This is a genomic window from Pseudoalteromonas sp. P1-13-1a (assembly GCF_001401875.1).
Lineage (GTDB): Bacteria > Pseudomonadota > Gammaproteobacteria > Enterobacterales > Alteromonadaceae > Pseudoalteromonas.
In genome coordinates, this window is record NZ_LKDV01000002.1 from 288,358 (window position 1) to 332,428 (window position 44,071).

44 protein-coding genes and 1 pseudogene (1 of these 45 cut by a window edge) are annotated in these 44,071 nt (G+C 40.0%); 24 read left to right on the top strand and 21 right to left on the bottom strand.

The window, feature by feature from the left end; all coding sequences use genetic code 11:
* Positions 1-654 carry the 5' portion of a fatty acid metabolism transcriptional regulator FadR gene (fadR, locus tag AN391_RS03405; protein WP_055014083.1) on the bottom strand. It extends 60 nt beyond the left edge of the window, so the window shows 654 of its 714 coding nt (coding positions 1-654); its start codon is at positions 652-654; its stop codon lies off the left edge, out of view.
* A gap of 617 nt (positions 655-1,271) precedes the next feature.
* On the opposite strand from fadR, the gene dsbB reads away from it, so the two are divergent.
* Entirely contained in the window at positions 1,272-1,790 is a 519-nt protein-coding gene (gene dsbB / locus AN391_RS03410; protein ID WP_055014084.1) for a disulfide bond formation protein DsbB, read from the top strand.
* Position 1,791: 1 nt separating this feature from the next.
* Entirely contained in the window at positions 1,792-2,094 is a 303-nt protein-coding gene (locus AN391_RS03415; RefSeq protein ID WP_055014085.1) for a DUF6170 family protein, read from the top strand.
* A 13-nt stretch (positions 2,095-2,107) separates the two neighbouring features.
* Here AN391_RS03415 and AN391_RS03420 read toward each other — a convergent pair whose 3' ends face one another.
* A complete protein-coding gene (locus AN391_RS03420; RefSeq protein ID WP_055014086.1) occupies positions 2,108-2,404 on the bottom strand; it encodes a ComEA family DNA-binding protein in 297 nt (98 codons plus the stop codon).
* 345 nt (positions 2,405-2,749) lie between these two features.
* On the opposite strand from AN391_RS03420, the gene AN391_RS03425 reads away from it, so the two are divergent.
* The 3 genes from AN391_RS03425 to AN391_RS03435 all read left to right on the top strand — a co-directional run bounded on the left by AN391_RS03425 (position 2,750) and on the right by AN391_RS03435 (position 4,845).
* Positions 2,750-3,064 (top strand): YebG family protein, encoded by a 315-nt coding sequence (locus tag AN391_RS03425; RefSeq protein ID WP_055014087.1) that lies wholly within the window; start codon positions 2,750-2,752, stop codon positions 3,062-3,064.
* Between the two features lie 136 nt (positions 3,065-3,200).
* Positions 3,201-4,364 carry a M23 family metallopeptidase gene (locus AN391_RS03430; RefSeq protein ID WP_055014088.1) on the top strand — a complete coding sequence of 388 codons (1,164 nt, stop codon included), beginning with the start codon at positions 3,201-3,203 and terminating at the stop codon, positions 4,362-4,364.
* The gene (locus tag AN391_RS03435) at positions 4,354-4,845 is read left to right on the top strand and encodes a polymer-forming cytoskeletal protein (protein ID WP_055014089.1); all 492 of its coding nucleotides are present in this window, start codon (positions 4,354-4,356) and stop codon (positions 4,843-4,845) included. Before AN391_RS03430 ends, AN391_RS03435 begins: the two co-directional genes overlap by 11 nt.
* Positions 4,846-4,849: 4 nt before the next feature.
* Here the strand turns inward: AN391_RS03435 and AN391_RS03440 are convergent, their stop codons facing one another.
* Positions 4,850-5,326 carry a hotdog fold domain-containing protein gene (locus AN391_RS03440; protein ID WP_055014090.1) on the bottom strand — a complete coding sequence of 159 codons (477 nt, stop codon included), beginning with the start codon at positions 5,324-5,326 and terminating at the stop codon, positions 4,850-4,852.
* Between the two features lie 183 nt (positions 5,327-5,509).
* Here AN391_RS03440 and AN391_RS03445 point away from each other — a divergent pair, with 183 nt between their 5' ends.
* The 3 genes from AN391_RS03445 to AN391_RS03455 are packed head-to-tail and all read left to right on the top strand — an operon-like array spanning position 5,510 to position 7,851.
* Complete coding sequence (locus AN391_RS03445; RefSeq protein WP_055014091.1) at positions 5,510-6,703, top strand: multidrug effflux MFS transporter; 1,194 nt, start codon at positions 5,510-5,512, stop codon at positions 6,701-6,703.
* Positions 6,700-7,344 (top strand): LysE family translocator, encoded by a 645-nt coding sequence (locus tag AN391_RS03450; RefSeq protein WP_055014092.1) that lies wholly within the window; start codon positions 6,700-6,702, stop codon positions 7,342-7,344. Before AN391_RS03445 ends, AN391_RS03450 begins: the two co-directional genes overlap by 4 nt.
* A gap of 42 nt (positions 7,345-7,386) precedes the next feature.
* Positions 7,387-7,851 carry a methylglyoxal synthase gene (locus tag AN391_RS03455; RefSeq protein ID WP_055014093.1) on the top strand — a complete coding sequence of 155 codons (465 nt, stop codon included), beginning with the start codon at positions 7,387-7,389 and terminating at the stop codon, positions 7,849-7,851.
* Positions 7,852-7,862: 11 nt separating this feature from the next.
* Here AN391_RS03455 and yegD read toward each other — a convergent pair whose 3' ends face one another.
* The 6 genes from yegD to AN391_RS03485 form a co-directional block, all read right to left on the bottom strand.
* Entirely contained in the window at positions 7,863-9,227 is a 1,365-nt protein-coding gene (gene yegD, locus AN391_RS03460) for a molecular chaperone (RefSeq protein WP_055014094.1), read from the bottom strand.
* Positions 9,228-9,288: 61 nt separating this feature from the next.
* Positions 9,289-10,131: a DNA ligase gene (locus tag AN391_RS03465; RefSeq protein ID WP_055014095.1), complete on the bottom strand. Its 843-nt coding sequence runs from the start codon at positions 10,129-10,131 to the stop codon at positions 9,289-9,291.
* Positions 10,132-10,164: 33 nt separating this feature from the next.
* Entirely contained in the window at positions 10,165-10,821 is a 657-nt protein-coding gene (locus AN391_RS03470; RefSeq protein ID WP_055014096.1) for an HAD family phosphatase, read from the bottom strand.
* Between the two features lie 53 nt (positions 10,822-10,874).
* Positions 10,875-11,174, bottom strand: a complete 300-nt coding sequence (locus AN391_RS03475) for a hypothetical protein (protein WP_004587389.1) — start codon at positions 11,172-11,174, stop codon at positions 10,875-10,877.
* A 104-nt stretch (positions 11,175-11,278) separates the two neighbouring features.
* Positions 11,279-13,555, bottom strand: a complete 2,277-nt coding sequence (locus AN391_RS03480; protein WP_055014097.1) for a TonB-dependent receptor — start codon at positions 13,553-13,555, stop codon at positions 11,279-11,281.
* A 405-nt stretch (positions 13,556-13,960) separates the two neighbouring features.
* Positions 13,961-14,824 carry a mechanosensitive ion channel family protein gene (locus AN391_RS03485; RefSeq protein ID WP_055014098.1) on the bottom strand — a complete coding sequence of 288 codons (864 nt, stop codon included), beginning with the start codon at positions 14,822-14,824 and terminating at the stop codon, positions 13,961-13,963.
* A gap of 198 nt (positions 14,825-15,022) precedes the next feature.
* On the opposite strand from AN391_RS03485, the gene AN391_RS03490 reads away from it, so the two are divergent.
* From AN391_RS03490 to AN391_RS03510, 5 genes are all read left to right on the top strand, one after another.
* On the top strand, positions 15,023-15,229 hold the full coding sequence (locus AN391_RS03490; RefSeq protein WP_004587392.1) for a hypothetical protein: 207 nt from the start codon (positions 15,023-15,025) through the stop codon (positions 15,227-15,229).
* Positions 15,230-15,440: 211 nt separating this feature from the next.
* Positions 15,441-17,576 (top strand): M3 family metallopeptidase, encoded by a 2,136-nt coding sequence (locus AN391_RS03495; RefSeq protein ID WP_055014099.1) that lies wholly within the window; start codon positions 15,441-15,443, stop codon positions 17,574-17,576.
* A 103-nt stretch (positions 17,577-17,679) separates the two neighbouring features.
* Positions 17,680-18,543 (top strand): carboxylate/amino acid/amine transporter, encoded by an 864-nt coding sequence (locus AN391_RS03500; RefSeq protein WP_055014100.1) that lies wholly within the window; start codon positions 17,680-17,682, stop codon positions 18,541-18,543.
* Between the two features lie 55 nt (positions 18,544-18,598).
* Positions 18,599-19,930, top strand: coding sequence for a glycerophosphodiester phosphodiesterase family protein (locus AN391_RS03505; protein WP_055014101.1), 1,332 nt, complete (start codon positions 18,599-18,601; stop codon positions 19,928-19,930).
* A 77-nt stretch (positions 19,931-20,007) separates the two neighbouring features.
* Positions 20,008-20,757 (top strand): dienelactone hydrolase family protein, encoded by a 750-nt coding sequence (locus AN391_RS03510; protein ID WP_055014102.1) that lies wholly within the window; start codon positions 20,008-20,010, stop codon positions 20,755-20,757.
* On the opposite strand, the gene AN391_RS03515 is transcribed toward AN391_RS03510, so the two are convergent.
* Positions 20,754-21,677: a LysR family transcriptional regulator gene (locus AN391_RS03515; protein ID WP_055014135.1), complete on the bottom strand. Its 924-nt coding sequence runs from the start codon at positions 21,675-21,677 to the stop codon at positions 20,754-20,756. The genes AN391_RS03510 and AN391_RS03515 overlap by 4 nt on opposite strands.
* A 163-nt stretch (positions 21,678-21,840) precedes the next feature.
* Between AN391_RS03515 and AN391_RS03520 the strand changes: the two genes are divergently transcribed.
* The 5 genes from AN391_RS03520 to AN391_RS03540 all read left to right on the top strand — a co-directional run bounded on the left by AN391_RS03520 (position 21,841) and on the right by AN391_RS03540 (position 27,518).
* A complete protein-coding gene (locus AN391_RS03520; protein ID WP_055014103.1) occupies positions 21,841-22,524 on the top strand; it encodes a type 1 glutamine amidotransferase domain-containing protein in 684 nt (227 codons plus the stop codon).
* A gap of 103 nt (positions 22,525-22,627) precedes the next feature.
* On the top strand, positions 22,628-23,209 hold the full coding sequence (locus AN391_RS03525; RefSeq protein WP_055014104.1) for a rhomboid family intramembrane serine protease: 582 nt from the start codon (positions 22,628-22,630) through the stop codon (positions 23,207-23,209).
* An 89-nt stretch (positions 23,210-23,298) separates the two neighbouring features.
* Positions 23,299-24,138, top strand: coding sequence for a glutathione-dependent disulfide-bond oxidoreductase (gene yghU, locus AN391_RS03530; protein ID WP_055014105.1), 840 nt, complete (start codon positions 23,299-23,301; stop codon positions 24,136-24,138).
* A 133-nt stretch (positions 24,139-24,271) separates the two neighbouring features.
* On the top strand, positions 24,272-26,212 hold the full coding sequence (locus AN391_RS03535) for a bifunctional diguanylate cyclase/phosphodiesterase (protein WP_055014106.1): 1,941 nt from the start codon (positions 24,272-24,274) through the stop codon (positions 26,210-26,212).
* A 4-nt stretch (positions 26,213-26,216) separates the two neighbouring features.
* Positions 26,217-27,518 (top strand): MFS transporter, encoded by a 1,302-nt coding sequence (locus tag AN391_RS03540; protein WP_055014107.1) that lies wholly within the window; start codon positions 26,217-26,219, stop codon positions 27,516-27,518.
* 128 nt (positions 27,519-27,646) lie between these two features.
* Here AN391_RS03540 and AN391_RS03545 read toward each other — a convergent pair whose 3' ends face one another.
* Positions 27,647-28,099: a hypothetical protein gene (locus tag AN391_RS03545; protein ID WP_055014108.1), complete on the bottom strand. Its 453-nt coding sequence runs from the start codon at positions 28,097-28,099 to the stop codon at positions 27,647-27,649.
* Positions 28,100-28,110: 11 nt separating this feature from the next.
* Positions 28,111-28,386 carry an EF-hand domain-containing protein gene (locus AN391_RS03550; protein ID WP_055014109.1) on the bottom strand — a complete coding sequence of 92 codons (276 nt, stop codon included), beginning with the start codon at positions 28,384-28,386 and terminating at the stop codon, positions 28,111-28,113.
* A gap of 253 nt (positions 28,387-28,639) precedes the next feature.
* Here AN391_RS03550 and AN391_RS03555 point away from each other — a divergent pair, with 253 nt between their 5' ends.
* Positions 28,640-29,494, top strand: coding sequence for a PA4780 family RIO1-like protein kinase (locus AN391_RS03555; protein ID WP_055014110.1), 855 nt, complete (start codon positions 28,640-28,642; stop codon positions 29,492-29,494).
* An 18-nt stretch (positions 29,495-29,512) separates the two neighbouring features.
* On the opposite strand, the gene AN391_RS03560 is transcribed toward AN391_RS03555, so the two are convergent.
* From AN391_RS03560 to AN391_RS03575, 4 genes are all read right to left on the bottom strand, one after another.
* The gene (locus tag AN391_RS03560) at positions 29,513-30,187 is read right to left on the bottom strand and encodes a response regulator (RefSeq protein WP_055014111.1); all 675 of its coding nucleotides are present in this window, start codon (positions 30,185-30,187) and stop codon (positions 29,513-29,515) included.
* Positions 30,188-30,195: 8 nt separating this feature from the next.
* Complete coding sequence (locus AN391_RS03565) at positions 30,196-31,650, bottom strand: ATP-binding protein (RefSeq protein ID WP_055014112.1); 1,455 nt, start codon at positions 31,648-31,650, stop codon at positions 30,196-30,198.
* A gap of 261 nt (positions 31,651-31,911) precedes the next feature.
* Positions 31,912-33,498, bottom strand: a complete 1,587-nt coding sequence (locus AN391_RS03570) for a S9 family peptidase (protein ID WP_235576464.1) — start codon at positions 33,496-33,498, stop codon at positions 31,912-31,914.
* Between the two features lie 414 nt (positions 33,499-33,912).
* Positions 33,913-34,521: a flavin reductase family protein gene (locus AN391_RS03575; protein ID WP_055014113.1), complete on the bottom strand. Its 609-nt coding sequence runs from the start codon at positions 34,519-34,521 to the stop codon at positions 33,913-33,915.
* A gap of 84 nt (positions 34,522-34,605) precedes the next feature.
* On the opposite strand from AN391_RS03575, the gene AN391_RS03580 reads away from it, so the two are divergent.
* The 3 genes from AN391_RS03580 to AN391_RS03585 all read left to right on the top strand — a co-directional run bounded on the left by AN391_RS03580 (position 34,606) and on the right by AN391_RS03585 (position 36,835).
* Positions 34,606-36,108 carry a cryptochrome/deoxyribodipyrimidine photo-lyase family protein gene (locus AN391_RS03580; protein ID WP_055014114.1) on the top strand — a complete coding sequence of 501 codons (1,503 nt, stop codon included), beginning with the start codon at positions 34,606-34,608 and terminating at the stop codon, positions 36,106-36,108.
* A gap of 1 nt (position 36,109) precedes the next feature.
* Entirely contained in the window at positions 36,110-36,256 is a 147-nt protein-coding gene (locus AN391_RS20335; RefSeq protein ID WP_082422656.1) for a DUF2256 domain-containing protein, read from the top strand.
* A 141-nt stretch (positions 36,257-36,397) separates the two neighbouring features.
* Positions 36,398-36,835: an OsmC family protein gene (locus AN391_RS03585; RefSeq protein ID WP_055014115.1), complete on the top strand. Its 438-nt coding sequence runs from the start codon at positions 36,398-36,400 to the stop codon at positions 36,833-36,835.
* 63 nt (positions 36,836-36,898) lie between these two features.
* On the opposite strand, the gene AN391_RS03590 is transcribed toward AN391_RS03585, so the two are convergent.
* The gene (locus tag AN391_RS03590) at positions 36,899-37,078 is read right to left on the bottom strand and encodes a 2TM domain-containing protein (protein ID WP_055014116.1); all 180 of its coding nucleotides are present in this window, start codon (positions 37,076-37,078) and stop codon (positions 36,899-36,901) included.
* Between the two features lie 238 nt (positions 37,079-37,316).
* Between AN391_RS03590 and AN391_RS03595 the strand changes: the two genes are divergently transcribed.
* The gene (locus AN391_RS03595; protein ID WP_055014117.1) at positions 37,317-38,102 is read left to right on the top strand and encodes a putative porin; all 786 of its coding nucleotides are present in this window, start codon (positions 37,317-37,319) and stop codon (positions 38,100-38,102) included.
* A gap of 74 nt (positions 38,103-38,176) precedes the next feature.
* Here the strand turns inward: AN391_RS03595 and AN391_RS03600 are convergent, their stop codons facing one another.
* Positions 38,177-39,664, bottom strand: coding sequence for a dipeptidase (locus tag AN391_RS03600; protein WP_055014118.1), 1,488 nt, complete (start codon positions 39,662-39,664; stop codon positions 38,177-38,179).
* A 169-nt stretch (positions 39,665-39,833) separates the two neighbouring features.
* Between AN391_RS03600 and AN391_RS20340 the strand changes: the two genes are divergently transcribed.
* Complete coding sequence (locus AN391_RS20340) at positions 39,834-40,010, top strand: DUF2986 domain-containing protein (protein WP_082422655.1); 177 nt, start codon at positions 39,834-39,836, stop codon at positions 40,008-40,010.
* A 49-nt stretch (positions 40,011-40,059) separates the two neighbouring features.
* On the opposite strand, the gene AN391_RS03605 is transcribed toward AN391_RS20340, so the two are convergent.
* The 3 genes and pseudogenes from AN391_RS03605 to AN391_RS20945 form a co-directional block, all read right to left on the bottom strand.
* On the bottom strand, positions 40,060-42,195 hold the full coding sequence (locus AN391_RS03605; protein WP_055014119.1) for a TonB-dependent receptor: 2,136 nt from the start codon (positions 42,193-42,195) through the stop codon (positions 40,060-40,062).
* Positions 42,196-42,293: 98 nt separating this feature from the next.
* A complete protein-coding gene (locus AN391_RS20940; protein WP_235575943.1) occupies positions 42,294-42,776 on the bottom strand; it encodes a methyl-accepting chemotaxis protein in 483 nt (160 codons plus the stop codon).
* A gap of 48 nt (positions 42,777-42,824) precedes the next feature.
* Positions 42,825-43,595 (bottom strand): annotated as a pseudogene (locus tag AN391_RS20945) (PAS domain-containing protein); the annotation flags it as partial.
* Positions 43,596-44,071: the final 476 nt, after the last annotated feature.

Consider the following 44,071-nt stretch of genomic DNA (forward strand, 5'->3'; position numbering starts at 1 on the left):
ATGGCCAAACTTACGCATCATCGAAATCGCACCATCGTGCTCACGTTTTTCAGCCAATACGGTTAGGTCTTTATAAAATTGGCGTGCTAACTGGCGAGTGCCTGCGTCTGAAAAATAATGACAACCAATTTTAAAGTAAAACCCTCTAAAACCGTTAAGTATAAGTACGTAAATGCGGTTATTACCCGCAACAGCTAATTCGTGGTGAACTTTATAATCGTAATCAGCAAAAGCTTGTGCTGTGTCTTCGAGCTCATCGCTTTTAGATAAAATTTCAATAACACGCTCAGGGTTATATTTAATAGCTGCACGAGTATAAATAGCACTAATATTGGTGCGTGCAGATAGTAACTGATCTGTTAGCTCAGGCATTTTGTCTTCATCTAAACGCGCTAGAGTCTCAAGTATATTCAGCCCTGATGTTTCCCAAAAGTTATTTACTCTTGTAGGCTTACCGTGCTGAATCGTTAACCAACCGTCACGGGCTAAGCGTTGCAGTACTTCACGTAAGGTTGTTCTGGTTACACCAATTAACTCAGAAAGCTCACGCTCTGCAGGTAGAATTGAACCTGGAGGGAAATCGCCGTTCCAGATAGATTCAACTATATACTCTTCAGCAAATCCTGCTGGGCTTTTAGCTTTAAAAATTCTCATTCAATTCCCACTCGAATTAATCACAACACATCGTTTTATACGAATAACTGACAGATTGTACCAGATGAAATATAACTAACAAGTAAACTCGTTGATATAAGTGTCAACCATCAGCTGAAAATTTCGTAATAATAAATTGTAAAATTCAACATGCTTAAATTTGGCCAAATTTGCTATATAAATTTACCCTATTCATAGTAGGTACATTAAAGCGTGTTGATCTTTTTGAATTGAATTTGTTCAATCTAGGGGGGATTAAATCGCGCCGGGAGGTTTGTAACTTAGTGGGCTCTATAACTGCTGCGTTAATCTCATCACTTGCATCTATGTAATACTATTACTGTAATACTTCACCATTACGTTACTACAAAAGCTCAAGTGCGCAGCACCTTGTATGCAAGTACATTCAAGCATGTAAACTGTAACGTTTAAATAAGCCTTTTACTTTTCTTAGATGTTTTATTTAGCAAAATAACCTTTATCTCAATAGAATTGGCAATAACTTCTTATTAATTTCATCTTAAAAAATGCCCTTTCGGTAGCTTTTTTACCCTTTTTGTTGCTCGTTACTTTATCCTAGTACATAATTCAACGTCTTAATTCAATGCGGATTTTTTATGAACTGGCTAGCACACCTCCCTACTAAACGCACTCCATGGCTACTATTTACAGGTATTGTATTTTTATTAGAAGTCACCGCACTGTTTTTTCAATATCAAATGGGCCTGGCACCATGCATTATGTGTATTTACCAGCGAACTGCGGTATTAGGGTTATTAGGGGCGGGTATTATTGGCGCAACTAAACCGCAGAGTAAACTAGTACGTACTATTGCTTATTTAGTGTGGGGTATATCAAGCGTATGGGGCTACTTTATTGCGCGGGAACACATAGAAATGCAAACAACCACCGATCCCTTTGCGTTTAGCTGTGAATTTGAGCCTAACTTCCCAGCTTTTATGCCACTGCATGAATGGATCCCTAGTTTTTTTCAAGCCACTGGGGATTGCGGAAATATTGATTGGCAATTTGCAGGATTAAGTATGCCAGCGTGGATGGAAATTCTTTTTGCGTTATTTACTATCACGCTTTTTGTACTTGTTATCACTCGCTTACTTACTAAAAAGTCTATTTAATATGTTTACATTTTTTTCCAGTCAGCTGCCTGAATTAAAGCACCTTAAAGTGAGACAGCGACAAGCCGTTGTTGCGATTGCACTAAGTATGCTCCCCGCAACCGATAGAGTGTTATTGAGAATAGTAAAGCTGCTATTGCTCAGCCCATTATTTTTATTATTTACTGTTTTTAAAGGATGGGAACTCCTCCCCTTCTTAATTTTAGGGGGACTGTGTTACCCGCTTTTAACAACACCGATTGAAATAAACTTTGCTAAAAAGTATTTAACAAAAGCACTTGAGCAATATTCACAGGGCGCTTAGCGCCCTGCCTAACCTATAGAGATACTTTTCCTTCTAATTTAGCTACCAACTTTTTGCCTATTCCTTTTACGTTAGCTAAATCACTTAGCTCAGTAAACTCACCATTTTCGGCTCTGTAATCAACAATAGCCTGCGCTTTTTTCTTACCAATACCGGGAAGCGTTGATAGCATTTCTGAATCGGCACTATTAATGTTAATAACGGGGGGTTGTTGCATTTCGGCCATAGGCTTATCAACCACAGGGTTAGCGTAGGTGAGCGCGCTAAAACCTAGAAAGCTAATAATAAGTAGCGTTAAAAGATTTTTCATTTGTTATTCCTTATTTTTGTTTATGCCAAAGCGTTATGGTTAAACGGCTAATTTGGCTTTAAGCAAGGGCTTAATTTTTATTAGAGGAAATAATCTAAAATAAGGATCGACTTGCATCACTTATATTATTTCCAGTGCATAATCACCTAAATCCGAAAACCTAAAATGCAGCTGGTACAACAAAGTGATTATCTAAATAAAGTAAAGTTACGCTTTTTTGTCAAATCTATGACAATCTAAAATGTCGTGAATACTTGCAATTTATTTCGCAAACATTTACTGTATATAAAAACAGTGACCTACAAGTCAGTAACCACATTACCACGCAATCAAGCAGGAGAGATCATGGCTGTTGTTGTTAAATATGTTGTAGAACGAAACGGAGTTGAGCGAATGACGTTTACTACTAAAAAAGAAGCGGATGCCTATGACAAAATGCTCGATATAGCAGAATCGCTTGAAGTAATGCTGGAAAAAGTAGATGTGCCTTTAAGCGAGCAACAAGTAGAATCGCTCGCGCTTGAAATTGCAAAGAGTAAAGATGACTTTATGGCAGTGCTAAAAGGTGCAAAAGAGCCCTCAACAAAAGGCGCAGCTAAAGCTAAAAAAGCCGACAACGTAGCATCAATAAAAAATAACGATGAGCAACAAGCTAGCTAATTTGCGTCAAATTATAAAAAGGGCTGCTATTAATAGCAGCCCTTTTTTATTAATTTTTGAACAGTTACAAATTTTTTCTGGCTTTTTAAACTGAAATTGATACATTAATCCGGTTAATAGCGAGTATTTATGTGTCATGTCAGTATTTATTAAGTCTTTTTACCAAAAAATTTTTCCAGCCCGTCAGTTACTTATTCGTCAAAATGGCGAAGTTAAGCATGTTGTTTTGGCGCCTTGGTTTCAGCTTTTTACAGTACTACTTATTTTAGGCACTATTATTTGGGTGGGTATATCTAGTTTTCGTGTTTATAGCCAAACAAATAAAATAACACACATTGAACAAAGCCAAATTGATAAGCAACAAGTTTGGCAAAAACAGGTTCGTGAACAAAAGGCGCTGCACGCTAAGCAGTTAGAGCAACTTGCCGTCCTTGAGCAAAAGCAAGCGCTTTTACAAGGTATGATTGAATCTCTCCCCGCATCTATAAGCAAAGATACTATAAAACTAGAAGAGCAACTTGAATCGCCTATAAATGAAGACAAAGGCGAGTTTCATGAGCCGCTTGTTGATGAAGAACAAAAAAACAAACACGCAAACCTATTAACGCCAATAACTTTTGCTGCACGATATGAGCGCTTAAATAAACACTATGAGCATAATTTTGCGCGTATCGATGCACAAATAAATAAGCGCCATGATGCAATTTTAGCGATGTTAAAAGGGGCTGGGTTAGAATCCGCTCTTGAACAACATTTAGCGCTGGCCTACCAAAACAGCGCACAAGGTGGGCCGTTAGATGTATTTGATGAAACTAAAATACCAAAGCCGTTTTTAGTCATTGTTGATAAGCTTTTATTACTCAACAACCTTGAAAACTTTTTAACCGAGCTGCCTAACTCGCTGCCCTTACCTGCGGCTAAATACTATATTTCGAGCAACTTTGGTCTTCGAAAAGATCCAATGAACAACCGCCGAGCTTTTCACAAAGGTGTTGATTTAGCCGGCTGGCACAAAACCGAAATTTTTGCCCCTGCCGATGCTGTTGTGCTTCGCGCTGGCAGAAACGGCGGCTATGGTAACTTTATCGAGCTAGAGCATAAAAATGGCTTGATAACTCGTTTTGGCCACTTAAATAAGATTAAAGTAAAAAAAGGCCAAACAATCGCTAAAAATGAGGTAATTGGATTAATGGGTAGCACTGGCAGAAGTACCAGCACCCACTTACACTATGAAGTGTTACTCGATGGCAAACATGTCAATCCTCTAAAAATAACAAAGGCGCTTTCTCGTGTTCGGTAAAAAAAAGCAATCAAGTAGCCAGGCTACTTTAAAAAGAGTAAATCACACCCCTTCTATTATTTCTGAAGATGTGCGCTTAACTGGCACACTTACCAGCCAAGGCGAAGTACAGCTAGATGGCCGCATTGATGGGGATATAAAAGCAGAGCACCTGGTAATTGGCTCTACCGGCATTGTTGAAGGTGTGGTTGAGGCTAAAAGCGTCGTTGTAAAGGGCAAAATTATTGGCTCTCTTAATGCCAGTGAAGTGAATATTCAAAGCAGTGCTCACGTGCATGGCGATGTTTTTCACGACACCCTCAGTATTGACGCAGGAGCCATTATTGAAGGCAGCTTAAAACAACGCTTTGAAAAAGAAGAACCGGAACTTATTAGCGAAGAGTTAAAGCCCGCAAAAGAAGTAAAAACTTTGCTTGATGGGGCTGACAGCGACTTATCGTTTGTAAATAAACAAGCCGCTGATAAAGCTAAATCTAATTAAGCACTCATTGCTTTTTTTCGGTTATGTACATTGTAATATCGGCAGTGAACACCAGTTCATTGCGGGTATTAAAAAGCTTGACCGGCACCACTAAATCCTCTTTATCTACCCATTGGCGTGGCAAGTCAATTTCTGCAATAGCCGTTACATCGGTATCAACTTTAGCTAAATATTGCACCGTCATTCCTTTAGGGATCCAGCGATGCGTTTTATAAGGCACGGTCGCATCTACCATTACACCAGCGCACAGCTCTGCTAAGTTACATTGTGCAATAGCATGAATAGTCCCAATATGGTTATGTACGCTTCGTCGATTTTTTACCACAGCACTGCAGTGCCCTTCTCTTAAATCGAGCACATACGGTTTCATTGAGCCAAAATAAGGGGCTTTAATACAAACAGCTTTACTAAACAACCAATTGCCAAAAGGTAAGCGTTTAAATTTATGCCACGTTTTTAAAAGGGCAGATTTATTACTCATTGTTATTTCCCATCTTGTGTTTATAAATCCAAACTAACACATCAGACCAGTTAAAAAAAGTGCAATTCATCGTGCTGTTAATCCTTATGTCATGAAATATTTATCACAATGAAGTGTGGCTCACTCATAAGTCCTTTCTTTTTTATAAGCGGACCCCTAAAATAGCCAGCAAAAGGAGACCTAATGCAAACACAGCCCGCTAAACCTAACTTAATTTTATTACTCATCTTAGCGTTACTCGTAATCTTTTGCCCTATGGCTATTGATATATATCTGCCCGCTTTTCCAACTATTGCCAAGCAATTTAATGTAACTGAACAACAAGTTCAGCAAACGGTAGCTATTTTTATGCTTACTGTGGGTTTAGGGCAATTAATTGCGGGGCCACTTGCCGATAAGTTTGGCCGAAAACCAGTAGCGGTTGTTGGTGTTAGTTTATATGCAGGCTCAGCTTTACTCGCCTATATGGCGCCCTCTTTTGCTGTATTAATGTGTGCACGCGCTCTACAAGGCTTAGGTGCATGTGCTACGTTTGTTGTTGCCTTTGCTATCGTACGTGATAAGTATGGCAGCGAACGTAGTGGGCAAATGATCACCTATTTAAATGGAATTGTGTGCTTTATTCCTGCGCTTGCACCTATTTTAGGTGCTTGGCTTACCGTGCAATTTGGCTGGCGTATGAACTTTATGTTTTTAACTTTATTTGCCTTAACGGGGTTGGTAATTACGCTCACCTTATTTAGGGAAACTCGCCCAGCAGATAGTCACTATCAAGGGCACATTTTAGACCTACGTCGCTTTGTTCCAATAATAACCACTCCCATATTTTTATTTAATAGCTTGCTGTGTATGGTTGCGATGTCCGCAATCCTTGTGTTTGTTACCTTAGCACCGGGGTGGATTATTACACACCTAGGTGGCACTGTGGCCGACTTTACTTTTTGGTTTACGCTCAATGCAATTTTAAGCATCGTAGCCAGCTTTACTACCCCCATTTACATTAAGCGCAATAGTCAAAAAGCCCTGCGTGTAGGTGTTACTGTGTTAGTAGGCTCAGGTATATTAATGATTGCGCTTAGCCATATCGAGTCGGCCATTGCGCTTATGCTGCCTATTTTAATAGCCGCACTTGGTTTTGCTTTGAGCTTAGGCTCTGCAGCTGGTATGGCATTATCGCGCTTCCCTAAGCAAGCGGGTACTGCCTCAGCATTAATTGGAGCTATGCAAATGAGTGGCGCTAGCTTACTTGTATTTTTGACGCAATATTTAGGCCTTAGCACACCTTGGCTAATTGCATTTCACTTATTATTACTGACGCCACTTTGGCTAATTTTAATGAGTAAAAAAGCCCATACATTGCACCCGGTTAATACATGATCAACCCTGATTTTTTAGCATCATTTTTATTGGCGAGCTTTTTAATGGCGGTGGCCCCTGGGCCATCAAACGCATTTTTAATGGCGCAAACATTTGCCAATGGCAGAACAGCAGGCATGCAAAGCGCATTTGGCTTTGCTTTAGGTGGGGTAATACATACCTTTTTTGCCGTAATTGGCCTAAGCGCGGTACTAAAAGCCTCCCCTACCGCTTATAGTGCAGTGCAATATGCAGGGGCCGCCTATTTATGTTACTTAGGGCTTATGATGATAAAGGGCACATTAAAGACCCCCGACACTTCAGAGGACAGTACAAGCGAAGACAAACCGCACATTAGTACGAGTAAAAAATCAAATGTAATGTTTCAAGCCATGATGACCGAGGTGCTAAACCCTAAAGTGGCGTTGTTTTTTATTGCGTTTATACCACAATTTGTAGATCCAACTTTATCATCAGCGACTTTTCAGCTGGCTTTTTTTGGTTTGCTCTACCCTATTTTTGCTTTTCCGATTGACTGCACGTATATTTATTTTGGCGATAAAATTGCCCAGTTTTTTAGAAGTAATCCACACAGTCAGCTGTGGATTGATAGAGTCACCGGTATAGTGTTTATTGCGCTTGCCATAAATTTATTATACTAGTTACAAGTAAGTAGTATTTATTCACAAATAATAAGACGCAGCATGGAACAAAAAAAACAGTCGTTACCAGCCAATAAAAATATTGCCTTAGTTGCTCATGATGGAAAAAAAGCCGCGCTAAAACTATGGTGTGAAAAACACAAAAATACGCTTAGCAAACACACGCTTTATGGCACAGGCACTACAGGGCATCTGATTGAAAAAACAACAGGGCTTGAAGTTGTTCAATTATTAAGTGGCCCGATGGGAGGCGATCAGCAGTTAGGCGCAAAAATTGCCGAACATGAAATTCATGTATTGGTGTTTTTCTGGGACCCATTGGCCTCGCAGCCACATGATCCGGACGTGAAGGCACTTCTTCGTTTAGCCGCTGTTTGGAATATTCCCGTGGCCTGTAATGAAGTCAGTGCCGATATGCTTTTGAGCTCACCACTTATGGATACAGAGCTGGAACGTACTTTGCCGGATTACGAAAAGTATCTCGCAACCCGGCAAATCAATCTTTAAAGTTTTTTAGGTTACTTATAAAGCATGCTGGCCCATTTTGTTAGGCCAGCTGTAACACTACCAAAGTGATCTCCGTTCACCATTTTTATATCACCTAAATGCTCACTTAACGCCGCTTTAATAAGCGGTGACTGCGCACTTCCGCCCGTTAAATAAATAACATCTGGGGTGGTGGCTGCATCGGTAATTGCTTGTTTGGCAAGCGTAACTATTTGACTAATACTGCTTTCTACTGCAACCGCTAAATCACTAACCGATAGGTTTTTATTAAGATCACTATCTAAAAAATGTAGGTTGCAATCAAATGTACTTGCAGTTGAAAGTGCTATTTTAGCCGCCTCACCTTGTTGAACTAGTTGATGACCTTGCTTATTTTGCTGTAATTGTATTAAGCGTTTGTAAAGCGCAGGCGCACTTACATCGCGTAATTGTGCGGTGAGTTCTCTGTAGTGGCTTTCACTGTAAAACTGGCTTTGTAAATTTACATCGTTAATTTTACACGCTTGCCAAAAGGGTTGGTTTGGTAAAGGTAAGCCCGATTTAAAGGTACTGCCCAAACCAAGCAAAGGCATTAAGCCATGAAAACTAAGGGCTATATCTAAGTCATTTCCGCCAACACGTTTACCGCTGTGCGCTAAAAAGTCATTATCGCGTTCACTTTTACCTTTAAAGCTTGGCCCCATTTGTACAAACGAGCAGTCGCTGGTACCACCGCCAATATCTATAACTAATACTTTTTGATCTTCAGTCAAACCACTTTCGTAATCAACTCCGGCTGCAAGCGGCTCATATAAAAAATCAACATCTTTAAAGCCTGCGCGTTTTGCAGCTCGCTCTAAAATACCAAGCGCTTGCTGGTTTGACTGCTCACCGCCAACGGCCTGAAAGTTAACAGGACGCCCAATAACTGTTTGGGTAAGTGCTTTATCAAGCGAAAGCTCGGCGCGTTGCTTTATTTTTAAAATCATTGCGGTTGCAATGTCTTCAAAAAAATTAATTTGCCCTTGCTTTAATCCTGTGGCACCAAAAAATGATTTAGGAGATTTAACAAAATAGCCTTCTTCAGGAAACTGCACATATTCACGAATAGCTTCACGGCCAATAAAAAGCGTTTCATCTGTAGGTTGTAAATCCAGGTCTGACTTAATACGCGGGAGTGTATTTAATAAAGCTTGGCGCTGCGTTAAAAAGTCATGCTCGTGTGCTGTGCCTTTTACATGCTTTGCCACAAAGTCGACAACTAATGCGCTATGGTGCGTATAAAGAGTAGAAGGTAAATAATGTTTTCCTTGCTCAAGTGGCACTAACTGTACTTCCTTTTGCTCCATAACTCCCATGGCACAATTAGAACTACCGTAATCAAAACCTACAAACATACTTCACCATACATTAGAAAAAGGCCGCGCAATTTAGCATACTTTGCCAAAGTTATAAACGCTAATGACCCTCCCTTACCCTTAAAAAGCTCGCAAAACGTGGTAAACCATGTTTTGTTAAACCGTGGTACCGATATGTTACCGTGCTACCTATAGCCGGCGGTGTTTGGCGCTGTTTGTTACTAAAGCCCGTGCCTATTTTAAATATTTGCCCGTGGGGCGTTTTTACTTTTAATGCACCTAACATACCGGTGTATTTTCCTTTACCGGGTAAATGTGCAATAACAACTGCTTCAGCATCTAGGTAGGGCTTTAATTTTAATAATGTATTACTGCGTCCGCTTTTATATTTAGCATTGGCTAAATGCAGCATCACCCCTTCAGCCCCTTGCTTAGTTAAATCTTCAAAGTACTCTGTTAGTTGGGCTGTGCTGGTAAAGCGGTGTTGCTTAACTGCAGTTATATGCTGCTTATTGATTTGTTTTACCAAGGCTTGGTAGTTTTTATAACGCGTACTAAAAGGAAGGGTTGCATCTGGCATATCAAATATTTGAAAGCGTATAGCCTGCCAATCTGAATTACGGGGATGCTTAGTTCTTACAACCCCACTGACCAAAGAAAATTGAGCCCGTGCTATCCACAACTCTCCATCTAACCAAACATCGGGTAAAGGCGCCGTAAACCAACTCGGGGCATTAATCGCATTTCCTCTGCGGGTAATAAACTTATCACCCGTCCATATTGCTCTTACACCATCGAATTTTTCACTAACGAGGTATTCACTAATATCACCATGCTTAGATTCATCATATACTTTTGCCAATAACACTTGAGGCTGCGCCGCAAACGTAAGCGATGAACCTATTAAAATAACAATTAAAAGTAAGTACTTTAGCTGAGCCATTACTGCATCCCTGCAAATAAAATAAGGCTTTAACTATAGTTGAGATTCTACCCACTGCCAAAACTCACCTAGGTCAGCCATTTTATAGGTCGCCTTAGTAAAGTCATGGTCAACTGTGTGATGATTTGCAATGGCAACAACACTAACCTGTGCATTACTTGCAGCGCAAACGCCCGTATAGGTGTCTTCTACTGCAATTGCATGCTCTGGGGCTACATGTATGTGTTCAAGCGCTAAAAGGTAAGGATCGCCTGCAGGCTTTGGATTTGCTACATCATCTTTTGTCACTACCGTATCAAATAACTCATAAAAACCTAGCCCTTTTAAAATAGGTATGGCTTCGCTGCGAGCACTACCGGTAACTAATCCCATTTTTAGCCCACAGTTTTTAACAGCGTGTAAAGTTTGCTCAGTAAAAGGCATAACAGGCGGTAAATTAGTTTTTACGTATTCACCAAATAATCGATATTTTTCATCTGCTAAAAACTGTGCGCTGACGTTTAAATTATGCTCATTTTTAATATCAATTGCAGCTTCTAACGTTGGGCGCCCTGAAAAGCGCTGACAAAACTCCACTTCGTTATAACTTACATTGTAGGGTGCAAGCAGCTGGCTCCAACACGCAAAGTGCATGCTTTCAGAGTCAACTAGCGTGCCATCCATATCAAACAATACTGCGTTTAAGCTCATCCTCATTCCTTAAATTTTAACGTTAAAAAAGGCGCCTAGGCGCCTTTATAATATTATGCTGTTAAGCCAGCAGGTGGCTCAGCAAATGCTTCCTCACCGGTTTCAACATCAACCAGTTCGTAGCCTCGGGCTTTGCGTACAACCTTAAGCACTGGTTTTTCTAGCGCCGTTTTTAAACGATCAGCATCAGCTGCTAGCTCATCTAATGTTGTACCAAAAGGCGCTGCGCCTGTTTCTGACCAATTAGTTACTTTGCCATTTAAGTTATATTCTACTTCGTGTATTTGGTATTGCGCTGCTTCGTCTTTCGTTGCTTCACAAAAAATTACACGGTAGTTCCAAAATCCAGCCATTTGTTTATCTCATTCAATTTAATTAACGCTACTTTACCAGCTTTATAAAAACATAAAAGCCTGCACAAGGCAGGCTTTTAAAATTAGTCTAATTTAAGTTAGTTTTAGAAAAAGTTAACTTTAAATTCAGCACCAATGTAGCGCTCTTCATTAACAATACCCGTATTGTTATTGAAATCTACCGCACCAATTACTTGCTGTTCATCAAACAAGTTACGAACAAAAGCAGATACTTGATACTCGTAGTCACCTTCAGCCCACTCATAACCTGCACGCAAGCCTACTTCTGTTAATGCTTTGCCTTCAAATTCTACTGAATCGTATAGGAACATGTTAATTTCGCTACGGTAAGAAATATCACCTAATGCGAAGAAATTACCATCTTCAAGCTCTTTGTTATAACGAAGGGTAAAATTAGAGATCCACTCTGGCGCATGCGGTAAGCTGTTGCCATCAAGTACGGCTAAACCTGCATCGTTAATAGGGTCATTCACGATACATTGAGCACATACCGCTACAGCTAACTCATCGTCTTTAATTTCAGTTTTGTTGTAGCTTAAGTTAAATGTTGCATTAAACTCATCGCTTAATACCCATTCTGTATCTAGCTCAAAACCGTAGCCTGTTGTTTTATCAGCGTTAACTAGGCGGTTAAAGTTAGCACCACCACCTACAGCAGTAAGCTGTTGGTCGTCCATTGTGTAGTAAAATACCGTTGCATTTACACGGCCTTGACCGTCAAGAACGTCTGATTTAATACCAGTTTCGAATGAAGTGACGGTTTCTGATTCAGCCGTTGTTACGTCATCACCAAATAAAATACGGCCTTGTAAGCTAGGCGCGCGGAACGTGTTTGCTACACGGCTGTACCAGTTCACATCGTCATTAACTTTGTAATTTGCTGATAAATCCCAGCTTACGTGGCTGTCGCTAACTTCTCTTTCGATGAATAATGGACCAACACCAAATACACTAAGTGGACTAAGTGTACGGTCTGCCGAGAAATCTTTTTCGTCATCAGAGTAACGAAGCCCCGCAGTTACTTTTAACTTATCTGAGAAGATATAATCTACAGAACCGAAAATAGCCCATGCCGTTGTATCTTGTTGTTGCTGAACGTAGCCATTTAAAATACCGTTACTTGCCGTGTCATAACTAAAGTTTTCGATCGTTAACTCTTCGTCAAAGTAAAAAAGGCCAACCTGATAGTTAAAGTCACCGCTAAAGTTACTTGCAAGGCGCAGCTCTTGCGTTAACTGATCGTGATCTGGAATACCATCTGCACTTTCTGAAGAGAAAGGAATAACACCAGGCCCCATATCAACTGCAACATCATCTATTGTATAGCCGCCGTAACCACCATCAATGTCGGCACGTGAGTATATTTCTGCACTTTCCCAACCTGAAATAGAGGTTAGCGTGTATTCATCGCTAATATCCCACTCAAGTTTTAAGCTTGCGCCTTCAGATTCAACTTGCTGTGTGTTGCGTACAGCAGCATCTTGATAAACAACATCATGCTCGTAGTTGTCTACTAAATCATTTGAGCCAGCTTCAATAACATTTGCACGAAACGCAATTGGTGAGCCGTCTAAGTCACGCGTGTGGTAGTTTAGTAGAGCAGTGAAGTCATCGCCTTCGTATAAAAACTGAATACGCGCTGCTTTTTCTGTGTAGCCGCCCTGCTCGTCTTTCGCTTCAAAGCCAGGCGCTTGGTTGTCGATGTAATCATCTTTATCTTGCCATAGCAAAGAAACACGTGCAGATAAACGGTCAGTTAGTGCACCACCTACAGCGCCTTCTGTATCTACAGCGCCACGGCTACCGTAAGAAACAGCACCGTAACCTTCAAATTCTTGACTTGGTTTAACAGTGTCAAATTTAACTAGGCCAGCCGGCGTATTACGGCCAAACAAAGTACCTTGTGGACCACGTAGTACTTCTACACGCTCCACATCAAATACAGGAAAGCCTTTTAAAATAGCATTTTCTTGAACTACTTCATCAACAACTAATGAAACAGGTTGTGAAGCATTAAGATCGAAATCGGTATTACCCAGACCACGAACATAAAAACGAGGGAAAGAACGTCCAAACGATGATTCGATTGAAAGGCTTGGAATTTTCGCACTCATAAAGCGAATATCCATACCAGCAGAACTATAAGCATCAAGGTTATCACCTTGTAATGCAGATACAGCAACAGGCACTTCTTGTGCATTTTCTACACGTTTACGAGCAGTAACTTGAATAACTTCTAATTGGTTATTTTTTTTTGCTGTTTCTTCTTCAGCAGCAAGAGTAGAAACAGAGGTACCAGCTGCAGATAATAAAGCAGCATTAATAATGGTCGCTATTGCAGTTTTTTTGATTGCTTTCATGTCGGGTATTAACCTTTTGTATGCACTCTTGTTCAACGGTTTTTTGTGTTGCGCAATGTATTCATTGCGGGTTCGGCCAATTTTTCGCGACTAAAAAGTTGCGCGGACCTCATCACCGAGAGTACAAAAACGGAGTAATGAGGCTGAACGAACGATGCAGATTATACCATTGTATTACAAATTTACTGCATAAATATGTACAAAAAAGTAAACTTTTTTGCAACATTTAACCTCATTTTCTTGCTTTTTTACCCTTATTTAGATGCAAAAGGCTAATAATGCGGACATATGTCCTTATCATCAAAACCCACTTTAAAGTAGCAAAATATATAACCTGACAAATAAACCCAATACAGAAACACGCAATTAAAACCCACCAATGCCACTAAATTTTAAAAGCTACATTTATTGAGTACGCTTTAGCGCTATTTCTCCATCAATGTGAATATCGCGCTGTGGGAATGCAATCACCACATCGTGTTTTTCAAAAACGGCATAAATACTAAAGCGGATATCGCTACGTACTTTTCTGAGCATGGTTTCTGACTCTGCACAAACCCAAAAAACCGCATTGAATACAAGAGAGCTATCAGCAAAGTCATCAAATAAAACAGAAGCTGTTGGATTTGATAATATAGCATCATGCTCATCAAGCACTTGTTGAATTAACTTTTTAACAAGCACAACATCTGAACTATAGGCTACGCCCACGCTTACCGACGAACGTGCATTACCATCTATTAGCGTCCAGTTCGTCACGGTGTTTTCTAAAAGCTGGGAATTAGGTATCAGCATATGTACACCATCGTTTCGGCGGATACGGGTAGAGCGTGTATTAATAGTTTCAACAACGCCTTTTGCGTTACCCACTTCTAAAAAATCACCAATGCGGATTGGGCGCTCCCACATTAATATCCAACCGCTGATAAAGTTATTAATAATATTTTGCGCGCCAAAACCTACCCCTATGGCTATGGCTCCTGATACAAAAGCAAAGGCAGTAAGTGGAATATTTAAGACCTCTAACGAGGTGAAAATAAGTATCGCAATACTCAAAATAAAGTAAATGCGCGTAAACAGATGGACCGCATCTTGGCTTATTTTTTTAGCCAGCAGTGTTTTTTTAATAAGTTTGCCAATCCGCGTTACTACAAACCACATAGCAAATAAAATTAAAGGGACCTGTATAACCTTAGCTACGGTGATGTGCACGTCGTTGTAGGTAAAAATGACAAAGCTAAGATAATGTTGAATATGTTCGAGCGTCATATGTTTTCCAAAGTCTTATTCATTGTTTGTTGTTTGTTCAGTAAAAATTTAGTGTGGTTCAGTCTTCGCTAAGCTTAGCACGGCATAATAGGGTTAAGTCGCTAAGTTAATAGGTTTAACGTTTTTGTTTAAACAATTTATTAACTCTTTATTGCACCGAGTGCTATATAAATAGTGTACACGCACTGGAGATTACATATGTCACAACTTACTTTAAATCAAAGACTCGCCACTTTGCAGCCGCAGGTAGACTTAAATTTGTTTGAAAGCAGCCTAGATTATCGCAATAAAATTTTGTGTCTTCTTGCTGAACAAGAACAAACACTGGCGACAATTAATAAAGAATTTGGCCAGCAATCAAATAGCTTTGGTTCTGAAAAACGCTTTGTGCTTGGCTATAACTAACCTTTTAAAACACACACAATACAATATTTAAGTAGCCTTACGCTTATTTTTAAGGCTACTTTTACCTCCAAAACGCATTTTTAGTAGCTAATTTGCGTTTAAATCCCGCTTAATACCGATAAACTTTATTGTATAAACGCCAAAATTTGATAAGTTAACTGGGTTTTCGACTCGAAAAGCCTATTTCGGCTCATCTTTTTATGGAGTTATTATGCGTAAAACACTGATCGCCACTACTATTGCTAGTGCCCTAATCCTATCTGCTTGTTCATCTAACGAAACTCAGAACACAGCTAAAGAGAGCGCAGCACAAGTGCAAGATATGAACGCAAACAATGTATTATTCAAACCAAGCCCATTACAATACATGGCGCCAGAGTTTGATAAATTTGGTACAAAAGACTACGAAGCAGGCTTTGATGCAGGTATTGCTCAGCACACTGCACAAGTTCAAGCAATTGCAAACAACCCAGAACCAGCAACATTTGAAAATACACTTGTTGAGATGGAAAAGTCTGGCGAATTGTTAAACCGCGTATCTGCTGCTTTTTATAATCTATCGGGTTTAATTTCAGATGACGAATACCAACGTATAAGTAAAAAAATGGCGCCGGTATTATCTGCTCACTCTGATGACATTTACCTAAATGGTGCGTTATTTAAGCGTGTACAAACTATTTACGATAATAAAGATGCACTTAACGCTGAAGATCAACGCTTAGTTGATTACTACTACAAGCAGTTTGTAAAAGCTGGTGCTAAGTTAAGCGATGCTGAAAAAGCAAAAATGCGTGAAATAAACGCTCAGCTTGCAAAACTATCTACCGCGTTCTCTCAAAACATTTTAAAATCGTTTAAAGAAGACGTAATTGTAGTGACTGACAAATCTAAACTTGCCGGCCTATCTGAAGGTGAAATTGCAGGCCTTGCAGCCGCTGCTAAAAAAGCAGGTAAAGAGGGCTACATGATAACTTTGGTTAATACTACTCAGCAGCCAATTTTATCAAGCCTTGAAAACCGTGAGCTACGCGAGCAAATTTTTAAAGCCTCTACAAACCGTGCTGCTAAAACTAACGGTCCTATCATTATTGAAGAAACAAACCTGCGTGCACAAAAAGCAGAGCTATTAGGCTTTAAAGATTGGGCATCGTATGTAATGACATCGCGCATGGCACAAACAACCGATAACGTGTACGGCATTTTAGATGACCTAGCACCAAAAGCAGTTGAAAAAGCCAAAGCAGAAGCGGCCGCTATCCAAAAAGTAATTAACGATTCAGGCGAGAGCTTTGAGCTTAAGCCCTGGGACTGGGCGTTTTACGCAGAAAAAGTACGTGCTGAAAAGTACGACCTAGACCCAGCGCTAGTTAAGCCATACTTTGAAATGAACTCTGTGATCCATGATGGTTTATTCTTCGCAATGAACAAGCTGTACGGAATCACTTTTAAAGAGCGTAAAGACCTACCTGTTTACCATGAAGATGTAACTGCATACGAAGTATTTAACGCTGATGGCAGCGCTATTGGTTTATTTTACATGGACCCATACGCACGTGAAGGTAAGCGTGGCGGTGCATGGATGAGTGCATATGTAAGCCAAAGCGGCTTAAAAGGCACTAAACCGGTTATTTATAACGCACAAAACATTCCAAAACCAGCTGAGGGCGAGCCTACGCTAATGACCTTCGACGAAGTATCGACTATGTTCCATGAATTTGGTCATGCTGCGCACGGTTTATTCTCAAATGTTAAATACCCAAGCCTAGCAGGTACGGCTACAGCACGTGACTTTGTTGAGTTTCCATCACAAGCCCACGAAGACTGGATGATTGAACCTACAGTACTTGCTAACTACGCTAAGCATTACAAAACGGGTGAGCCAATTCCACAAGCATTACTTGATAAAGTACTAGCATCGCAAAAATTCAACCAAGGCTTTGGTACTACTGAATACTTAGCAGCTGCTTTACTTGATATGGAATGGCACTCATTTGGTTCTGATAAAAAAATCAGTGATGTTCAAAAGTTTGAAAGCGATGCGCTAAAAGCACACGGTATTGATTACTACCCAGTGCCACCGCGTTATAAATCAAACTACTTTAGCCATACGTTTGCCGGTGGTTACTCAGCAGGTTACTACGCCTACCTATGGACAGAAGTATTTGCAGCAGATGCCTTTGCACATATGGAAAATAACGGTGGCCTAACCCGCGAAAACGGTGACAAGTTCCGTGAAGAAATCCTATCTAAAGGTAACAGCCGCGACTTAATGCAAAGCTACATTGAGTTTAGAGGCCAAAAACCAACAACAGATGCACTTCTTAAGCGTCGTGGTTTAGTTGATTAATAACCTCGTTTATTAATTTTTGCTTTATAAAAGCCCGCTTGCGGGCTTTTATTGTTTATAACAGATAAACTAGTCACATTATAAATTATAAAAAACGACAATTATGGGCTATTTATTTGCTGTTACCTTACTGTGGGCTTTTTCATTTAGTTTAATTGGTGTGTACCTAGCAGGCCAAGTAGACGCATGGTTTAGCGTATTAATACGCGTTGCATTAGCCACATTGGTTTTTTTACCCTTCTTAAAACCTAAACTTACCTCAAAACCACTCGCACTAAAGCTTATGCTGATAGGCGCTGTGCAGCTGGGTGTTATGTACAGCTTTTACTATCATTCATTTTTATTTTTAAGCGTGCCCGAAGTGTTGCTTTTTACTGTTATGACGCCGCTTTATATAACGCTTTTAAACGATGCGCTTAACAAACATTTTAACCCGCGCTTTTTTGTAGTGGCGCTTATCGCTGTGTTGGGCGCGGTGGCTATCCGCTGGGAAAACCTCAATAATCACTATATGTTAGGTTTATTACTGGTTCAGGGTGCCAATATTAGTTTTGCAACAGGACAAGTAACTTATAAACGTTTAATGGCCTCTAATCAGCTAGATGACAAAACCGTATTTGGCTGGTTTTTTATTGGCGCCTTGGTGGTGGCAAGTGCTTGCTATGTATTATTTGGCGATACAAGCAAGTTACCGAGTACACCTACCCAGTGGGGTATTTTAATATATTTAGGTATTGTTGCCTCGGGCCTTGGTTACTTTTTATGGAATAAAGGCGCAACCAAAGTAAATGTAGGCGTGTTAGCCGTTATGAACAACGTACTTATTCCTGCCGGCATTATTGTTAACGTGCTTATATGGAATAAAGATGCAGATATTATGCGCTTAAGTATCGGTGGGGTAATTATGTTAGCAGCACTGGCAATCAATAAAGTAGGAACAAATAAACAGAACGTCACACCCTTGTAGTTAATTTGTCATTAAATACGATTAGGGTTAAGGAAAATAATATGAAGGATTAAACATGAAACACCTTACCCTAATAACAAGCTCTGTAATGCTGGCACTACTTAGCGGGTGCGATGACGATGTCGAAGTGGTAGAAAAAGAGGTGGTGGTTACCAATACCACTGTTGAAGTTGTTGAAGTACCTACGCCAGTGATTGTTGAAGTGGCAAAAGGCGATGCGCCAGATATTCAGTTAGGTACTCGTGCTGATTACCTAATTAACGATATGACTCAGAGCGATTTAAAAACAAAATTAGAATCGTGTAAAGATGGGCCATTTTATCGTACAGATTTTTCTATTGGGCATCGTGGTGCGCCTATGCAATACCCTGAGCATACGAAAGAGTCTTATATAGCTGCGGCGCGAATGGGAGCAGGTATTGTAGAGTGCGATGTCACTTTTACAAGCGACAAAGAGCTCGTGTGTCGCCACTCTCAGTGCGATTTGCACACCACCACCAATATATTAGCCATTGATGAACTTGCCGCTAAATGCAGTGTGCCTTTTACGCCAGCTAACGCGGCAAGAGGCACGCCTGCCACCGCTAAATGCTGCACAAGCGATATAACCTTAAGCGAATTTTTAACACTTGAAGGTAAAATGGATGGCGCCAATACCCAAGCCAGCACCGTCGATGAATACATCAAAGGTACGCCTAGCTGGCGTACAGACCTATACGCTACTAGTGGCACGTTATTAACGCATAAACAAAGTATTGAGTTATTTAAAAGCCTTGGGGTAAAAATGACCCCAGAGCTAAAGTCGCCGCAAGTTAGCATGCCTTTTGAGGGGATGACACAACAGCAATACGCACAAAAAATGCTTGATGAGTACACGCTATTAGACGTACCAAGCAGTGATGTGTACCCGCAATCGTTTAATCTTGATGATGTAAAGTATTGGATAAATAACAATCCTGACTTTGCAAATCAAAGCGTATATTTAGATGGCCGCGACAGCGAAGCGGGCTTTGACCCAAGTAACCCTGATACATGGCAACCAAGTATGGAAGCGCTGGTAGCCGATGGTGTTAAAATCTTAGCGCCTCCTATTTGGATGATGCTTACTATCGATAACGAAAGTAATATAGTCCCCTCACAATACGCTATTGATGCAAAAGCAGCGGGGCTTGAACTAATTGCATGGAGCCTAGAGCGTTCGGGGCCTCTTAACGAGGGCGGTGGCTATTACTATCAATCTATCGCTGATGTTATTGATAACGATGGCGACATGATGAAGGTCGTTGATGTACTCGCGCAGGATGTAGGCGTTATAGGAATATTTTCGGATTGGCCTGCGACCGTAAGCTACTACGCAAGTTGCAATAAAATGCCTGCAAGTATTTAAAAAACGTATTATAGCGGTCGTTTATTTTTTTGCGCTCAGTTACCATAACCTTATTAATTATTTAACTGAGCGCTTTTATGATAATCCAACACCATAATACCGACCTACCCACCCCAACAGGCTTGATGCGAACTACCGTTTACCGTCCTCATGCTCCTGGCCAATACCCAAGTATTATTTTTTACTCTGAGATTTTTCAGCAAACAGCCCCGATTGCGCGCAGCGCCGCAATTTTAGCAAGCCATGGTTTTGTTGTGTTAGTGCCTGAGGTATTTCATGAGCTAAACCCGATTGGTACTGTACTTGCCTACGATGAGGCGGGTAAAGATAAAGGCAATGCCGATAAATGGCAAAAGCCACTTGAGCAACACGACAGCGATACCCAAGCACTCATCGACTTTATACAAAACCAAGATTACTGCACTGGTACCGTAGGAGCTATGGGTGTGTGCATTGGTGGGCATTTAGCTTACAGAGCCGCATTAAATCCACATATACAAGCGGCATTTTGTTTATACGCCACCGATATTCATAGTGATACCTTACCCGCTAATGCAGGTAACAATTCGTTTGAACGCATGGCTGATATTAAAGGCGAAGTACACTTTATTTGGGGTAAACAAGACCCACATGTACCGCAACAAGGGCGTAGTAAAATTTATCAGCAATGTGTCGCTACAGGTATTAACTACCACTGGCAAGAAGTAAACGCACAGCATGCGTTTATGCGTGATGAGGGCGACCGCTACGATGCAGCGCTTGCAATCACTATGTATCAGCAAGCTGTTGCATTATTTAGCCGCACGCTTCAACACAAGGCTTTTTAAACGTTTTTCAGCATGCCCAACGCGGTGTGCTGTTTTACAAAATACGCTTTTAAGTAATCAATAAATAACCTAAGCTTTTTAGAGCCAGCGGCCCCAGGCGGAAACACACCATAAAGCTCTATATCTTTTGTTTTATAGTCATCAAGTATTATTTCTAGCAGCCCAGCTTGTACTTTAGGCCACGCGTCATACAAAGGAATACGACCAAGCCCATGCCCAGCTTCCACAAACGCGGTACGCGCGGCGGCATTGTTGGTGCTTATGCCACCTTGTAGTATTACATCGTATTTTTTGCCCTCTTTGCTAAGGGTTAATGTTTTACTGCTAAGTTGGTACACCACCCATTTATGTGAGGCTAATTCAGCTGGCGTGTACGGTTTGCTAAAGTGCTCAAAGTACGTTGCAGAACCACAAATACAGGTACTCATGGTTGTTAATTTAGTAGCCTGTAAATTAGAGTCTCTTAAAGCGACGCCACGGATAGCTATATCAAAGCCATTTTTTATTATATCAACCACATCATCGGTGAGCTGTAAGTCTATTTCAATTTTAGGGTATTGGCGTTTAAACGTATTAATTGCGGGCACAATTAATTGCATGCCAACATTAACAGGGCAACTTATTTTTAATATTCCTTGTGGCTCACTTTTAATGTTTTCTATTTGCTGATTAGCCGCGTTTGCTTGCTCGGTGATCACTCTACAGCGTTCGTAATAAGCAATACCGGCTTCGGTTAGCGCCATTGTGCGGGTAGACCGGTTAAGCAATGTTACTTCTAATTGCGTTTCTAGTTTCTTAAGGTGATAACTTACCACCGCTCGCGTTAACCCCAACTGCTTTGCAGCCGCAGTTAAACTCCCCTGCTCTACTATTTGCGCAAATACCACCATGCTTTTAAGTTGCTCAAACGACACTTTCATCACACAGCCACCTTTGGTTATTAACTCAATCATTGTATCAATAATTAAACCAATAAAGTTAACTTTATCATCGTTGTTTAAATCCTTGTGAGTGCATATAGTTATTACAACACCTTGGTTAACACCAAGCTTTAATTTACTCACTAATCGAAGGAATATTGTTATGGCTAAAAAAATACTTATGGTACTTACCTCGCATTCAGAGCTTGGTAACACAGGCGAAAAAACAGGTTTTTGGGTAGAAGAATTCGCAGCCCCCTACTACGCGTTTGTAGATGCCGGTGCAGAGGTAACACTTGCTTCCCCTGCGGGTGGCCAGCCACCGATTGACCCAACGAGTACACTTTCTGATTTTGAAACTGCTGCAACAAAGCGCTATGACAATGACAGCGCAGCACAAACACTTATGGCAAACACAAAAAAATTAAGCGAAGTAAACGCCAGCGACTTTGACGCTGTATTTTACCCAGGCGGCCACGGCCCACTATGGGATTTAGTAGATAACAGCGATTCAATCTCACTTATCGAAAAGTTTGTAAAAGAACAAAAACCTGTGGCGGCTGTTTGTCACGCTAGTGCTGCTTTTTTAAATGTTAAAGATGCAGACGGCAATGCCTTAGTTGCAGGTAAAAAAGTAACAGGCTTTACTAACTCAGAAGAAGCTGCCGTGCAATTAACAGATGTAGTGCCATTTTTAGTTGAAGATGAACTTATTAAAAAAGGCGGTGATTATCAAAAAACCGACGACTGGGGCGTATTAGCTGTAGAAGATGGTTTAGTGATTACAGGCCAAAACCCAGCAAGTTCAGAGCTTGCGGCGAAAAAGCTATTAACCAAACTTGGTTAAACAACCATTAAGCGCGGTGTATATCGCCGCGCTTTTTAAATTGCTTTTAATAGCGAAAACATACTCCTATACTGGTACAAAATAATCCTACAAAGGCGTTTATATGCCAACTAACTCATCATCTTCTTCAGTTATAACCAGTACTCGATTTGCAATATTTAGCGTTGTTTTTTTGTGCTTAGTACTGCAAATTATCAATAGCTTACCAGGCATTACCCTTAATGGTTTAGGAATTTATCCGCGAAGTGTACACGGGTTAATTGGCATTTTATGCGCTCCATTTTTGCACGGAAGCTGGTGGCACTTTGCTAGCAACATGTTGCCTTTTACTTTACTTAGCTGGCTTATTTGCCAATACAGTGTAAAACGCTTTTATACTGTGTTCATTTTTACTGCATTAATGGGTGGGCTATTAGTGTGGGCCTTTGGTCGTAGTAGTTTTCATGTAGGCTTAAGCGGTGTTATTTATGGTTTGTGGGGGTTTATACTGTGCTATGGAGTGGTTAGACGCTCACTCAAATCGATTGTTATTGCCGTAGTAGTTGCGGTGCTTTACAGCGGCTTTATTTGGGGCGTTTTGCCACAGCGCTTTCATGTCTCATTTGAAAGTCATCTATTTGGTGCGTTAAGTGGGTTCTTTTTAGGATATAAACTTGCCAAATCAGATAAATTAAAAGCACGATAATTTTTTGCATTGTCTTTAAATAATTATTTACACCCCCAGCTTTTTATTTGTCAGTATAGAAATTAATACATTTTAAATTGAGGTTATTTATGAGTAATGAAAACGAATACACTGCGCCTAGAGTGTGGACGTGGGACAGTGAAAGTGGTGGTAAATTTGCCAACATCAACCGCCCTATTGCAGGCCCCACACATGATAAAAACTTGACCATTGGCGAACATCCATTTCAACTTTATTCATTAGCCACGCCTAATGGCCAAAAAGCGACCATTATGTTTGAAGAGCTATTAGAGCTTGGTCTAACCGATGCCGACTACGATGCCTACTTAATTGACATTGGCGAAGGCGACCAATTTGGCTCGGACTTTGTTGATATTAATCCAAACTCTAAAATCCCCGCGCTTATGGATCACTCAACCACACCACCAACACGCATTTTTGAGTCGGGTTCAATTTTACAATACTTGGCAGAAAAATTTGATGTACTAATACCAAAAGATTTTAAAGCCAAGACAGAATGCCGTAATTGGCTGTTTTGGCAAATGGGATCTGCACCTTATTTAGGGGGTGGATTTGGCCATTTTTATAGCTACGCACCAACAAAAATGAAATACCCAATAGACCGCTTTACTATGGAAACTAAGCGACAGCTCGATGTATTAAATCGTCACTTGAGTGAAAACGAATACATGGCGGGTAGTGAATACTCTATTGCCGACATTGCTATTTGGCCTTGGTATGGCTCATTGGTGCTTGGAAAACTATACGACGCTGCCGAGTTTTTAGATGTAGCCTCTTACACTCATGTAATGCGCTGGGCAGAACAAATAGCGAAGCGCCCCGCTATTAAACGTGGTCAGCGGGTTAATCGTACTTGGGGCCCAGAAGAAGAACAACTCAGCGAGCGTCATAGCGCTAACGATTTTTAACTTAAAGCCCATAACAAGACATTGTGTTATGGGCATTTTTTTATTTAAAGTCTGCATTTTCCTATCATTAAACTATATTTATTATTGTATTTTTATAAATGTAACCCGCATTACTTTAATAAGGCTTTGATGAGTGCAATATAAAAACCTAAATAGTAATGAACGCATAGAAGCCGTAAAACTTTTATATTCTAATGCTTTATCTGGCATTGGCGTTTCTGCATTGGTAAGCTTTGTGCTTGTATTTGCTTTTGACTTAACGAATAAGACAACCAAACAAGAAAAAATAATTTGGCTTTTTTTCATGCTGGTCATTTTAGCAATTAGGCTAATTGATGTTATTTACTTCAACTACACTAAAGGCGTTAACCACCGATTTAATGCAAATAACTTTTTAAAACGCTTTTCAGTGGGCTGCATTGCAACTGCTATTTCATGGTCATGTTACGCACTGTGGTTTCATAAAAGCTCATCCATCGTTGAAATTACCACCACTATAGCTATTTTGTCTGCCTTTGCTGGAGGCTCTGCCAATTTACTCTCTGGCAGTCGTTTTACCTCAGTGTGCTACAGCATTATTTTATTAATGCCTTACTCTTTAGTGCTTAGCTTATCTGATAACTATTACCAGTATATACTTGGGTTCTTAGGCATTACTTTTTCAGCCATTATGGTTGCCTCTTCCTATAAATCTGCCACATTTACCCAAACAGCAATAAAATTACGAAATCAAAACCGCAAACTACTTAACGAGATGGAAAGCAAAGTAGAAAAGCGCACTGAAGAAATTTACCGCTTATCTAATACTGACCCACTAACAAATTTATTAAACCGCACCGCTTTTTTAAAGGTAGCTAATAAACAACTTGCAGATCACCCTAACGAAAAACTCGCTTTACTTTTTGTAGATCTAGATGGATTTAAGCAAATTAATGACACTATGGGACATAAAATAGGTGATCAAGTGCTTAAGGAAATAGCCGAGCGCCTCAGTACGGTGTGCACTCGACATCTATACAAATGTCGCTGGGGCGGAGATGAATTTTTAATTTTAACAACCTACGAAGATCAACAAGATTTATTTAATTTTGCCAAAAAGGTGATTAAAAGTATTAGTGCCGAGCATGAACGATATAAATATCAAAGTTGGGTATCAGCCACTATTGGCATCGCTTTATTTCCTGAACATGAGGCTGATTTAGGCGCATTAATCCGCTCAGCAGATTTAGCCATGTACCATCAAAAGCGAACTGCAAAAGGCTGCGTTAATATTTACAACAACGACTTAAAGCGTCAGCAAGAGCGCGAACAGTTACTCAGCCAACAATTAGCAATGGCAATAAAAAATAACGGCTTGCGATTAGTGTTTCAGCCTATAGTTGATAGTAAAACAACAAAGGTAACCTCGTTTGAATCGCTTTTAAGGTGGCAGTTAAATGGCGAAGCGATATTTCCCGATGAGTTTATTGCCATTGCCGAGCAATACAACCTCATAACCGAACTTGGCTTATGGGTGATTGAACAAGCGTGTGCGCAAGCTTGCACGTTTAAAAACGTACAACCCCCTATTGCTGTGAGCGTTAATGTATCGGTAATACAACTTCAAGACCCTGATTTTGTCACTAAAGTTGTAAATATAGTGAATCAATACCATGTAAAGCCCGAAAACCTGCACCTTGAAATCACTGAATCTGTGTTTGCAGAGGATAAGCTCACCTTTTTAGCCGCAGTAAAAGAGCTGCAAAAACAAGGATTTTGTATTTCTATAGATGACTTTGGTACAGGGTATTCATCCTTATCGAGCATGTTAGATATTGGTGTAGACATAGTAAAAATAGATAAAAGCTTTATTCAGAATATGGATAAGCGAGGCTTAAGTATTATTCATGCAATTGTGCAAATGGCCTCTACACTTGATTTTATAGTAGTTGCCGAAGGCGTCGAAACCCTAGAGCAAGCCAATGTGCTAAAAGAAATTGGCGTGTCTCACCTGCAAGGTTATTATTTTTCTAAACCTATGGAACAACACTTTGTAGAATCATACCTCAACGAGCAAAACAAATTGTGTAGCTAGCAATATGAAAAAACTCACTAAAGAGCAAGTCTATAAACGCCTTAATAACGATGAAGACGCACGTGCCTGTAAAGACATAAACGATGAAGACTGCAAAGAAGTTGCTGGTAACTTTATTCTTTTATTAGCAAGCCAGCTTTTTAGTAAATTTGCCGATGCCCTCCTCAATCCTAAAGTAACCCTACCTTGGTTAATGCAAAGCTTAAACGTACCAAGCGCGTTTATAGCCTGGCTTGTGCCTATTAGAGAATCAGGCTCTTTATTACCCCAATTAGCGATAGCCAATATTATCCGCCAACGCCCTGTGAGAAAGTGGGTATGGGTTTGCGGTGCATTTGCCCAAGCTTTATGTATTGGCGCTATGGTGGGTGTTTCATTTGTGCTAGAAGGCGCTCAAGCTGGCTATGCAATTTTAGCTCTGTTGGTGCTCTTTAGCCTCGCCCGCGGGTTTAACTCTATTGCTGCTAAAGATGTATTAGGTAAAGTGATCCCTAAAAAAAAGCGAGGTAATATTAGTGGCCTGGCAGCAAGTATTGCCGGACTTGCAACACTTACTTTTGGTTTAATGATGTGGTTTTTTTCGGGGCAAAAAGAGCAAAATACGGTATTAATTGCGCTAAGTTTAGGCGCCGTTTTGTGGGTTGCTGCTGCACTTTTTTATAGCCGCATAAACGAATACAAAGGCGCGACCCAAGGCGGTAAAAATGGCTTTTTAATTGCGCTAAGTAAATTACAGCTGCTTTATCAAGATAAACAATTTGCACACTTTGTCATTACCCGCGCCTTTTTACTTTGCTCAGCCCTAAGCGCGCCTTTTTATATTATTTTAGCAAGCTCTCAACAGTTTGAATTTTCATTATTGGCAATATTTTTAGCCGTGTCTGGCTTAGCAAGTTTAATTTCTGGGCCAATATGGGGAAGACTTAGCGATTTTTCTAGCCAAAAGGTGCTTGTGATCAGTGCGTTACTTGTCACCATAAATGGCGTAAGCGTGTTTGTAATAGCCTCATGGTATAGCCAACTGTTTGAATATGCTTGGGTAATACCTAGTTTTTATTTTTTGCTTTGTATTGCTCATCAAGGGGTGCGGCTCGGGCGTAAAACCTATTTAGTGGATATGGCACAAGGCAATAAACGCACCGATTACGTGTCGGTTAGCAATACTATAATTGGTATTTTGCTTCTAATGTTAGGCAGTATAGGGCTTTTAGATGCATTTTTATCAACTGCACAGCTTATTTTGTTGTATAGCCTGCTCGGTTTATTAGGTGCTATTAGCGCGATTTTTTTGCCTCAAGCAGAGTAAACCCAATCCGCACTAATACGTAATCAATTAAGCGAATGGGTATAATAAAAAAGCCCAACAAAATTATTGCCGGGCTTTGGACTTAAGACCTAAGGATAAACGCTCAGCTTTACCTCAAGTTATAACACCTAAGCTGTTACATTTAGCAGTGAATCGCCTTCACTTAAGCCAAATTTTTCTTGTACCGATGAAAGAATTGATTCTTTATCTTCATCTGATAGCTGGCTTGAATACTCAGTTAATAACTCATCTAAGTAGCTAACCACTTCGTCAGTATCAACAGATTCTAGCGCGTTTTGTGGCGGCGGTGGCGGACGCTGCCCTTCAGGACGTCCTGCATCGCCAATACTTTTAGCGTCAAAATCAAGTTCGCTCATTAAATCCGCTAACTCTTTTGTAGGCGAGATCCCCTGCTCTTCAAATGCGGCTTGAATACTTCGCGCATCTTCTGTGCTTAGGTTTTGTGCATCAAATTCTGCCAGTGTTTCTTTAACAAACTCAGTTTGCTCTGTGGTTAAAGCACTTACTTGACTCGATTGTTGAGCCATAAAACTCGCTGAGCTACCAATACTGTTGATCATTTTTTTCTTCCTTAACGTGCGCGGCGTGGTGGCTTGTGTTCACTTAATTCTTGTTCGCTAATTTCGCCATTCCCATCGGCATCTATAGCATCAAAAATAGTTTGCGCATCGCCTTGCGGTGGCGCACTTTCACTAAATTCTGCAAGGCTAATCACACCGTCACCATCTGCATCTATGCTCGAAAAGTCAGGTTTAGGTGGTGGGTTATCACCGCCTCGGGCTGCAACATTGGCTGAAAAAGCCATAGATAATAATGCAGCAACGGCAAAAGTAGAGAAATGCTTCATCGTGGTCACCTTGGGTTAGCTATTAATAAAGGGTATGAATATAAAGTACGCCTAAAAAGCGCAAACATTGTGCAAAAAATAAGGAAATAAAAATAAAGCTGATTTTTATCATGTTATTTTTACCTTATTCGGTATTTCGGTTATTGTGATGACTAATTACCTAAAACCACTTTCAACACGTTTTTGAGAGCTAACATACTAAGGGCTTATAAACATACATGTTTAATCTTCCAATTTTACTAGTTGTATCGCAGTGAAAATACCTAAACGCCTCCAGCCACTCGTTGATGATGGCCTAATTGATGAAGTGATAAGCCGCTTAATGAGCGGCAAAGAAGCGGATGTATTTGTGGTACGCAGCGGTGGCGAAATTCGCTGTGCTAAAGTCTACAAAGAAGCCGTTAAACGCAGCTTTAAAAAAGCCGCACAGTATCAAGAAGGTCGAAAAGTGAGAGGCGGACGCCAAGCCCGTGCCATGGGTAAACGCTCTAGTTATGGGCGGCAACTAGAAGAGGAAATTTGGCAAAATGCAGAGGTAGACGCGCTTAGCCGTTTATCACGTGCTGGCGTCAGAGTTCCCGACACTTATTACTGTATTGATGGCGTGTTGTTAATGGAGCTTGTGTGCGATGAAGACGGTGATGTTGCTCCACAGTTAGGTCATGTGAGCCTTACGCAGCAACACGCTATTGAGCAGTACAGTATGATGATTCATTATATTAAATTAATGCTGTGCGCGGGTATTATCCACGGTGACTTATCGGAATTTAACGTACTTGTTGATAATAAAGGGCCTGTCATTATTGACCTTCCGCAAGCTGTAAACGCCGCGGCTAATAACAGTGCGCAAGCAATGTTTACGCGCGATGTAAACAACATACGCCGTTATTATGCGCAGTTTGCACCTAGCCTTTTAAAAACCCAATACGCAAAAGAAATGTGGGCACTGTTTGAAGAGGCCAGCTTAACGCCAAACACGGTGCTCAGCGGGGAATTTGAAGACAGTAGCGAAGTTGCAGATGTAGATGCTGTGCTAGATGAAATACAAGCGGCCGAATACGAAGAGTTCGACCGTTTAGAACGTATTAAAAATGCAGATGATGAGTAAAGCTGCGCTCACTTTTAGCTATTGAGGATGAACAAACCGATAGCCCACCCCATAAACCGACTGAATAACGCTTTCGGTTTGCGTTACTTCATCCAGCTTTTTACGTAATTTTTTTATGTGGCTGTCTATAGTGCGGTGGCTAACTATACGTTGGTCTGCGTACATGGTGTCCATTAAGCTATCGCGTGAGTAAATTCGGTTAGGATTTGAATACAAAGGCTTAAATAGCTGAAATTCAAAATTAGTTAGTTCTATACTGCTATTTTTATAGTTAACACTGTAAGTACTTTCATCCAGTGTCATGGCATTATTTACAGGCTCTTTTGTGCTATTCACACGCCTTAAAATTGCTTTTACACGCGCCACCAGCTCAGCATAGCTAAACGGTTTACAAATATAATCATCGGCGCCCAATTCTAGCCCAAGCAATCGGTCAATCTCCTCTACCTTTGCCGAAACCATAATAATGGGCACATTAGAGAACTTTCTTATCGCTTTGCACAGCTCTATACCGCTTTGCCCTGGCAGCATAATATCCAATAAAATAACACTTGGCTTGTTACTTTCAAGCCAGCTAAGTACTTCATCACCATGATGAATAAGGTGCGTTTGATAATGATGACTTGTTAAAAAGTCGCTCATTAAATTGGCAAGTTTTATTTCATCTTCAACAATAAGTATTTGATCTTCCATACTGTCCTCTAAACCTTTACTAAAGGCAGGCGAATAATAATCGCTAAACCACCTAAACTTGCTTTTTCAGCCGCTATTTCGCCATTATGGCCTTTAACGATATGTTGGCAAATTGACAAGCCCAAACCAGAACCTCCCTCTTGGCGATTGCGAGAGCTGTCTACACGGTATAAATATTCAAACAAGTGCGATAAATGCGTTTGCTCAACGCCTATCCCGTTGTCCTCTATAATAAGCTCTAAATAGGCTTGGCCTTTAATATTTACGTTATTGGCACTTAAAGAAATAGTTGAGCACTGGGCGTAATGCACCGCATTCATTAATATATTATCTAGCAACTGCAGTATACGCGTTTTATCTGCGTTTACTGTGGTGTTATTAGCGCTATTAAGAAAGTAAAAATTAATAGCGTGCTGCTTAAAAATAACGTGATACTTTTGCTCTATGGAGTTAAGTAAATAACCTACGTCGGTAGGTTGCATGGTGTAATGCATGCCGCCTAGCTCTGCGCTGTTTAACATGTGTAGGTCGTCAATCAAGCGCTTTAAATGCAGCGCTTCATCGTTAGCAGAACTTATATTTTTATTATTTGGTTCACGTATCCCAAGCAACATAGCTTCGAGCTCACCGAGTAAAATGCTCATGGGCGTTCTTAGTTCATGAGAAATATTTGCAAGCCAACGTTTACGTACTTGCTCATCCTTAGCAAGCGTAAAGGCCAAGGTGTTAAAATCTTCACTAAGCTGGCCCAGCTCGTCTTTTCTATCTAATAAAAGCTTTGTGCTGTACTGCCCTTTAGTAAGCTTGTGCATACCGCTGGCTATTTGCTTTACAGGGCCAACTAAGTGCCTTGCTAATAAAAAAGACAACATTAAGGTAAGTAGCCCTGCGGTTAACGCAATAAGCCATAAATAGTTAGTTTGCTGCTTTAAAAAATCAAGCTCGTACCCATCTGCTAGGCTTTTTCTTTTTGAAACAGCAAGATAAGCAATTGTTTTACCTTCAAGCTCTATGGGCGTTTTAATGTACTTTAAATCCTCAAATAATTTACCAAAAATACGCTGCTGGTTTTCATCAAGTAGTGCATAGTGCGCGGCATGCTCAGGCGGTGGGCGACGATCGCGCTGCGCCAAATGCTGTGGGGGCCTGGGTCTGCGTTCGCCGCGAATTTCTGGGCGCTGTGGCATATCGCGTAAACTAGGTAAAAACTGACTTGATTGCAATTGCGATTCAACCAACCTTAAAAAGCGCTGATCGTTACCTATAATTTTATCCCACGAGGGAGTGTGCGCATACTTATTAGCGAGTTGTACTGCCAATGGCTCTAATGCTTTTACTTCTTTAGCGTTAACAAAATCAATAACACCTTGGCCAATACTGTACTGAATAAGCACAACTAACCCCGCAATAATGCTAAAAGTAAAACTAAATAATATTAAAAAAAGTTTATTATGAATTTTCATTTATTTTTTATAAACCTGACTCTAAAGCATTTGAGCTATTATTTATTACGTATTTTTTTACCGCTAAAACGTATTCTTAAAAGCTCTAAGCACTTTTAAGAATAGCCTGTAATACCAATTGTATTAACTGTGTGTTCTATTATAGCGACTTATAAATAGCGCCTTTAATAACAACGTACAATGTTAACAAGTAAAAGTGCAAACAATGTGCATTATTTAGAAATTTAAGATCAAAAAAGGCGACCTAAGTCGCCTTTGTTATCAATCGTTTTTTAAATGCTTATCAAAAAAATCGAGAAACGCTTGTAATGTTTTAATTCTATGCGGCTGATAGGACAAGTAATGATCACCCTCTTCTAGCTCAATGTAAGTAACATCTTTATCTTCGTCATCTAATTCACCTTCCATTTCTCGGCTGTGATAAATAGGTACTACGCTGTCGTCGCTGCCATGAATAAGTAAAATTGGTTTGTTAATCGATTTTGCAAAGTTAACAGGAGAATTAGCCTCTAACTTATCGCTATTTGTTCCAAACTGTTTTCTTACTATGTCTTTGTTTGTAAAGTATCGAGCTTTACTCACAATATGCTCAAGGTCAGTTACCCCTGCAAAACTTGCCGCACATTTAAATGTTTCAGGGTGTTTAATAACAGCCATTAGGGCGGCATACCCACCGTAGCTTGCGCCACCAATACAAATTTTATCTGGCTGAGCAATCCCCTGGTCTATTAACCAGTTAGCTCCATCTTGTAAGTCATCTTGCATGGCTAAACCAAAACCTTGGATCGACTGCATTAAAAAGTCATAACCATAACCACTTGAGCCACGAAAGTTAGGCTGTAACACGGCGTAACCATTGTATGCCAGTAGCGCCGTCCAATAGTCAAAGCCTGCATAATCTCGCGCCATAGGCCCACCATGTGGAAATATAATAGTGGGTAACTTATCGCCCTTCTCATAGCCAACAGGCAGCGTTAAGTAGCCTTCTATAACAAGCCCGTCACGTGCTTTATAGCTAATGAGCTCTTTACCGGCGTATACGCTTTCATTAATGTGTGGGTAAACGTCTGCAAAAAATGTTAAGTCTCCTCGCTTTCTGTCACCTAACATGTAGGCGCCTGAAGTTTTATCTGAGCTGACATAAAGTACATATTTTTGTTGATCGTCGCTGGTGCTAACAATATCCATTTCAAATGAATCTTTAGGTAATGAAGCTCGTAAAGAACGATGTAACTTATCTAAGTCTTCATCCCAATACGCAATACCATCTTCTAACTGAGAATGCGTAAAGCCTGCAACTTCACCAGTTTTACGGGAGTAAAAAATATCGCCATCTACATCGTACTTATCATCGCTAAAAATGAGCTCACGTTTGTTAGTTGTTAAATTAAGCTTAAATAATGCTTCACGTCCCTCATGTAGCGCAGTGATGTATAAAAAATTAGGGTCTTTATCAAAGCCAAGTATCGAAATACTTTGCTCACTAAATACTTCGTAGCTAAATAGTGTTTGCCACGACTCTTTTTGCTCGTTGTACAGCTCGTAAGTAAATTGTGTTTCATCCATTTTTTTAGCAATACGAACTTTGCCTTGCCTATCAGCAAACCAACTGGTTACATCTGCACGAGCACGTTGTATTTGTTTTTTACGTAAAGTAGTTAGGTCAAGCTCATACACAGCAGGGGTATTGGCAATTTTAAAATCCCCCTGCACAAGTATTTTATTTTCTTGCTCCGGTAAAAAACTAATAATTTGGTCAGAAAACTGGGGCTGCTTTTCATCACGTGTTTTGTTTGCCCTAAAAGCCAGTTTTATTCCTTTATCATCACTTAAATTATACGAATACATTAAAGTAGATGCATATCTTAACCCCACCAAATTGATATTTAATGTATCGTGCACCCAATAACAACACATTATTGTTTGCCCAGCTAAACCAGTCAAAAAATACAGTATGATTATCCGATTTAATAATCGGCTTGCCCTTGCCCGTTGTAAGGCTCTGCACCATTAAAACTAAATCGCCATCAAGGTTTTTTACATACGCAATGTTATTTCCATCAGGTGAGAGCTTAACTTGGCTTATGCTTTTTAAGCCAGCAAACGCTTCTATGGGTAACTTTTTATCAGGCGCTGAGAGACAACTAAAACTAAGTAGGGCAAGTACTAAAGTGAGGTAAAATTAAGACATTCAATATCCATTTGTTTTTATAAGTAACGCTTAATGAGTTAACACTAAGTGTATAAAGTTAATCTGTTATTTTACAATTGTGGCCGCTTTAGTACAAATTTATCTTTGGTAGAGCTAAAGTAGTCTCCACCCATTTTGCCTAGGCTGTTTAAACGCGTGGGGTCTATATAGCCATTCACTAACACGTTATCATCAATATAAATTCCTACCACGTTGAGCAGCATAACTTTGCCGCCACCGGGTTCGTCGCTTATTTGAATAATTTCTCTTAAAGTACATTCGTATCTTACTTTAGCCGCTGCGACACTTAGGGATGCAACCTGTATACTAGCTACTGATTCAATATTTGCCGCCTCAAATTCACTCACATTATGCGGATAGTTAGCGCAACTTTGATTCATTTTCTCGACTAGCTCTTCACTAACAATATTAACCACGCAGCTGTTAGTGGCTTGAAGGTTTAAAAGCGTGTCTTTATTGGCTTTGTCGCGTGGGTTTACTTGAGTCACGCTCAACACTGGGGGGTTACAGCTGGCCACTGTAAAGAAAGAATACGGGGCAATATTAGCAATTCCCTCCTTACTAAGTGTGCTTACCCAAGCAATCGGCCGTGGGCTAATACCCCCAACTAAATAAGAGTAAACATTGTGCTGCGTGTTTTGTGTTAAATCTAAAAACATAATTCTCCTTTATACGTCGTACTGCAAATCGTAAAAACGCTTTATTGCGTACAGTATTTCATAACTGCAGCCACTTTTTTAAATATGCGCGAAAAGATAAACATAGTGTGGTTTAAACGCGATTTACGCCTTAGCGATCATCAACCACTTAAACATGCTTTTAATAACGGTTTACCCACGTTACTGCTTTACAACTTTGAGCCACTAATGCTTGAGGATGCACATTATAATGTGCGCCATTGGCGATTTGTTTATCAATCAATATGTGAAATAAATCAGCAGCTAAATCGCTATAAAGCAACGCTTTATATTTTTAGCCAAGACATGCTGACACTGTTAAACACGCTTAATCAAACATACCAAATAGCAAACATATTTAGCCATCAAGAAATTGGCTTAAACAATACCTTTGAGCGAGATAAAGCCGTTGCCATGTGGTGTAAAGAGCAACAAGTACACTGGCATGAATCACAAACGGGCGCCGTTATTCGTGGCAAAAAAAACCGTAAAGATTGGAACGCACGCTGGCAACAAACAATGCAGGCTCCTATTGCTATTCCTAATTGGCAAAATATAAAAACCATTTCCCTTGATAACCACAAAACACCTAAATTACCCAAAAGCTACACGCAAAATGATGATAACTTTCAGGTAGGTGGGCCTTTAACTGCGCGCACAATACTGCAAAGCTTTTTTGCTGAGCGCGGTAAGGGATATCAAAAAGGCATATCTAGCCCCAGTTTAAGCCGTATTCATTGCTCTAGGCTTTCACCTTATTTAGCGTGGGGTAATATTAGCCTTAAGCAAGTGTACCAAATGGCAATTGATGAATACCATTCTAAACACCCCAGCAAAAAAGGCTGGAAGCGTCCGCTCGCTGCTTTTGTATCGCGCCTGCACTGGCATTGCCACTTTATGCAAAAGTTTGAAAGTGAATGCACTATGGAATTTAAAGCATTAAACCCAGGTTATCATGTATTTCCGTATCGTACCGATGAGCATGTAGAACGCGATATTGAGCGTTGGGCGCAAGGCCAAACGGGTATCCCTATTATTGATGCCTGCATGCGCTGTTTAAAAGCTACAGGCTATATTAATTTTAGAATGCGCGCTATGTTGGTTAGCTTTGTAACGCACCATTTAAATATAAGCTGGCAGCAGGCAAGCTTACCTTTGGCAAATTACTTTTTAGACTTTGAACCGGGTATTCATTACCCGCAAATACAAATGCAGGCCTCAGTTACGGGTATTAACACCATTAGGCATTACAACCCAATTAAACAATCTGAAGATCAAGACCCATCCGGCGTCTTTATTAAAAAGTGGTGCCCCGAACTTGAAAAGCTACCAATAGAATATTTACACGAACCGTGGCAACAAACACCCATGGAAGCGCTGTTTAACGACTTTAAATTAGGAGAAGATTACCCCGAGCCCATGCTTGATTTAACCGATGCCTCTAAACAAGCGCGCGAACGTTTATGGCAATATCGAGAGCGCGCCGATGTTAAACGTGCAATTCCTAACATATTAAAAAAGCATGTAGGACTTACTCGCACACAAAAACACACCGCAAAAAGCAATTAATATGGCACACAAAAAAAGTCACTTACCACAAAAAACATGCCCTGTTTGCAATAGGCCTTTTACATGGCGCAAAAAGTGGCTGCGTGATTGGGATAACGTTATTTACTGCTCAGAGCGCTGTAAACGTAATAAAAATAAAAAGTATTAATCCTTCATGCTACGTGTGAGCTATCTGGCGTCTATTTTGCAAAGGTATGGATAATTCGGCTTTTAAGGCTGTATTTAGCTGCTTTATGTAAATAGCACTTATTTAGTCTGAAAAGCTTACATGCAACGCAAGGAGAAGATAATGACGATTAAAAAAACGGCTAGCTCAACCTGGTCTGGCGATATTAAAACAGGTAAAGGCAGTATTTCTACGCAAAGCGGCGCACTTGATAAACAATCTTTTGGCTTTAATACTCGCTTTGAAGACGAGCATGGTTCAAACCCAGAAGAATTGGTAGGTGCGGCGCACAGTGCCTGTTTTAGTATGGCGTTGTCACTTACATTAGGTGATGCAGGCTTTACAGCCGATAAAATTGATACCAAAGCAACGGTAAGTCTCGATGAAGTTGATGATGGCTTTGCAGTCACCCATATAGCACTTGACGTAAACGCACGGATTAAAGATATTGCTAACGAGCAATTTCAGGCATTGTGTGAGCAAACTAAAAAAGGGTGCCCTATTTCAAAGCTGCTCAATACCGAAATATCTCTTAATGCAACACTCAAGAGCGCCTCATAAACGGCTATCTCTTTTACATTAAGTAATTTAAGCCAAGTAAATATTCACTTGGCTTCACTTTCATTACCCTACCCTTTTTGAACGATTTAAATCTAATAAGTCGTTAAGAAGCGCAATACCCATCCCTAGCGCAGGCCACACAACCCACAAATAATTGGGTGATGTAATTAGGTTAACTACAGTAAAAAAAGTTAAAACCACTAAGTAACGTTTTAAGTTATCAAAAAATGCTGGTGTATTCATGTTTGCTCTCCTCTTAAAATGTAAGGTTATTATTGCCTTAATTTTTAAGCCTGAAAGGTGCTATTTGTCATCAGTTAATATGACATTAGTCATAAATTTATAGCAGCCCCTTCAAGCGCATTCCTACAAATACTTATACAAACATACAGTTACTTACAATTTTTTAAATGTATTTTAACGAGCGTTAAATATAATACCTTTTTCAGATACACCTATTTAATTATAAGAAAGGATACTTATGCGCTACTTAATACCACTCTCTTTGCTTGCACTTAGCTGTGCAGCGTCAGTAAACGCTGAACAATCAGCATCAAAGCAATGGTTTAATACAATTAACTACGCAAAAATTGATTCACGCTATTACAGCGATAATGTGTACGGGTTATCTACGCATTATTACTTTGAAGAGCAACAAAGCTCGGGAGTGTGGGATGATTATGGCTACCTAGATACAGATAGTAATATAGGCTTAAATTACTTTAATTCAGATGGTTATAGCAAAAAAGGGATTTTTGGAGAAGGCTTTTACGGTAATGCTTTTGCAACTTTTGAATTACCCAACATTGGCGATACAGATACCTATTCGCTTGGTATAGGTTACTTATTTGCAGATTCGTTAAAAGTATCTGCACGTATGGTAGATTACGAATATGGTGATACGGTTTATTTATTTAAAGCGCAATATAACCATCAAATTAATGACACCGACTACCTAGGTTTTACTGTCGAGACTGATGATGAAATAGACTCGTGGGACTTATCATCACGTTACTTTGCTCACCTTTACGATGAAAGCTACGTTTCTATAAATGTTGACTATCTCGATGCTGGTGATGACCCTTTTTTTGATGTACTGGCAAATTACTACTTCAATAAGCACGTTGCAGTGGGTATCGGCGTAAGCGACTCAGATTTAGTTGTTGAGGGTAAATACTTTATTAACGATAGCTACTATTTCAGCGCCAACTACACTGATAAAAATAACTATGATATATACAATCTCAGTTTTGTAGCCCAGTTTTAATAAATACAAAAAAGCCGCCTTGCTGAAGTCACTTTAGTTAAACAAGGCGGCTTTTAAATTAAAACAGCTATAGCTTACATATTTCCTAGCTCTATCATCATTGCCGTATACATACGTAAATTTAGCGCCAATTGCTCAAGCGTTATAAATTCATGCTCAGAGTGGCCTGTGTAACGTTTACCCGGCATTGAAGGGCCAAATGACACGGCATTATCAAATAGTTTTGCGTTAGTGCCGCCACCTATTGATACGAAGTCAGCTTTTTTGTCGCCGGTAAAATGCTTAAATATATCGAGTAGCTTTTGTGCGTGCGGTGCGTTATCTAACAGCATGGGTGTACCAATAACCGTATCTACTTTACTAAGCATTACGTTATTTGCTGTTTCCCATTCCTTTATCGCACTGTTAATTTGCGCTTTAAGTAGTTTTTCCTCTTTGCCTACTGGGCGGCGCGCGTTAATGGCTAACGTTAGTGCATTACCATCGCGCTCGATAAGGGTAGGCGCCACTGTCATTGGGCCCATAAAATTATGCTTATAAGCAATATTACCAAATTGCTTACCATGAATATCTAAGCCAATTAATTGGTTTACAAATTTAATAAGCTGGCCATCGCTATTATTTTCAAGCGCTACATCTTTAAATAACTCACCCAGGTGTGCGATGGCATTAACGCCCGACTCAGGCTCAGATGAGTGCGCAGATACCCCTTTTACAGTTATTTTTAAGCCTTTACCTTGCTCTTCAAAATTAAACTCAACGTCACTAAGCGTTTTAGCTTTTGTTTTTAATGAGTTAATAATTGCAGCGCTTGCGTTATGCAGCACTAAGCTTGCATCTTCCGGTATTTGGCTTCTAAACGCGCCACCAGCAACATCACTTACATAAACCCCAGTTTGCTTTGAGGTAGCATTAAACGTAGGGGCAATTAAGCTCCAGCCTTTTTCGGCAACAACTACAGGGTATGATGCATCAATGGTTACTGCATATTTTGGTTGCTCATAGGTTTTCATAAATTCAGTAAGTGGGTCCCAGTCTGACTCTTCGGCAAGGTAAATCATCAACTCTATACGGTTATCAAGCTTTATGCCTTTATCTTTAATCGCTTTCATAGCGTAAAGCGCAGTAGCTATAGCGCCTTTGTCATCTTCTGTGCCGCGCCCTACTAATTTTCCAGGCTCAGAGGTATCAATGATAAATGGGCTTTGTTTCCACTTACTTGCATTGGCAGGTTGTACATCTCCGTGAGTAACAACGGTAACCTTTTCGTTTTGATCGCCCATACCTATAAGCACGGTATAGCCTAAGTCTTGGTAATCAAACCCAAGCTCTGAGGCTTTCATTTTTAATACCGACTTAAAATTAATAAAGTCAGGATTTTGTGGCGCGGGTATTGAATCTTTATTTACTGTAGGAAAAGCCACTAAATTAGTTAGTGTGTGAATTTGTGATTGTTGATAAGTATTTACAGCGTAATCAGCTACACTATCAATATTTTCATGTAATTGCGCATGAGTATTAAAAGCAAATAAAGCACTGCAGAGCAAAACTAACTTTTTCAAAACGTATCCCGTTGTATGACTAAATAAAGGCCAAATTATAGCGCTGCAGCATAATATTAAATAGCGCTTTGCGACAGGATTACAATGATCGTGTTTTAAATTTATATGGCGGCTTTAATCGCATTGGTTGTATAATGCGCGAACTAAATTTATCAGAGTATTAGTACTAATGAATCGCCGTAAAAAAATCGTCACTAAATTTCAGAAAAAAGATAAACGTGCTAATGCTAAATTACACAAAAGTAATAAACCAGCGTATGTATCTAAAGCCGAGCGCGAAAAACAAGCTTTAGAAGCAGAGCAATCTCTTTGTGCCGACGATGAGCAAAGTGCGACTACTGATTAATAATTAGCGTTAAGCCACAACACAATGGTGACTTAACTATTAATAACCTCTAAAAAGCATAACTTGCGCTTATATTAAATGAGCGCCCCTGCCCCGACAATTGGGTAAAGCCCGCGCTATTATTTTGTTTTAGTGCAGCAATACTTACTCCCCCTAATGGCAACTCGTAAAACACATCAAATAAGTTAGTTACCTCAGCACTTAGCGTTAATGCATTAAAGGTGGTTTTAGAGGACAAGTTCACTAAATTATAGCTGCTTGTTTGGTTTTCAAGGCGGTTAACATCAACGCGTGATTTTGAATCAACCCACTCCCACGACAGCGTATTTTCAAATACCCCTATTTGCTGGCTTAATGTTAACTCTGTATGTAATGGCTTAATTTGATATAGCGGTTGGTTTGTGTCGTCGCGCTTGCCACGGGTACTTGTAACGTTTGCTTTTAACAGCCATTTGCCAAACTGCTTTGATTGATAAAGCGACTTACTTATATCAAGCTTTGCACCATACAATGTGGCGTCAACATTAGTGAACTGTAAAATATTACGCGTTGTGTTTGCTAAGCCATAACTATTAAAATTACGAACAATATTTGCATCAATGTAGTCGTTTATATCGGTATACCACACATTAGCACTTACACGCCACGCATCATCTTTAGCTGTTTTTGAATACGTTGCACTAATGGTATGGGCGGTTTCGGCGTTAAGGTTTGGGTTGCCTATATAACCATTAGCATCGCCGTACCAGCCAATCATAGTACTTGCCATATTACTTACACCCCAGCTGTAGCGCTCATATAAATTGGGTGCGCGATTTTTGCGAGCAAGGCCTAATTGGAGCTCGTCATAAAGTGTAATTTGGTAATTAGCGAGTACATTTACATCAACTAAAGTGTCGGTTTTGTCTCTATCGGCATTATTAAAGTCATTTGCAGCTAGCGCATTATTAGCAGTGGTCATCGTGCTCATACTGCCCATATCCATCATACTCATGCCATCGTTATAGGCCTGCACTTCATCAACTTGCGTATTAACACGCTCAACCCTCACTCCCGTATTTAACCAAAGCTTATTATTAATTTGGCTTTCATACTCTGCAAATAAGGCAATACGCTCACGCTTCCCATTATTAATATTTATATAATCATTTGGCCCCATCATGGTTGAGCCTTCAATCGCCGGCCACCAATCATCAATGCGGTAGTTATAATATTCCTGCCCGAGCAGTAATGAGCTATTTTTATCAAGTGTAAGACGCCATTTAAGCTGCGTGCTTATATCTTTTGCATCTGTTTTCATGGGCATCATGCCGGTTTTTTCTTTACTAAAAAAGCCCATTTCGTGCTTTACACTATGCCAATTGACCTGCCCTTGCAGCTCACTGCTTTCAAAGCTGCGCTTATATTGGGCAATAGCGCCATAGCTGGTATTGTCAGTCATATCCATGTACTGGTTAGCAAAACCTTGGAACGGTATTTTTTGATGCGTAAGCTTTACGACCAGTTGTTGTTTTTCATCGCGTATCGCGCCCGTTAAACTGTGATTTTGAGCGCGGTATAGTGTATCAAGTACTTTGTTACCCTTGCCATCTTCGTAGCTGTTGGCATCACTAAACGCGCCCTGGTAATCAAAGCTTAATGTATCACTGGCTATACGAGCGCCAACACCTAACTTTCGGCCATTATCGACACTACTGTATTTAGCCGACACATAACCGGAGTGCCATGCTAACTCGCTCGTTTCGCTGTATTGTGGTGAAATAGAATTAACACTTATTACACCTGCAATGTTATCGCCACCTGCACTTACTGGCGAGACACCAGCAACAACCTTATAAGCCGCAACTTGATTGGCAGAAATATAAGAAAGCGGCGGATTCATTTGATTAGCACAGGCAGCTGTTAAATCCGCTCCATCTACAAATACTTTTACTCTATCGCCCATTAAACCATTTAAAATAGGTAAGTTAGACACTCCGCCCGCAGCCGAAAAATCAACACCTAAATGACCAAGCATTGCCTCTGATGAGCCAAGTGATAAATGCTTATTTTGTGTATGTCCGTGAACTTCAATAACTTCTAAGTCATTATCATCAGCGAGCACCACAGGCGATAAAAAGCCGCTAATTAATAGTGCTAAAGGAGAGAGTAAATAAGTGTGTTGTATACGTTTGATATAAGCCATTTATAATTTATGCCACTGTTATATATGGCATAAATTATATAATGTACTTATAGGATTATAGCGCGACAAAATGTCGCAGTTTAACAAATTACTGCAACTTAACTCACGTTAAGTCTAGACACTGTGGCAGAGACAGCATCAGCGCCTCGTTCTATTTCTTGTATTACTTCAGAGACTTTTGCTACAAGCTCACGACCCTGCTCTGAGGAGTCAGACACCGAGGTAATTTGTTTTGAAATATCGTTAGTCAATTCTTGGTTATTTTTAACCACAGTAGCAATTTCGTTGGTAGAACTACTGGTGCTTGCAGCAAGCTGCCTAACCTCGTCGGCCACAACGGCAAAGCCGCGGCCGTACTCACCCGCTCGTGCGGCCTCAATAGCGGCATTGAGCGCCAATAGATTAGTTTGATCGGCAATACTGCTTATGGTCGAAACAATAGACCCGATAACCGCCGATTGTTCATTCAGATTTTTAATTAAATCAACCGATTTAAGCACTTGGCTTACAATTGCATCGGAGTTTGCAATTGCATCGTGTAATATCTCTGACCCTCTTTTGGCCGTTTGCGCACTCGACACGGCTGACTCGTGTGCAATTTTTGCAGCGTCACTTACAGCTTCGTTTTCTTTTATCCGTTCAGTTATATTAGAGGCAAACTTCACGACTTTTATTACGTTGCCTTTGTTATCTAAAATAGGATTGTAGGTTGCCTCTAACCAAATTTCATCCCCGTTAGAGGTTATGCGTTTAAACTTACCCGATTTAAACTGTCCCTCGCTTAGCTCCTCCCAAAACCGAGGATTATTTTGATAAAAAGAGTCAGTACAAAACATTTTGTGATGCTTACCCACTATTTCTGCAAGTGAATAACCCACTGTAGATAAAAAGTTTTGATTTGCTTTAATAATGGTGCCATCGGGGTTAAATTCAATTGTGGCCAGTGCCTTATCAAGTGCTTCGGTGAGCGCTTCTTGAGATTTTCGCTGTACATAATCTTTTGTAATATCAGAGGCTATTTTAATCACCTTACTCACCACACCATTAACTTCCACAGGAAAGTAAGTAGCCTCTAGCCATAGTTTTTCACCATTAGCGTTAAAGCGCATAAAAGTACCGCTCGCTGAGTTTGCACCTTGCAACGATTGCCAAAATTGGCTGTACTCATTTGAATTAGCATAATCAGAGTCGCAAAACATACGGTGATGCTTGCCAATTATTTCTTCTCTTTTGTAACCTATGGTGTCTAAAAAAAGTTCGTTAGCATCTAAAATTTTTCCTTCAGGTGTAAATTCAATATACGCTACATGCTTATAAATAGCTGATAGTACTGATTTACTTTCATTGAGTTGACGTTCCAATTCATCAACTTTAGCGTTATCTTTTCGTAGACCAAACATATGTTAAAACCTTTAGAGACTAATATTAGAGCGACAATAACAAGCAAATATAAAAATAATATGTTAGCTAGCAATAAATGTAACAACTTTGTAAATATAAGTGTTTTTTAGCTATTCTGCGAGCAAATAATAGCTTACTAATTTACTGCTCTGCATTATCTTTTTATAAATTAACACTATAGCTATCATTTTTTAGTAGTTAACAAAAGTAAAACAAGCCAAAAATACTATTTTTATACATGACGCAGTACACTTTTTAACTTAAAATAGCCATCTCACTGACACACTCCACACCTAATATATGTTTACTCCCCACACAGTTAACGTGTGGCTATTCGTTATTTTAAAATCAAAGTTAAAGGATCTTCTATGAGTTCTGATGTTGCGTCGGCATCTAATCAGTTAAACAAAGCGGCTATTTTATTAGTGTTAGCGCTAGGTACATTTATTTTAGGATTATCAGAGTTTTCAATGAT

Excerpts from the sequence above, each read along its gene's own strand:
- AN391_RS03420 (WP_055014086.1), bottom strand. The coding sequence starts at position 2,404 with ATGAAAAATCTTTTAACGCTACTTATTATTAGCTTTCTAGGTTTTAGC.
- AN391_RS03425 (WP_055014087.1), top strand. The coding sequence starts at position 2,750 with ATGGCTGTTGTTGTTAAATATGTTGTAGAACGAAACGGAGTTGAGCGA.
- AN391_RS03490 (WP_004587392.1), top strand. The coding sequence starts at position 15,023 with ATGTCACAACTTACTTTAAATCAAAGACTCGCCACTTTGCAGCCGCAG.
- AN391_RS03480 (WP_055014097.1), bottom strand. The coding sequence starts at position 13,555 with ATGAAAGCAATCAAAAAAACTGCAATAGCGACCATTATTAATGCTGCT.
- AN391_RS03545 (WP_055014108.1), bottom strand. The coding sequence starts at position 28,099 with ATGATCAACAGTATTGGTAGCTCAGCGAGTTTTATGGCTCAACAATCG.
- AN391_RS03495 (WP_055014099.1), top strand. The coding sequence starts at position 15,441 with ATGCGTAAAACACTGATCGCCACTACTATTGCTAGTGCCCTAATCCTA.
- AN391_RS03455 (WP_055014093.1), top strand. The coding sequence starts at position 7,387 with ATGGAACAAAAAAAACAGTCGTTACCAGCCAATAAAAATATTGCCTTA.
- AN391_RS20340 (WP_082422655.1), top strand. The coding sequence starts at position 39,834 with ATGAATCGCCGTAAAAAAATCGTCACTAAATTTCAGAAAAAAGATAAA.
- AN391_RS03430 (WP_055014088.1), top strand. The coding sequence starts at position 3,201 with ATGTCAGTATTTATTAAGTCTTTTTACCAAAAAATTTTTCCAGCCCGT.
- AN391_RS03450 (WP_055014092.1), top strand. The coding sequence starts at position 6,700 with ATGATCAACCCTGATTTTTTAGCATCATTTTTATTGGCGAGCTTTTTA.
- AN391_RS03565 (WP_055014112.1), bottom strand. The coding sequence starts at position 31,650 with ATGAAAATTCATAATAAACTTTTTTTAATATTATTTAGTTTTACTTTT.
- AN391_RS03585 (WP_055014115.1), top strand. The coding sequence starts at position 36,398 with ATGACGATTAAAAAAACGGCTAGCTCAACCTGGTCTGGCGATATTAAA.
- AN391_RS03445 (WP_055014091.1), top strand. The coding sequence starts at position 5,510 with ATGCAAACACAGCCCGCTAAACCTAACTTAATTTTATTACTCATCTTA.
- AN391_RS03510 (WP_055014102.1), top strand. The coding sequence starts at position 20,008 with ATGATAATCCAACACCATAATACCGACCTACCCACCCCAACAGGCTTG.
- AN391_RS03590 (WP_055014116.1), bottom strand. The coding sequence starts at position 37,078 with ATGAATACACCAGCATTTTTTGATAACTTAAAACGTTACTTAGTGGTT.
- AN391_RS03515 (WP_055014135.1), bottom strand. The coding sequence starts at position 21,677 with ATGAAAGTGTCGTTTGAGCAACTTAAAAGCATGGTGGTATTTGCGCAA.
- AN391_RS03440 (WP_055014090.1), bottom strand. The coding sequence starts at position 5,326 with ATGAGTAATAAATCTGCCCTTTTAAAAACGTGGCATAAATTTAAACGC.
- dsbB (WP_055014084.1), top strand. The coding sequence starts at position 1,272 with ATGAACTGGCTAGCACACCTCCCTACTAAACGCACTCCATGGCTACTA.
- AN391_RS03475 (WP_004587389.1), bottom strand. The coding sequence starts at position 11,174 with ATGGCTGGATTTTGGAACTACCGTGTAATTTTTTGTGAAGCAACGAAA.
- AN391_RS03595 (WP_055014117.1), top strand. The coding sequence starts at position 37,317 with ATGCGCTACTTAATACCACTCTCTTTGCTTGCACTTAGCTGTGCAGCG.
- AN391_RS20335 (WP_082422656.1), top strand. The coding sequence starts at position 36,110 with ATGGCACACAAAAAAAGTCACTTACCACAAAAAACATGCCCTGTTTGC.
- AN391_RS03550 (WP_055014109.1), bottom strand. The coding sequence starts at position 28,386 with ATGAAGCATTTCTCTACTTTTGCCGTTGCTGCATTATTATCTATGGCT.
- AN391_RS03415 (WP_055014085.1), top strand. The coding sequence starts at position 1,792 with ATGTTTACATTTTTTTCCAGTCAGCTGCCTGAATTAAAGCACCTTAAA.
- AN391_RS03470 (WP_055014096.1), bottom strand. The coding sequence starts at position 10,821 with ATGAGCTTAAACGCAGTATTGTTTGATATGGATGGCACGCTAGTTGAC.
- AN391_RS03520 (WP_055014103.1), top strand. The coding sequence starts at position 21,841 with ATGGCTAAAAAAATACTTATGGTACTTACCTCGCATTCAGAGCTTGGT.
- AN391_RS03540 (WP_055014107.1), top strand. The coding sequence starts at position 26,217 with ATGAAAAAACTCACTAAAGAGCAAGTCTATAAACGCCTTAATAACGAT.
- AN391_RS03465 (WP_055014095.1), bottom strand. The coding sequence starts at position 10,131 with ATGGCTCAGCTAAAGTACTTACTTTTAATTGTTATTTTAATAGGTTCA.
- AN391_RS03570 (WP_235576464.1), bottom strand. The coding sequence starts at position 33,498 with ATGTATTCGTATAATTTAAGTGATGATAAAGGAATAAAACTGGCTTTT.
- yghU (WP_055014105.1), top strand. The coding sequence starts at position 23,299 with ATGAGTAATGAAAACGAATACACTGCGCCTAGAGTGTGGACGTGGGAC.
- AN391_RS03605 (WP_055014119.1), bottom strand. The coding sequence starts at position 42,195 with ATGGCTTATATCAAACGTATACAACACACTTATTTACTCTCTCCTTTA.
- AN391_RS03560 (WP_055014111.1), bottom strand. The coding sequence starts at position 30,187 with ATGGAAGATCAAATACTTATTGTTGAAGATGAAATAAAACTTGCCAAT.
- yegD (WP_055014094.1), bottom strand. The coding sequence starts at position 9,227 with ATGTTTGTAGGTTTTGATTACGGTAGTTCTAATTGTGCCATGGGAGTT.
- AN391_RS03500 (WP_055014100.1), top strand. The coding sequence starts at position 17,680 with ATGGGCTATTTATTTGCTGTTACCTTACTGTGGGCTTTTTCATTTAGT.
- AN391_RS03525 (WP_055014104.1), top strand. The coding sequence starts at position 22,628 with ATGCCAACTAACTCATCATCTTCTTCAGTTATAACCAGTACTCGATTT.
- AN391_RS03505 (WP_055014101.1), top strand. The coding sequence starts at position 18,599 with ATGAAACACCTTACCCTAATAACAAGCTCTGTAATGCTGGCACTACTT.
- AN391_RS03580 (WP_055014114.1), top strand. The coding sequence starts at position 34,606 with ATGCGCGAAAAGATAAACATAGTGTGGTTTAAACGCGATTTACGCCTT.
- AN391_RS03575 (WP_055014113.1), bottom strand. The coding sequence starts at position 34,521 with ATGTTTTTAGATTTAACACAAAACACGCAGCACAATGTTTACTCTTAT.
- AN391_RS03485 (WP_055014098.1), bottom strand. The coding sequence starts at position 14,824 with ATGACGCTCGAACATATTCAACATTATCTTAGCTTTGTCATTTTTACC.